Consider the following 57,671-nt stretch of genomic DNA (forward strand, 5'->3'; position numbering starts at 1 on the left):
CGGTGCCAAGATAAAGTTCTTCAAGCACCGTGAAATGGTTCGCCCCCCATGCCTTGTAAACCGGAACATGCAGCCCTTCCCGACTGCAATAGGCGGCATAAGCATCGCTTTGGCGGACAAATTCCGGGCTTTCGTTACTACCGACCACGACCATCATTTTGATGTCGTGTGGGACGGCATCAAGCATCGGTGAATTATCCGCTGCCGTCGCGGCATTAAGTTGCAGGTCGTTGTTGATACTGGTGAACCGGATCGGTTCCAGATCAAAAACCCCGGAAACCGGAACAACCGCACAAAACGGAAAGGCATCATTAAGGGTATCTTCCCAATGATGGACCGCGAGCCGCGCGACAATCTGCCCGCCTGCCGAATGACCGGAAATGCTGATACGATCCCGATCCCCGTTAAAGTCGCCGATATTCTGGTAAATGAAGGTCATGCAACGGATCGCCTGATGGGTGATTTCCGCCACCGTCACATCCGGGCACAGATCATAATTCGCACAAATGACAGTAAAGCCCGCGGCGTTGAGGTCGCGGGCAACAAACGCATAGTCCTTTTTGTCCTGGCTTCGCCAATACCCACCATGGAAAAACACATGCACCGGTGCGTCCGGCTCGGCTGCCGGATAAACATCCATGGTTTCCTGGGGTCCGCCCCCATAACGGATATCGGTCATGTGGTGGACACTTGCCCGTGTATCGTCGGACAGACGCACAAACCGGTCAAAACAGGTCATATATTCCGGCACGGTTTCGCGCGGATTATACTGCCATTCAAGCTCGGCAAGGGTAAAACCACCCCAACTCATCTGAACCTCGTTTGCGTTGCCCGGACCGGAATTATTATCGGCAGATCAAGCCTGTCCGATAATCTTTCTTTATTTTTCAGGTTTTTGCAAATGCTACGCTAAGGTTCTTCACGCAATGCGATACATATGCGGTCGTGATTGCAAGACCTGAAAGGCAATGGCAGAATATCGAAAATCAATTTTAAAATCAGCCGGATAGACCATGAGCAGCCGCAATATCCAAAGCCCGTTCCCCGCCGATGATGCGGATCGCAATCAGATTTGGGAAATGCTGGTGCCACGCGACATCGCGGCCTTTGTCGCGGCCGACTGGTCCATGGTGCAAGATGACTTCAAGGCAGACGGTTTTTACGCGATTGATGCCTGTAAATCCGACGATCCGGATGACTGGAAAATGATGTTTCCCGATCTGGCAGCCTATCGTGACGAATGGCTGCGTCAGGCGATTGTCGCACAGGAAATCGATTATGCCGAAGACCTGTTTGACGGCGTTTTTCGTGCTACCGACCTTTCGAAAATCGATATCACCGGCAATCGTGCACTGGTGCGCAAACATTTCAACGGCACCATAAAAAAAGCAGACGGATCAACCGACCGTCTGCTTTGGAAAACCCATTATTACTGCGAAAAACAGATCGATGGAAAATGGCTGATTACCGGTTTCACCGGCTATCTGCCCAATCACGACCCGGCATAGATACGCTTGCCTTAAAGCACGCAACCACGCGCGGCAACATCAACCGTTTCGATATCGCCATTACGCACCAGATGCACCTGATCCAGCATGTTGCTGACAACGCAGACATGGTTCGGGATGATTTCGATCCGCTGGCCGATTTCAAACGGTTTTGTCGCCGGATCGAAATGCAAAATGCCGTGTTCCTCGGACAGAGCCTTGACCGCAACATCGGGATGCCCCACGACATAGCCATATCCGTCTAGACCCAGCAAATCGGATGTCAGAACCTTTGACCCGGCATCAATGATCGCCCGGCCCGGCGTTGGCAAGGATACGATCTCGGTCAAAACCCGAAGCGCACAATCATCTTCCTTGCAAACCCCACGCGCCATCAGGGACCGGTCATTATAAATATAAGTCCCGATGCGATGTTCGGTCACAGACGGCACTTCATGGGCCAACCACATATCGGGCGTCCCGCCGGAACTGCGCACCGGGCATTCAAGGCCAATCGCATCCAGTTCCTTCATGGCCGTGGTGAAAAATGCCTCAACCTTGGCACCACCACCGGTCGCCGGATAGGTCATCAGACCGATAAATTTCACGCCCGGAAGCGATTGAATTTTCTTTGCCAGTTCAACGGCCTCTGCCGGGTTCTGCACCCCGCAACGCCCACCACCGGTATCGCATTCAATCAGGATTTCAAGCGGCTTGGCACTGTCGGCAAAGGCCTTGGACAATCCTTCAACCACAACCGCATTGTCGGCCACCACGCGCAGGCTTTTGATACGGTCAAACAAGGCCCGCAAACGGGCCAGTTTGCGTTCGCCCAATACGTTATAGGTCAGAAGAATATCATCCAGCCCCGCATCTGCCATTACCTCGGCCTCGCCGATTTTCTGGCAGGTGATGCCAATCGCCCCGGCCTTCATCTGCTGGGCGGCGAAGGCCGGAATTTTATGGGTTTTGATATGCGGACGCAGCCCGATCCCGTGTTTGTCGCAATAGGCCTGATAGCTTTCGATATTTCGGTCAACGATATCAAGATCAACAACCGCGCACGGCGTATCAAGTTCGGGATATTGGGGCATTCCGGTCATCGGGGCAGCGTCCTTATCAAATCAGGTGGTAGCAGCAATCAGCTTGCAATTGCCGCAAACGGGTCATCAACAATCGGCCATATCGGGCGTGTCAGATGACGATATCCATTGGTTTTCGGATCGGACGGATAAGGTCCGTGGACATCGACATAAATGATCTCGCCCGCGATCTTGGCAAACGCATCGTAGAAGTGATTGGTCGATTTGATAAACAGATATTTTTTCGCCGTCGGATCAATGCCCATATTCGAAAACAGGCTGGGATCGAAACTTTGCGATCGGTTGGAATTCAGGATCACCTCGCCTCCGTTCGGAAGCTCGATCACCGCGCAATCGCCCAGCGGCACGATGCTGTCACCAAAATACTGCCATGAATCGCGCCGGATTTTTTTCACCCGCACTTCGGCATCAATCGGTGCCCCGGCATGTGCTCCGGTTTTCCCGCCAAAGCGTAACGGCAATGTCGCGCCCTCGCCGGCCGATATGCAAATCCGAACCGCCATCGGATCCCAGATGGTGCCAACCGCAAAATCGCCAAGCCCGCGCGCCATTACGGCCCGCAGCAAAATCGTGCTGTCACCCGGCACACCGCCGCCCGGATTATCCCACACATCGGTCAGAACAATCGGCCGCGCGTCGCTTGCCAATGCCTGATCAAGGGCGACATCCGGGGTTACAAAACTTGGCCGTGTCGTACCACGGAACCCGAAAAGCTCCTGACCCAGCTTTTGGGCAATCTCGTTTGCCTTGGCCGGATCATTGTTGGTGGTCACAATCACCTTGGCACCAAGATCGGGCACATCACCGGCCATAAAGCCGTGAATAAACGATACCGAAAGAACATCACCGGCCCCCTCCATCGCCTTGGCGCGGTCAATAAAGGATCGCATCGGTTCGCGTGATGTCGGCAACACCTCAATCATATGGCAGTCAAAAACCGCCTTGGTCGGCTTGATCTCGCCGCGAAGCGTGCGCAATACCAGATCAACCACCGAACGCCCGGCATCGACAAAATCGGTATGGGGGAATTCCTTGAACGCGACGATAATATCGGCGTTCGCAATGCGCTGCTCTGTCAGGTGGCTGTGCGGGTCATAACTGGTGCCGATAATAACGTCCGGCCCGACAATGTCGCGAACACGCGAAATCAGATCGCCTTCGCAATCCAGATATCCTTGCGCCACCATCGCCCCGTGCAGGCCCAGAATAACCGCATCAACCGGCATGGCCGCACGCAACTGGCCCAGAACCTCGTCGCGCAATTGTTCATAGGTTTCCCGATTGACCAAACCGCCCGGCTCGGCCCAGGTGGCGGTTCCCTCGATCAGGTCCCAGCCTTCCTTTGCCGCACGCACGCGCGCCTCGGTAAAGACGGCACTGCATAGCGTCGGGGTGACGGGATGCTGTCCGGGCGGGGCATAGAAGCTTTCCTTGAAATCGGAAAAATCGGTGCGCAACGGCGAGAATGTATTGGTTTCGGTCGCAATAGAGGCGCAAAAAATCCTCATGACCCCATCCTTTTTGTTCTTTGTAATCATCATATTTTATGTGCAAAAGAAAAATGCGTGCGGATGAAGCACCACCCGCACGCGCATGGATTATTCCATGTAGCGGTGGGCGTTGGCCTTATCGACTTCCGTCTGGAACAGTTCGAGAAGTTCAACGCCTTCCGTGCCCAAAGATTCCTGAACGTGTTTGAGCACGACCGGCTGGGTCACATCTTTAAGCTTCTGACGCTCTTGCGCGCTCAATGCCGTGATTTCCATTTTGTCGGTCAAACCGGCAAGACCACGATCAGATGCCTCGATCACGCGCGATACACCACGGCTGGCAACAACGCAGGACTGTGCGGCATATCGAACAATCTTCTGCTGATCGGCAGTCAGATCATCCCAGAATGCTTTCGACAGCATAAAGGTGTAGGGCGAAAACAGGTGGTTGGTCAGGGTCAGATAGCCCTGCACTTCGTTGAATTTGGCAAAGGTCACGGTCGGAACCGGGTTCATCTGACCATCAATCACGCCCGTCTGAAGACCGGCATACACTTCACCCCACGCCATCGGATAGGCTTCTGCGCCCAGTGACTGCATGATTTTCTGGTGCGACGGCAGCGACATGGTGCGAACACGAATGCCTTTGAAGTCCTCAAGCGTTGCAATCGGGTGCTTGGAGTTGGTCACGGCAAAGAACCCGCCGGTATCCGGGAAACCAAGAACCTTGACATCGCCAAGGGTGCTTTCGATATCGCTTGCCAGTTTCTGACCAAACGGACCATCAAACACGTCATAGGTCGATGCGTTGCTGTCAAACGCGAATGCAAGGTTCAGAACATCGATACGCGGATAATAGGATGCAATCGCCCCGGTCGAGGTCAGGGTCGCCTGAATAAGGCCATCACGGACCATCTGCACATGTTCGGCCGCCGAACCAAGCTGGTTGGACGGATAAACCTCAACCTTGATCTCGCCATTGGTGTCGGCTTCGACAATGTTGGCGAAAACAGCGGTGCAGGCATGCGCCGGGTTTTCAAACGGGTCTTCCTTGTTGTCATGGGCAAATTTCAGAACCTTGGGTTCCGCATAAGCCAATGACGTGGTGCTGGCCAACATGGCCGTCGCAAGGGCAAATGCCCCGAAACGCTTCATCGTATTCATTCTACCTCTCCTTGATTAAGGCCTTTTATTTCTGTCCGCGGTCTTGGTTTTGGTGCCCCGATCCGGACCTGATCGGGGCGTTTCATTGCCGCCGGTTACCGGAAGCCCAGCAATCGCGGGATCGCGAGGGCAAGATCGGACCAGAAGGCAAACAGGAACAGCACACCCAGTTCCGCCAAAAGGAACGGCCAAAGCTGGGCAGCAATTTTTTCAAGCTTTTCACCCGTGACAGACGACAGCACGAAAAGGCAGGCCCCCACGGGCGGCGTCATCAGGGAAATGTTAAGCGCAAGGACAAAGATGATCCCGGCATGGATCGGGTCCATGCCGATCTGAACCGTCAATGGCACCAGAACCGGTGCTAGAATGATCAGGATCGCATTGATATCCATGACCATCCCGATCATCAGCAACAGGGCGACGATCATGAAAATGACCATATAGGGATCAGACGATAGGCTCAGCACAAGGCTTGCGACTTCCTGCGGAATGCGATTGAAGCTCAGCCACCAGCCAAGGATCGACGCAAAGGCAATGATGATGAAAATCACCCCCGTAACACGCGCGGTGCGGATCAGCATCTTGAAGAAATCGGCAAATGTCAGCGCACGGTAAATAAAGATACCGATAAACAGCGCATAGGCCACGGCGACCGATGCCGCCTCCGTCGGGGTGACAATCCCGCCCAGAATGCCGCCCAGAATGATCAAAGGCATGATCAGGGCCGTGATTGATGATTTGAAAATCTTCCAGATTTCCAGAAGGCTTGCCCGACGTTCGTTTTTCGGCAGGTTCTTGGACCGGGCGGTTACCGCAATCACCGTCATGCAGATCAGACAGATCATAAGCCCCGGCAGGATACCGGCGGCAAACAACCCGCCAATCGAGACCCCCATCAACGATCCGTAAACAACCATCAAACCCGACGGCGGAATGGTCGGGCCGATGATCGATCCGGCGGCCGTCACCGCACAGGCATAATCCCGCCGATAGCCCCGTTCAACCATGGCTGGCACCAGTGTCTTGCCAAAGGCCGCCGCATCAGCAGTCGCCGCCCCGGTCAACCCGGCGAAGAAAACCGACGCCAGCATGTTGGTATGCGCCAACCCACCACGAAAATGCCCGACAAGCGCCTGCGCAAACAGGACAAGGCGGCTGGTGATGCCGATATGGTTCATGATTTCGCCCGCCAGAATAAAGAACGGCATGGCAAGAAACGGGAAAACGTTCAGACCGTTAAAGACCTTGCTGGGCCCCTGAACAAGGAACATGCCCCCGCCCATGTCATAAAGGCCAATCACCCCGGCAACGCCAAGGGCAAAACCAATCGGCATACCCAGAACCATCAGAACGACAAAAGCAATACCGACGATCATTCTGCGCCCTCCGCCAGATCAATGGGAACAAAACGTCCCTGATCGCGAAGTGCGACCAGCAACAGCTGAATGGCAGCAAGAAGTGACGCAACCGGCACCGCCGCATAAGGCAGTGCCAGCGTCATGCCAAAAATCATCGCCTGACGGCGCATACCGCCCACGGCAAAATCAAAGCCATAAATCGCCAGATACAGAAACGCACACAGCGCAATCAGATCGACACAGAACAGCACCGTGCGCTGAACCGGCTTTGGCGTATTAAGGATAAACATCCCGATGCCGATATGTTCACGCCGCGCAATCCCGGCCGATACCGCCAGAAGCGCCGCCCAGATCATCAGATAGCGCGCAAGTTCTTCGGGCCAGGGCAGTTGCCAGTGGAAAATGTAACGATCAATCACGCCCAGCCAGACATCCAGCACAAGGGCCAGCATCAGGACGGCAATCACTCGTTCGACCACCCAGTTTAACGACCGGCTGATCATTGCGGCTGTGGTTTCAACACGGCGCAGCGCCATCTTACTCAATCTCTCCGCTGATGAATGTTTTGTGTAATTTTTCTACACATTGAGGATATTTTTGTAGCTTGTCTACATATTTTTACACCATAATCTTAGATATCACCCCAAATGTTCCGAGACGAATGATATTATAGGTAGTTAAACTACATTTTTACCTATATTATTGGGTCACCTGCCCAAAACCACCGTAAGACAACAACGGCGATCAAGCATTTCGGCAATCAACGCCCTACCCGCTTTGCGGTTAAATCCGGCAGGATGGGCAATCTCGGGATCAAGATCGCAGCTATCGCCTGCAAACTGAAAAAGTGATATTTATCAGCGGGGTGTTGGCAACAACACCTCATATTCGAAAATGATCGGAACGCTTGCATGCAACCTACTGTCGATATCATCAGCCTCCTGCGTCGAAAGGCCGGAACCTTTCCCGCACGCGAACAACGGGTTGCCGACTACGTTCAGGATCATTTGCAGGACGTCACCACCATCGCGCTTTCCGATCTTGCGCAAAAGGTCGGCGTCAGCGAACCGACCGTGATCCGGTTTTGCCGGACCCTTGGGTGCGACGGGTTTCGTGATTTCAAAATACGGCTGGCGCAGAACCTTGCGGTCAGTATGCAATATCTTGCCCCCGAAGATCTGGCCGACGACACAACAGCCGCCGACGTGCTTTCCAATCATGTATTGGGCGTGATTGTCGATAACCTTCGACTGCTGCGCGATCAGCTTTCAAGCACCGAAATCGACAAGGCCGCCGATATTCTGGCCAATGCCCGCCAGATCGCCTTTATGGGCGTTGGCGGCGGCTCAACCACTGTTGCCTTTGATGCCGCCAACCGGTTTTTCCGGCTTGGCATTCCCGCACAGGCACAAAGTGATGGTTACCTTCAGCGCATGCTGGCCTCGACCTTTGGCGAGGAAGATGTGCTTTTTGCCATCTCCACCAGCGGCCGCCCGACCGAACTGATCCACAGTGCCGCCATTGCCCGCCAATATGGCGCAAAGGTCATCTCCATGACCCACCCGCAAAGTCCGCTTGCCGCCGAAAGCGACCTTGTGATTGGCATTGATATGCCTGAAAACCCTGATATTTATAAGCCAACGGCCACCCGGCACGTTTTTCTGGCAACCATCGATATCATTGCCACTGCGGTTGCCCGGCGCACGCCGGACCGAACGCTTGAAAAACTTCGCCGGATCAGGTCATCTTTGCTGACTCTCAATCCGCCGACAGGTCGCCAGCCCATCGGCGACTAATCACGCCACCATCCCATCGAGGCCCCAATGACCCGTACTGCCTTTATCGGCGAATGCATGATCGAGCTTGCCGGAACATCCCCCGGCAGCATTTTTGGCGCGGCGAACCTTGGCTTTGCCGGGGATACGCTAAATGGTGCGACCTATATGGCACGCACCAGCCGCCTGCTTGCAGCGCCTGATACAGATGTTTCCTTCATCACGGCACTGGGCACCGATCCCTATAGCGATGCGATGATTGCCGCCTGGCAGCACGACAATATCGACACATCACTGGTCCGCCGGATCGATGGCGCCCTGCCCGGTCTTTATGCCATTCAGACCGATGAAACCGGCGAACGCAGCTTTTCCTACTGGCGCAATGATGCCGCAGCCAAACAGATGCTTCAGGGCGGCCACGATGCCGTGTTGCGCGATGCGCTTCGCGGGTTTGACTGCCTTTATCTTTCGGGGATCACACTGGCAATCCTGTCTGATAAAGACCGCCAGACCCTGATCAGCATTGCAAAGGATTTTGCCAAACAGGGCGGCAAAGTCTGCTTTGATACCAATCACCGTCCGCGCCTTTGGGCCGATCAGGACGATGCAATGGCAACCTATCTGGCGATTGCCCCCCATTGCCACACCGTCCTGCCGACATTTGACGACGACAGCGCGCTGTTTGGCGATGCAACGCCCTCTGCCACGGCCAAACGCTGGCATTCGCTTGGCGCGACTGAGGTTGTTGTAAAATGCGGCGGCGAACCAACCTTTTATTCGATCAGGGATGGTGAAACCGGCACCGTAACACCGCCCAAGGTCACCGATATCATCGATACGACATCGGCCGGGGATTCGTTTAACGGATCATACCTTGCCGCCCGCAATGCCGGGCGTGACGTGCCCGCCGCGATTGCGGTTGCGCAAAAGGTTGCCGGCCGCGTGATTTCACGGCGCGGTGCGCTGGTTGATATCAGCGATATCAAACTCGATCAGTAATCCAGCCGGAACTGAACACCGGCCTTGCTGTCGATTTCGGTGGTTTCACTGGTGACACTGATATTTGGTGTCAGTTCGATTTCGACCTCGACCCCGCTTGACCCCGGGGTCGTTCCGGTTTTGGTGCCGACATAGACCCCGTCCGTCAGGTATTTTCCCACCTTGACGTTCGGGCCGTCTTCGCCGCCGCCCACCTGCAAAACATCCGCCCCGATAAAGCGGCGCATCGACCCAACAATATCAAGGCCACCGCCACCACCCGAAAGCTCGTTCACCGCACTGGCAAGCTGCACGGCCTCAATCGCACTCAGGCTGCCTTGGGACTTGCCAAACAGGACCTGCGACAGGATTTCATCCTCTGGCAGGGACGGATTGGATGTCAGAACCAGTTCCGGGTCGCTTGCCGGTCCCTGGAAACCGGCGGTGACGGTCAGATCATCAGTGGTATAAACCCCTGCGATATCGAGTAACGGATCGGGCGGTGTCGCACCGGAAAACGTGATCTTGGAATCCTTGATCACGAATGTCTTGCCAATGATATCAAGCTGCCCGCGAAGCGCCTGCAATTGCCCGACAATGATCGGCTCTGCAGTTGTCCCGCTGATATCAAGCTTGCCACCCCATTCGGAATCAAGCCCCCGCCCGCGCACAAACAAACGCCCCGGAATATCAACCGTCACGTCAAGATTGCCGACAAAACCCGATGCCGCGTTTTTCTTTTCCTCTTCTTCCTCACGCTGCCTGGAATCTTCGATATTCTCGACATCAAGCGTCGAGACCGACACTGGCAGCGCAAGGGTCAGGTCGACTTCGCCACGGCGCAGCGTCACATTGCTTTGGATATCAGCAGTCTGTTCGGTTCCGGTAACAGATGCCGTCACATCAGCCCAGAATTGCAGTTCATCCTTACGCGACAGCGCTGCGTTATCAACCTTAAGCTCCGCCTTGTAGCTGACAAGCGGATCGCCATCCAACGTAACCTCGGCCGCCCCGCTAATCCGGCCATTACCGCCATCGGTTGCCGAGATTTCCGAAACCCGCAAACCGTTCTGATCAAAATCGCCATTGATCGTGATCTGCTTTAACAGCGTGCCATATTCCAGATGCTCATACGCCCCACCCGAAAGGGCGATATTGCCATTCCAGTCAAGCGCATCAAGTGTACCCTTGGCGACCACATCAAGTTTGAGATTGCCAGACATGACATGATCTGGGGCTGGGACATAAGGCCAGAATTGCGCGATTTCGCCATCAACCTTGACCAGCGCATCAATCGGAGCAACCGGATCAAGGGTGTAATCCTGTTTGAGTATGGAAATACCAAGCGGCACGGTACCGCGCGCCTCTACAATCTGGGCCTCATCATTGCCAAGTGTCGCATTGCCATCGAACTGACCGTCACGCAACGCCAGATCAAGCACCATTTCAAATGGCTTCAGGTCCTTGACCGCGACGGTCGTGATCTTGCCAATCCCGCCCGAAACGGTCGCCACCGGCAGTTCCCCGGCACGTTCCGACATCTCAGCGGTGATATTCATTGTGCCGTCCAGCCCACTCAGGCCAAACATCTCTCCCCACGGGCCTAGTACCAGCTCGGAAATCTGCGCTTCGGCCGCAAAGCTTTTCTTTGGCGTCAGATCAAGCTTGGCAATCACCTGCCCCGCGCCGACATTCAATGCCGCATCAAGCTTCTGCTGCCCTTTGCCAGTTTGGCTAAACAGCAATGGTTCACGAAGGGCGATGTTCTGGCTGCCGATATTGATATCAAGCTGATCGGCACGAACATTGATGCCATCCGAAAGCCCAAGTTCGACGGTGCTATCGAGTTTAATCGGGATAGTGTCGCGAAGCTGACCATTGGCATTCGTTACAATTCCAATGGCCGAAAGGTCGCCGGAAATCTCGGTCTGCAACTCATTGATGGCAAGCGGCGCAAAACGAATATCACGCCCGTTCAGGGTCAAATCAAAACCGGGCTTTTCAAACGCGTTCAGGATCGAACCGGCAAGAACGATTTCTTCGATTGCGGGCGGCTCTGTCCCTTCTTCGGCGGCAAGCCGAATGCCTTTGATGTTCGCATTCACATCAATCTGCTGCTGGCCCGATTTCGGGACAAACGCCACATCGGCGGTTAGCGCACCATTCGTCACCGACGCCCCGAAATCCGACAGCATCACCGCATCGAGTTTACGCACCGAAAGCTTGCCACGCATCGGCACCGCGTAATCTGGCAACATCAGGCTACCGACAAGCTCAAGCCGCTCACCGCTCAGGGCAATGTTATCCACCCGCAACCCATCCGCGGGCAAAACCACATCGGCCGTCAGATCGTAATTGCGCCCCATCAATGCAAACCCGGCCTTGTTGATCAGCGACAATACCGCCTGATCGGACCAGCGCATTTCGCTCACAAGAGCGATTTTTTCAAACTTCTGCCCACCGGCCAAAACCGATGGCGTTGAAAGTTTGATGGTCCCGACCGGTGTCGCGATATCCCCATCAAGATTGATCGCAACCGTCGCCGAGGCGATGGAAACACCGATATCAGGTGGCACCACGCCGGGCTGAACCGAAAGTTCAGATTTGACCGACAAATCACTGAATTCATTTGAAATATCTATCTGCGCCGGACCGGAAACCATCGCAGTGACAATCTGATCAAGCGTGATCGACAGATCAAATGCATCACTAACCACAAGCTTGCCATCGATGGTCGGCGTCGCCCCGACAATGCGATCAAGATCGGCAATGCCAAACCCGGCCTGATCGGCCTTGATTGCAATATTCGCCGCACCACCCTGCTCAGCCGACCATGCCAGATCGCGTATCGCAACCTGCCCAGTGCCAGTCAGATCAAGCCCCGAAATCGGCGCAAAGATCGAAAGGTCTGCGACATCGGCAATCAGTTCGCCATCCGTCACCACCATCACGTCATTGATATCGGCCTTGCCGTTAACCGAAATGCCCGGCGTTGTGATATTGATTTTGCCAAGCGCAAACTTGCTGAAATCCGGTGCGATTGCCGCATCAAGGGCAACCTGCAGCGTAGTGCCCAGCATCGCACCAAGATCGGCATCCTGCCAGTCATTGCCCGAAACATCGATCCGGCTTTGAACAGAAAACCCGTCCCCGTCACCACGCAGATCGGCATCAAGTGCCAGCGTCGCGATGGTTGATACCGGCGTTACGACCTTGTCCCCACGCAGCATCACCGTCACATCAGGCAATTCAAGCGGCCCTTCGGCATGGGCGGTCACATCAAGCCCGCCCCATGTCACGGCATCCTCGATCAGGCCCGATGTCGCCGGATCAATATCCCCGTGCAGATCGACCAGAAGAGTACTCTCATCAAAATCGATTTCCGCCGTCGCGCCAATCGTCGCAAGCCCGGATTTCGCGATATCGCCGCGCGTGACCGAAAGGATACTGGCATCCGCATCAAACTGCCCGCCAATGCCCAAATCAAGATCACCCTGCAACGGTTCGGGAAGCTGATCGGCCAGTTCTCCCTGCGTTGCCAGAACACCATCAAGGTCAAACCCGATCCGGCTGTCATCAAGCCGCAAGCCCAAATCACCGCCAAGCGTCACAAGGTCACTTGCCGCAAGTTCAATCCGCCCTTTCCAGCCTGTCGCCGGGCCATCCCCCTTCAGGCTGATCGTGATATTTGGCGCATCTTCGGGTGCCAACCCGGCAAGGGTCATGACCAGCCCTGCACGATCAAGCTCGCCTTCGATATCGGCCTTTAGTCGCTGCGCATCGGCATCAAGATCAAGCTCGACACGCAGCCGGTCAATGCTGTCATCAAGCGGTTGCAGATCAAGTGACAAGGCCGCTTCAAGGTTTTCGCGAATTGCCGCACTGGCGCTTAGACCGTATTCAAAGCTTTTGCCGCTGGCCGGATCGGAAATACGCACATTGCCAAGCGCCAGTTTGCCAAGCTCGATGGCCAATGGCGGCGCAAAACCGCCCGATGCGGCCTCTTCGTCCTCTGCCGTTTCATCTACGCCCGACATATCAGGCAGAACGACGTCAATCACGGCACTTTCAATCCGATCAATACGAAGCGTCCCACCCAAAAGGGCAAGCGGGGACCAGTCAAAACCGAACTGACTGACATCCACGGCCAAGCCGGATGACGGCATCGATAACGACAACCGATCCAGCGAAAGCCCCGTCCAAAGGCTGCCCTCGATCCGGCCCAGTTCGAAATCGCCCTCTATCGTCTTTGCAACCGTAGTGTTTAACCACGGCGTTAGCGCACGCAATACCGGCCCGGTCCCCGCAATACCGACAATCAGGATCACGGTCAGCAAAAGACATGTGAACGCAATCGTGCCACGCCGCACCCATTTGGCGACCTTTCCGCGTTTGGTGGCTCTCGATGGTTTCGGATTTTCAGGCGACGTCAAAATGCTTGTCCAAGGCTAAGATAAATCTGGAAATCGTCATCAACATTGTCACGCTTATCAAGCGGCACGGCGACATCAAAACGAAGCGGACCGACCGCCGTGTAATAACGAAAACCAAGCCCTGCCGCCCAAAGCAGATCAAGGTCTTCGGGGTCACTTGCCTCAAACACGTTGCCGCCTTCGATGAATGGCACGATGCCAAAGCTTTCCGTCAGACGCGCCCGGAATTCGATCCCGGCTTCAAGCACCGAACGCCCGCCAAGCGGATCACCATCATCATCAATCGGCCCGACTTTCTGATATTCGTAACCACGCACCGATCCGCCGCCACCGGAATAGAACCGTTTGTTGGCCGGAAGGTCCGATCTGTCTTCGCCGATGATCATCCCCGCACGAGCACGCCCTGCCAGAACGTAATCCCCGTCCTCGTCAAAGGCGAAATACTGCGATCCATTGAATGAAACGGATGTGAATTGCGCGCTCGGGCCGCTCAGACTGGTATAGGGCGATAGGTTGAATTCAAGCCGGTTGCCCTCGGTCGGATCAAGCGGATTATCGGTGCTGTCGCGCCGCAAAACACCCCGCAAACCGCCAAGATAGAATTGCTCATTGGGCGAATCTGCCCCCGTCAGGTCGGAATATTCCGCCGTTGGGCCAAGCGTAACCGACCAGTAATCGCCAAACTTGCGTTCGACCCCGACAAAGCTTTCGACCAGTTCGCCGTCATAGGCATCCGTGCTGTAACTCTTGGCCGAAGCATCCGCGACCAGCGCCTGACGCCGCTTAAGAAACTGCGGCTTGCGGAATGCAGCTTCAAGGCCCTGGCTTTGCCCCGACCCTTCGATACCAAGTCTGAGCCGTTCTCCCGCCCCGAACAGATTGCGGTTTTCCCAGAACGCATTCGCCCCAGGCCCGTCGGCAGTTGAAAAATCAACCCCGCCACCAATCGTGCGATGTTTGCGTTCGTGCACTTCGATCTCGACGGGGATTTCACCATTTTCGGCAACCGGCCCGACCGGTTTGACGATCACGCTGTCAAACAGGTTCGATTGCGCCAGATCGCGGCGCGTCGTTTTGACTTCTTCGGGGGAATATTTCTGCCCTGGTTTCCAACTGCGATAACCGGCGATGAAATCCTCATCAACACTTTCAGCCCCTTTGACATTGACCTTGCCAAAATTGGCTTGCGCCCCGGTAATCAGTTCATAGGTCACCGAAATGGTCTTTTCGGTGGTATTGGCGATCACGGTTCGCTTGCCCGCTTCCACCAATGGATAACCTCGATCACGCATGATATCGACGGCATATTGTTCGGCCAGAATAATCGGATCTGCGGCTGCACGCTGTCCAAGGTGCAAATTCGACCGCTCAAGCTCCTCATCCGTGGCCTCGCGTTTGGTCGTATGGTCCGGACGGACAATTGAAAATTTCACTTCAGACAGAAGATAGGGCTGCTTGACGTCGACCTGATAAATCAGATCGACCGGATCAGGTTGTTCCCCACCCGCCGGAGCGCCAGCAGCCGGCTCGCTTGTCGCGCTGACAACGTCATCGCCATCGCCGCCATTTTCGTCGTCCGATATGGTCGGATCATCGGGTTCGGCCTTGCGGATATTGAACGCGACCTGCCCGTCATAAAACCCGAAGGCCCGCAAAACGGTCTCGAACCGCTCCACATCATCCTCCGCCCGGCGCTCAAGCCCGGCAAGTGATGGCGTGGGACGCGATTGCAACCGGATCGATGTGCTGACTTCGCGCAACGCATTGATCAGCTTTTCCTCCTGCGGATCAATACCTTCTATCTTGACCTGATAGGGGATCTGGACACCCAACACATCCTGTGCTGCACTATCGCTGTCCTTACCGAACCCAAATTCGGATAAGACACCATCCCCTGAACATCCCGAAACGGCTGACCCCATAAGCAGAACAGACACAACACCAATGCCACGCAGTCTGGATTTGCGGCTGTAGCGTTTACCCCTGTTCACCAAAGACGTCCCCAATATTTTCACTCGGTCCCGATAGACTTATGCAACGGCCGGCTGCATTCGTCGCGCAGTCCGATCCATTTATTGTTTTAAGGCACTTGCCAAGCGCCTGCCATCTTTTCATTCTATACACTGGTCGAAGACGCCAAGGCTCAGAAAGCATGAAATAATGGCATGGCTGTGATCGTTAAACGCACTTGTCATAAAAATGTGCCCGGCTTACTCGAAGTTGAAGGCTATTTTTTTGCCATTGCCACCCAAAAGCCGGAGGCCCCCTAAGTGAACTCCAACGCGACATCAAATTCCTCCCTGCCCGTTATCATCCGCACAGCAACCCGGTCCGATCTGGATGGCCTTTGCGCTCTTGAAAGCGGCAGCTTCACAAGCGACGCGATTTCACGATCGGGCTTTTCGCGCTTCCTGCGCCAATCTTCCGCCCGTCTTCTGGTCGCCGATGCCGGCGAAAGCGGAACACCCGATATCGTCGGTTATGGCCTGCTTTTGCTGCGCGCCAATACGACAACGGCACGGATTTATTCGCTGGCAATTTCCGATAAGTGGCGCGGCAAGGGCCTTGGCACCCAACTTCTGGCCGGGCTTGAAAACCTGGCGATTGATGCCGGATGTGTGCGTATCCGCCTTGAAGTCCGTGTTGAAAACAGCAATGCCCGCAATCTTTATGATCGCCATGGCTATCAACAGATTGCCGATCTGCCCGGTTATTACGAAGACGGGGCCGATGGCATTCGCCTGCAACATGATCTTTATGATATTCCGACCGAACGGTCCCCTGCGGTTGCAACCGGTGCCCCCCTGATCCTTGTGGACCGCCTCAAAGACCTGCCGTTTCAGGTGCCCGGTGCGCGCATCATGCGGGTGCGCGAATATCTTGCGCTTGACCACGGGGTCCGCAACCGGCGTGTGATCAACCTGTGTCAGTCCTATGAATATCTGTCACGCGGCTATTATTGCAGCCTGCTTGCCGCCGCACGCAGCGAACGCGTGATCCCCGAAGCCGACGTGCTTCTGGATCTGAACTGGAAACGGCTGCAAAAAACCGCCCGCGCGGAAATGAGCTCGCAAATCGTCGAAGCATTGACCAAACCCGGCGATCACCCGACCAGAATTGACGTCTTTTTCGGCCGCACCGTCGATAAGCGTTTCCGCGATATCGCGCAACGCGCCTTCGATCAGTTCCGCTGCCCGATCCTGCGCCTGCATCTGAACCCGTCGGATAAGAAAATCCTGCGCGAAATCGAAGCCCCGGCCCTAAGCCAACTGGATGCCGAAGACCTTCCCGCCTTTGAAAGTGCCATTCGTGCCTATCTGCGCGGTCGCGTGCGAAAACCGGCATCTGGCGGCAATCCACCAAGTGCGCTGGTGGCAATCCTTCATGATCCCGACGCGGTTCTGCCGCCATCCGATAACGACGCATTGGCCCTGTTTGTTCAGGCCGCAGCCGACCTTGGTGCCAAGGCCGAACTGATCACCGCCAAGGATTTCCACCATCTATCGGAATTTGATGCGCTGCTGATCCGCGAAACCACCGCCCTTGATCATCACACCTATCGTTTTGCCAAGCGCGCGCGCAAGGAAGGCATTCCGGTGATTGACGATCCGGACTCAATCCTGCGCTGCACCAACAAGGTCTATCTTGCCGAATTGCTGCGCACCCATCGCATCCCGGCCCCGCGCAGCATGATTTTCGATAAACGCCGCATTGCCGAAATCGGCAAGCTGTTCAGCTTCCCCTCGGTCCTGAAGGTGCCAGATGGCTGCTTCTCGCGCGGGGTGCGCAAGGTGAAATCGCCCGAACATCTGGCCGAAGTCGCAACCGAAATGTTCAAAAACTCGGAACTTCTGGTCATTCAGGAATATGTCGAAACCACCTTTGACTGGCGCATCGGCGTTCTGGGGGGCGAGCCGCTCTTTGCCAGCCGCTATTTCATGGCGCCGGGCCATTGGCAGATCGTCAAACATGAAGATGATGGCAAATCGTTTGAACAAGGCGGTTTTGAAACTGTCGCGGTTGAAGACGCCCCGGCCGATATTGTTTCAACCGCCCTTGCCGCAGCCCGCCTGATGGGCGATGGGCTTTATGGTGTCGATATGAAGGAAACGCCGCGCGGCCCGATGGTGATCGAGGTCAATGACAACCCCAGTATCGATGGCGGGGTCGAGGATGTCGTTCTGGGTATGGATTTGTATCGCCGGATCATCGCCCATCTTCTGGGCAAGATCGCACGCCCCTGAAGGTCTTCGGACACTCGAAATGACAAACAAAGGGTCGGTTTATCCGGCCCTTTTTTCGATGAACACTGCCGCCTGAAGCTTGTCCCGGCCATAGCGCGCCATAAGGTCAAACTCGTTGCGCAGGATCGGTGTCGATACGCAATCGCTGCCACTAAACGGTTCGTGATCCTCGCCAATATCAGGATCGGTGACATAGACATACCGGTCATCAAATCCCGAAACCACGACCCAATGCGGGATTTTATCGCCGTAAATCCGATACTGGCTGATCAGAACAAGCGCGATCTTGCCCTGTTTTGACCGTTCCTCGATTTCCGCAATGCTAAACGGCCCGGTGGTCACCGGAATGCCTGCTTCACGTGCCTGACGGGCGAAATCATAATGCACCAGCTCCACGACCTCGCGGTTTTTGGGTTCGCGCACGGTATCGACAAAAAGCGGCCCGTCTCGGCTGCTTAAAACCTCGACATCAAATCCGCGCCGATGTGCCGCAAGTCCAAGGCCAAGTGGCCCGCACCCGCCATGCCCCGACGTCATGAAAATCGTCGTCGCCTCCCGCCAAAGCGCAATCTCCTGATTGCGATCCATTTCAATATCGGGATCATGGGCATTCATCGCCATCATCAACGCCGCCGGACCACAGGTAAACGGCAATGTCTGATGATAAAAATGGATCGGTGATGGCCGACGCAATGATTGCGGCACCAGAACCCGTTCCATACGCAACGCGTCGGAATGGTCGGGATAATAATCCGGATAAAGCGCAAATTCGCGGTAACCTGCCGCCTTGAACAGACGGATCGCCGTATCGTTATCCAGATTGACTTCAAGACGCAGGATCGGCGCGCCGAAATCAAGGCTCAGCTCCTCGGCCCGGTTCAAAAGTGCGCGGCCAATACCCAGCCCACGATGTTCGGCCAGCACCGCCATGGAATAAAGCCGCGCCATCGCAACGTTGGACCTGAAAATCACCAGCGCATAGCCAATCACCCCCCCGCCCTTCTCGGCAACGCACAGACGCGCGGTATCGATACCAAGGAAACGCTTGAACGCGCGGCGTGACAGACGGTCGATGGCAAAAGATTGGTTTTCGATGGCACAAAGGGCATCCAGATCGCCCTCGACCGCCATACGAAGTGATAAGTCGCTCAAAACGGCACCTTCAAACACATGGCATGCGCGCCATTGTCGCGCGCCGTGACCATATCGTTCTAATCTCTCGAAACTTAAAGTGCAATTTTGGCAGATGTGTCACGCAAAAACGCTATCCTGCCTCTACGGTCGCGATGCCGTCGCCATCCTGATCCGGGTTGATGATCATTGGGTCAAGGGCGGCAATCGCGGCATATTGGGATAAAAACACCTGCCCGCTCAGATGCGATAAAAACGCGGTGCGCGCCAACCGGTCCATCACCGGTCCCTTGACCTCAGATAGATGGAATTTAACCCCGGCATCGCGCAGACGCAGATTGATATCTTCAAGGCTTTCAAGACCGCTGGCGTCAATTTCATTAATCGCCGGACACATCAAAATCACATGCGCCAAACCCGGATTCTTCGCCACCAGATCATAAATCCGGTCTTCCAGATAACGGCTATTGGCAAAATAAAGACTTTCATCGGGGCGTACTGTTAAAACCCGCGTGCCGGTCAAAACCTGATGTCGATGGATATTGCGAAAATGTTCGGTTCCAGGCACCAGACCGACCACCGCAATATGCGGGCGGCTGGTGTGATGCAGATGCAAAATGATCGACAGCAGCACACCGCTGATCACCCCCGGCTCGACACCAAACAAAAGCGTTACGGCAATGGTTGCCATCATCGCGCTGAAATCGCGTTTCGAATAAACCCAGACCCGCCGGATCGCCGCAATATCCACAAGGCTTAATACCGCGACAATGATGGTTGCGGCCAATGTCGCATGCGGCAGAAAATACAAAAGCGGCGTTAAGAAAAATGTCGCCGCCCCAATCGCAATCGCGGTTATCAAACCGGCGGCGGGTGTTTGCGCCCCGGCATCGAAATTCACCACCGACCGGGCAAACCCGCCCGTCACCGGATATCCGCCCGAAAAACCGGCGGCGATGTTCGATGCGCCAAGGGCAATCAATTCCTGATCGGGAACAATGCGCTGGCGGCGCTTGGCCGCCAATGTCTGGGCAACCGAAACCGATTCAACAAATCCGATCACGCTGATCAGCAATGCCGGCACCAAAAATTGCACGACAAGTTCCGGGTCAAAGGATGGGATCGACAGCCCGGGAAACCCGACCGGAACATCGCCAACAATCCGCACGCCCACCGCCGCCAGATCAAACTGCCAGACCAGCCATGTTGTGACGATCACCACCAGAACCGGCCCCGCCTTGGTCAAGAACGACGCCCAAACCCTGGCCATCCCCAACCGCACCAGAAGCGACCCCATCGACATCCGCACCCAAAACAGGAAAATCAGGCTGCCAATCCCGATCAAAACCGTCGAAAGGTTGCTGCCTGCAACGGATCGCACAATCGCAATCGCGGTCTGCACCGCATTTCCCGACGGGATCTGAAGGCCCAGAATATGGCGCACCTGCCCCAACGCGATCAGGATGCCCGATGCGGTAATGAAACCTGATATGACCGGATGGCTCAAAAAGCTGGCCAGAAATCCCAAACGGAAAATCCCCATCGCCAGCAACATCAAACCCGACATCACCGCCAATGTCACCGCCGCCATTAGGGCATTAACGCCCTCGGGCAATTGTGCCGCCCCAATGGTCGATGCCGTCATCAATGAAATGACCGCAACCGGCCCGACGGCCAGGGCACGGGACGTGCCAAACACCGCATAGGCAATCAATGGCAGGATAGAAGCATAAAGCCCGACTTCGGGCGGCAATCCCGCCAGCATCGCATAAGCCAGACTTTGCGGGATCAACATTACCGTCACGATCACCGCCGCCGTCATATCGTTGGCGGCGTCGTGTCGGTTATAGGTCCGTCCCCAGTCAAGGATCGGAAAATAACGGTGCAACCGTTTCACATTCGGCACTCCGGGCCATCAAGGCCACAAATCACGTCGGCCCGTTTCCGCCAATGGCCGCACCGCTGAATTATCAGCTCCGTGCGGCAATCCGCGGTGCCAGACCAGACATGTCATACCCCGCATCCGCAGCCGTTTTGACAATATCCTCGACCGGCATCTTCCCGGCATTGGCAAGCGACCACAAAATCGCGCAACGCGTTCCGGTCCGGCAATAGGCAAAGACCGGTTTGGGGGCTTCGTTCAACGCCTTGGCAAAGGCATCGGCATCGCCATCCTGCACATTGCCACTCATCACGGGTTGAAACACCGCCGTAAGGCCAAGTTCCTCGGCCCGCGCCTTGACCGCACTAAACGGTGGCTGGCCGGGATCTTCATTGTCCGGCCGGTTGCAAATGATCGTCTTGAAACCGGCTTGGGCAATGTGATCCAGTGCCTCAATCGGCATCTGGGGCGATACGGTAAGATCGTCATTCAGGCGTTTCATCGTCCTTGCATCCATTCTTTCGCGTCGGAATCGTCCCGCCTTTGCCCTCAAAGGCTGTTAAGCGGGATCTTGAGATAACGGATGCCATTATCTTCGGCTGGTGGCAACTCCCCAGCGCGCATATTTACCTGAACCGATGGCAGGATCAGGCGCGGCATATCCAATGTCGCGTCCTTGGCCTTGCGCATTTTGGTGAATTGATCCTCGCTGATACCTTCGCGAACATGGACATTATGGGCGCGTTCTTCGGCCACCGTGGTTTCCCAGATATAAATATCGCGCCCCGGTGCCTTGTAATCATGGCAAAGAAACACCCGTGTTTCTCCCGGAAGGGCCAGAATCTTTTGCACCGACCGATAAAGTGTCGCCGCATCCCCACCCGGAAAATCACATCTTGCGGTGCCAAAATCGGGCATGAACAACGTATCGCCGACAAAAACGCTATCACCAATCACATAGGACATGCAGGCGGGTGTATGCCCTGGCGTATGCAGCGCACGCGCCGAAAGCCCGCCGATTTCAAACGTTTCCTCATCCTCGAACAGATGGTCGAACTGACTGCCGTCGCGCTGGAATTCCGTTCCGGCGTTAAACACCTTGCCAAATGTTTCCTGCACCACACTGATCTTTGATCCGATGCCCATGCGCCCGCCCAGTTTGTCCTTCAAATACGGGGCCGCCGACAGATGATCGGCATGGACATGGGTTTCAAGTATCCATTGCACCGTAAGCCCTTCCTCGCGGACAAAGGCAACAATCGCATCGGCGGAAACGGTATTGGTCCGGCCACTTGCCGGGTCATAATCCAGGACCGAGTCAATAATCGCGCAACAACTGCTTTGCGGATCGCGCACCACATAGCTGATCGTAAAGGTCGCCTCGTCAAAAAATGCCTTCACCACCGGCATTTTCGATTTGTCCGCCCGAAGCGACGGTTTGCCTGATCCGATACTCATGCCACTCCTCCGGTATTGTCGGACGCCGATAATGCTAGTTCGTGGATGTCTGACAGGTGCAAATACCCAAAATGCGATACAGCAGGCAGAATCGCATAACCCCGGTCAACAGGATGACCGCGCCCACAATCATCGCAAGCCAGCCAAAACCGCCAAGGGTGGCAAACGGACCGGCCTCGGTCGCAAGAACGAACGGCAATACAATCAGGACAAGACCAAGGATGATCCGTACCACACGATCAAATGTTCCAACATTGGCTTTCATCGCGAAACTCCGCTTTTTAAATGGATGAATAATCTCTGGCTGAGAGGTTATAATTAAACATTATAATAATCAAATGTAATTTTATCATTTTTTTGTGTTAAAAATGATCCATCGCAATGCAATGCACAAAACCGCCCGGTTGCGGTCCTTTCCCGCGCGTGCTAAGCCCCTCTCGAATCAAAATTTCTGGGGATGGTTCATGACCGACAACGTTGCATCACAACCCGAAAATGCCTCAACACCTGATTGGCCTGTCTGGCAGGCACAAAATCCGGCGGGCACATTTTCCCAGTGGCTCAAGGCGTGTGTTGCCGATGATTGGCACAAGGTCACCCACCATCCCTTTACCGATGCCTGGGGCAAGGCCGCGGTTCCCGACCGCAATCTCAAAAACTATCTGATTCAGGACCACCGTTTTATCGACCGGTTTGTTGCCCTTCTGGCCGGTGCCGTATCACGTGCGCCAACGCTGCCGGACCGGATTCCGGCCTGCCAGTTTCTCGCCCTTCTGACCGGACCGGAAAACACCTATTTCGAACGATCACTTGATGCGCTGGGCGTCACCGAACAGGAACGCCGCGAAATGCCGGATTGGGACGTCACGAGCGCCTTCAAGGATCTGATGCGCACCGCCATGGAAAGCAACGACTACGCCAGCATGCTGGCGGTTCTGGCCGTGGCCGAAGGCACCTATCTTGGCTGGGCGGATCGGGTTCACAATGAAATCGAAAGCCACCCCACAGAATTCTGGTACGCCGAATGGCTTGATCTGCATATCGGGACCTATTTCGAAAGTGTCGTCGCCTTCCTCAATGATCAGCTCGATAAAACCGGACCGACACTCGATGACACGGCCCGTGCAAACTGTCTTTCCTGTTTTCGCAAGGCAACCGAACTTGAAGTCCGGTTCTTTGACGCTGCATGGGGTTCACAAACGTGATCACCATCCGCCCGTATCGCGCAACCGATGCATCGGTGCTGACCGAAATTTACACCCGTTCCGTCACGGAACTGGGATCACGTGCCTACAACCCTGATCAGGTCGGCATCTGGGCGTCTCTTGCCCCAACCGCAGAACGGTTTGCCGAACTGATGGATGATGGTCGGCTGCGCCTGATTGCGGTGGATGCAAACGACCGGGCCGTCGCCTTTTGCGATCTCGAAGCCGACGGGCATCTCCATTTTCTGTATGCCCTGCCCGAACTTGCCGGTACCGGTGCGGTCAGGATACTTTATGACGCCCTTGAAAAAGCGGCACGTGACCGCAACATCGCAAAGCTCTATTCCGAAGCCAGCGAACTCGCCAAGGGCTTCCTGTTAAAACAGGGCTTTCACGTGGTTGAACGCCGCGATTTTGAAGTCGCCGGGGTCCCGATCCATAACTACGCCGTTGAAAAACGCCTGCGTCCTGTGACCTGATGGCGGGCAAAATCAAAAGGCGGTCATTTCCCGACCGCCTTTTCATGTCAACTGTCCTTGATCGCCCGACGGGCGGTTGTCACCACCCGCTCGACAAAGGCATCGGCCTGCCCGATATAATGCGCCGGATCGCGCAGCTTGGCCCAGTCGATCCCGACATCGGTAAGTTTTGGCAATTCATCAAACAGATTGCTTTGATTGGCGGCAGACCGCGAAAGCGCATCCTTGACCAGCTTGTCCGCCCCGTCACGCCCAAGATGCTCGGCAAGGGCAAAGGTCGCGGCCTCCGCCAGCATCGCACCGCGTGACAGTTCAAGATTGGCCGCCATCCGGTCAGCATTGATCTTAAGGGTCGGCACCATATCAACCGCCTGCGCCAAGCCCGCCGCCGTCGCCATGACCATCTGCGGCAATGTCAGCCATTCCAGCAACCAGCTTGCCCCGGATCGTTCATGTTCATGTATCTGGCTTTGCGCAAATGTGCCAAGCTGCCCGGCATTGAACCGCGCCAATGTGATCAGCATTTCCGCCTGCACCGGATTGGATTTATGCGGCATGGTCGATGATCCGCCGCCCTTGCCCGGCTGGACTTCAGCAATTTCGGATTGCGCCAGCAAAACAAGGTCCTGCCCCATCTTGCCAAGCGCACCGCTCAGCGCGGTTAACTGTGCGGCAAAATCGACCAGAACATCGCGCTGGCTGTGCCACGGCATATCGGTTGGGGGCAGTTCAAGTTCATCGGCCAGATTGCGTTCAACCTCAATCGCCTTGTCCCCGATGGATGCCAGCGTCCCTGCCGCCCCGCCAAAGCTTAACCGGAACAGATCGGCACATAATGTATCAATCCGCTGATCAATCCGCACCAATGGTGCCAGCCATCCGGCGGCCTTAAGCCCGAATGTGGTCGGCACGGCCTGTTGTGAACGGGTCCGCCCGATCATGACCGTTGCCCGGTGGGTTTCGGCCTGTGCAATCAATGCCTTGATCAGCTTGCGCGTCCGGCGGCGGATAATCCCCACCGCATCGCGAAGCCGCAACACAAGCCCGGTATCAACCACATCCTGACTGGTTGCACCAAAATGGACAAACCGTGCATCATCCCCGCCGACCTCGGCCTTAAGCGCCTTGACCAATGCCGGCACCGGCACACCGGCACTTGCCGTACCCGCCGCCAATGTCGCGGGATCGGGGCGAAATTCGCGGCACACATCGGCAATACGGTTCGCACTTGTTTCCGGGATCACGCCTGCGCGTGCTTCGGCCGATGCCAATGCCGCCTCGAACAGCACCATTGATGCGATCTGCGCATCGTCGGTAAACAGGGCGGCAATTTCCGCATCGGCAAACAGATTGCCAAGCATCGCGGAATCAAAGGGCGAAATCGTCATCTGGTTTGGTCCACCGTTTAAACAGGTGTTATTTCAGGTCCTTAGTGTCGCGCTGCCATGGCGTTCGGTCAACAACACAAAAAGAAGCCCCTGCCCGTTCTTCCAACGGCACAGGGGCCATTTTGAAATCAACCGATAATCAGACCGCTTCAAGCACAATGGCAATGCCCTGCCCGACGCCAATGCACATCGTCGCCAGCGCATATTTGCCGCCACTACGTTTCAACTGCATCGCAGCCGTCCCGGTGATACGTGCGCCCGACATGCCAAGCGGATGACCAAGCGCAATCGCCCCGCCATTCGGGTTCACACGCGCATCGTCATCGGCAATGCCAAGATCGCGCAATGTCGCAAGCCCCTGCGATGCAAAGGCCTCGTTCAGTTCAATCACGTCAAGCTGATCGGAGGTAAGACCAAGACGCGCCAGAAGCTTCTTGCTGGCCGGTGCCGGGCCAAAGCCCATGATGCGTGGCGCAACACCCGCCGTCGCACCTCCAACCACCTTGGCAATCGGTTTCAGGCCGTATTTCTTGACCGCCGCTTCCGATGCAATGATCAATGCCGCCGCGCCGTCATTAACCCCCGATGCGTTGCCTGCCGTTACCGAACCACCTTCGCGGAACGGGGTTGGCAATTTACCCAGCTTTTCAACTGTCGTGCCCGGACGCGGATGTTCATCCTTGTCAACGATGATCGGGTCGGCCTTGCGCTGCGGAATGGTGACCGGCGTGATTTCCGCGGCCAGATTGCCGTTTTCCTGTGCCGCCACCGCCTTGTCCTGCGACCGGACGGCAAAGGCATCCTGATCGGCACGGCTGATCTTGAAATCCTCGGCGACGTTTTCACCGGTTTCGGGCATGGAATCAACGCCATACTGCTTTTTCATCACCGGATTGATGAAACGCCAGCCAATCGTGGTGTCATGGATTTCCGCATTGCGCGAAAAGGCCGTTTCGGCCTTTGGCATCACGAACGGCGCACGCGACATGCTTTCGACACCGCCCGCAATCATCAGATCGGCTTCACCCGATTTGATCGCGCGTGCGGCCATGATGATCGCGTCCATGCCCGACCCGCACAGACGGTTGACCGTCGTGCCAGTCACAGTTTCCGGCAATCCGGCCAAAAGCGACGACATGCGCGCCACGTTGCGATTGTCTTCCCCGGCCTGATTGGCACATCCGAAAATCACGTCATCGACATCGCCGAAATCAACATTCGGATTGCGTTCGATCAGTGCCTTTAGCGGAATGGCACCAAGGTCGTCCGCACGGACCGATGAAAGACTGCCGCCAAAACGGCCAATCGGGGTACGGATAAAATCGCAGATATAAGCATCAGCCATATGTGGGGTCCTTACTGCTGGCCTTCATGGGCCTTGGCGGTGCGGGCATGCAGGTCACGCAGGACCTGAAGCTCGTGCGCGTCGGGCACCGGAGTTTCGGCGACTTCATCTGCAAATTCAACAGTCCAGCCAGTGTTTTCGATAATATCTTCGCGCGTCACGCCCGGATGGATCGATGTCACGATGAAATACTTGCCAACCGGATGCGGTTCCATGATGCAAAGATCGGTAATCAGCCGCGATGGCCCTTTGGTATCAACACCATAGGACGCGCGGTCATCCCCGCCCTTGCCATGACCAAGCGAAGTCACGAAATCGATCTTTTCAACAAAGCCACGCTTGCTTTGTTTCATCACCAGAAACACCTCGCCACAGCTCGTCGCGATTTCCGGCGCGCCGCCACCGCCCGGCAGGCGGACTTTGGGATCGTCATAATCGCCAATCACGGTGGTATTGATGTTGCCATATTTATCAAGCTGTGCCGCGCCAAGGAAGCCGACGGAAATCTTGCCGCCCTGCAACCAGTAACGGAACATTTCCGGCACCGGCACGGTATTGACCGCCGTTTCACAAAGCTCGCCATCCCCGATGGATAACGGCAATACGTCTGGCTTCGTACCAATCGTGCCGCTTTCATAAATCAGGGTCAGCTCCGGCGCATGCGTCAACCGTGCAAGGTTGCACGCCGCCGACGGCATGCCGATCCCGACAAAGCAAACATCGTCATTCTTGAGTGCGCGCGAGGCAGAAACCGTCATCATTTCGGTAGGGGTATAGTCAACCATGATCTTTCCTCCGCTTACCCTTTGTTCGCTGCGCGCTTGGCGGCGAAATCTTCGGGGCCGCCCTTCATGACATGCTCGTCGATCCACGCGGTGAAACTGTCACGATCATTGGCGATCTTGTCCCACGCCTTGTAAAACGCGTTGTCGCGCTTGTAATAGCCTTGGGCATAAGACGGATGCGCACCACCCGGCACCTCGACAATCGCGGTCACCGCCCAGTTCGGCAGCATCACGGCGTTGTAGGGAACATCGTCAAAATTATCGACGATCTCCTCGACCGTGATGATCGACTTTTTCGCCGCCAGAACGGCTTCTTTCTGAACACCGACAATGCCTTCAAACAGGACATCGCCCTTTTTATTGACTTTCTGGGCATGGACCACGGCAACATCCGGGCGAATGGCCGGAACAGCGGCCAGGCTTTCACCAGTGAACGGGCATTCGATGAATTTGATATTCTTGTTCACGCGCGGCAATTCCGCCCCACGATATCCCTTGAACACCGCACAGGGCAGCCCCGCCGCCCCCGCGTCATAGGCATTGGCCATTGCCGCGTGGCTGTGTTCCTCGATCTCAAGCTTGTGCGGCCAGCCTTCCTGAACCGCATCGCGCAACCGGTGCAAAGACCCGACACCGGGGTTCCCGCCCCACGAAAACACCAGTTTCTTTGCACAACCGGCCCCTATCAGCTGATCATATATCATGTCGGGCGTCATCCGGATCAGGGTAAGGTTCTTGATCCCCTGCCGAATGACCTCGTGCCCGGCGGCATGCGGGATCAGATGCGTGAAACCTTCCATCGAGACGGTATCGCCATCCTTGATGCAGGATGCGACAGCCTCTTTAAGCGACATGAAACGTGCAACCACGGTAAAACTCCTGTGGTAACCAGAACAAGAAAACGCGGCATATCTCAGCCGGATGCGTTGGAATGATTTGGATGGCTGCGCCTACCGGCTTTCCCCAAAGCAGCGAACACAGCCATCCGAACCGAAGCGACCTACACGTCGAAGAACACGGTTTCCGCGTCCCCCTGCATGTGAATGTCGATCCGGTATTCAACCCCGGTACGGGTTTCGACACGCTTGGCAATCAGCGTATCGCGGCGATCAGCGGGAACTGATTGCAGGATGTCATCCTTGGCATTCAATGCCGCCTCGTCATCGAAATAGAAACGGGTAAAGGCATGAACCAGCATGCCGCGCATGAACACGATGACATTGACAAACGGGGCCGTACCGTCGGCAACAACACCCGGTTTGACCGTGTCAAAGTAAAAGCGGTTCTGCGCATCCGTGCCGGTGCCACAACGGCCAAGCCCACGGAAACCCGATGATGCAACATCAACCGGATTTTCGGCGTAGGCGCCGTTGGCATCGGCCTGCCAGATTTCGATCATCGCGTCATTGACGACATCGCCGTTGCCATCAAGAACACGACCAGTGATGCGGATATGTTCGCCTTCCGCGTCCGGTCCGGCGATGGTCGTGTCGACAATGTCGGTAAAGTCGTATGCATATTGCCCGGCGGTCAGGCCATAGGCGAAATACGGACCAACCGTCTGCGAGGGGGTTTCACCATATGCCATGACTTAATTCTCCATCGGGGTGGCATTGCGTCCGCGCAGGACGATGTCAAACTGATAACCAAGGGCAAAGCCTTCCTCGGTCTTCTCGATCGAGAATTTCGCAATCAGGCGTTCGCGTGCCGCGGCGTCCTCGGTACCCAGGAAAATCGGATCAAGGTCCAGCAACGGATCGCCCGGAAAATACATCTGGGTCACAAGGCGCGTGGCAAAACCCGGCCCGAACAGCGACAGATGAATATGGTTCGGACGCCATGCATTGAAATGGTTGCCCCACGGATAGGCCCCCGGCTTGATCGTATAGAAAACATAATTGCCGTTGGCATCGGTCATGCACCGGCCCGACCCGCGGAAATTCGGGTCAAGCGGCGCGTCATGCTGATCCACCTTATGCACATAACGCCCCGCCGCATTGGCCTGCCAGACCTCGACAAGAATGTCGGGCTGCGGGCGACCATCGGTATCCATGACCTTGCCATGCACCACAATGCGTTCGCCCAGCGGTTCGCCATTGGTGATGCCGTTTTTCGTCAGATCGAAATCAAGCTTGCGAACTGATGCCGGGGCAAAACGCGGGCCGGTGCCCTCGGTCAGACCGGATTTGATGGCAAGCGGGGCGCGCGTCGGACCGCGCAGAATGGTGGATTTGTAACCGGGTACGATAAAGGGAGCGTGGGAACCCCAATCACGCGGTTTGAATGTGGACATGGCGTTACTCTCCCTTGGCGGCCGCATTATCAATTTCGGCATAGGTTTGTTTGGCAATGCGGAACGCCGTATTGGCGGTGGGAACACCGGCATAGACCGCAACATGCATCAGAACTTCACGGATATCTTCACGCGTGGCACCGGTATTAAGCGTCGCCCGGATATGCATCGCCAATTCTTCTTCATGGCCAAGCCCGGCCAGAAGCGCGATGGTCACGATGCTGCGTTCGCGCTTGGTAAACGTATCGCTGGTCCACACACCATTCCAGACATTCTCGGTGATGTAACGCTGAAAACCGGCATCGATTTCCGTGACATTCGCCGATGCACGATCCACATGGGCATCGCCCAGAACAGAACGGCGGGTTTTCATACCGACTTCATACCGGTTCTCAGACAAGGTTCTTCTCCTTGATAAATCGGTCGATCAACCGGGAAAGCAATTCCGGGGTTTCAAGGCACGGCAAATGCCCGACCCCGTTTATAAGTTCGAATTGGGCACCGGGGATCATCCCGGCCATCTCGCGCACCACATCGGGCGGTGTTGCCAGATCATCCGATCCGCAAACACAAAGGACCGGCACCGAAATCCGGGTCGCCGCATCGCGCAGATCACCATCACGAAGGGCAACGCACGTTCCGACATACCCCTCCACCGTGGTCCGCACCAGCATGTCGCGATACATCGCGGTTTCAACCGGACGGTCACCGCGATATGTCGGCGACAACCACCGTTCGATGATCGCATCGCCAAGAACCTCGATACCGCCTTCCCGGATGGCATTGATGCGCGTGTTCCAGCCATCCGCATCGCCAAGTTTCGGCGCAGTATCGCACAGGATCAGGCCGCGAACACGCTCCGGCACCAGTTCGGTGACCTTCTGCGCAATCAGTCCACCGACCGACAAACCGCAAATAATGACGTCTTTGACGCCGAGATAATCCAGAAGCCCGATCAGGTCATTGGCATGCAGGTCGATATCGTAATCCGCCCCGCCAATGCCCGATAAACCATGCCCGCGCTTGTCATAGGTTATGACGTTGAACCGGTCGGCAAAGGCCGGGGCAACATCGTTCCAGATACGCAGATCGGTACCCAGCGAATTTGAAAACACCAAAGCCGGGCCATCTTTCGGGCCGGTCTGGCAATAATGGATATGTGTCCCGTTGATCGGGGCGACTTGTAAACTCATGTCATTTCCACCCTGACTTGTTACGCCCAATCTGGCAGGCGACTTTGGTTATGTAAAATGAGGATTTGCGTTAAATGCATAACTATACAATTATATAAAACAGGAATATTTGATTTCTGGAATGGTAACCATGCTTGATCAACGCATTAAATTCCGCCATCTGACCTGCTTTCTGGAGGTCGCCCGCCAGCGCAGCGTCGTCAAGGCCGCCGACACATTATCGATCACCCAGCCAGCCGTTTCCAAAACCATCCGCGAACTTGAAGAACATCTTGATGCCCGCCTGTTTGACCGGTCCAAACGCGGCGTCACCCTGACCGATTTCGGCAAAGTGTTCCTGCGTTATGCCGGGGCCAGCGTCACCGCCCTGCGTCAGGGTGTCGACAGCATCAGTCAGGTGCGCATGCAGGGCGGGCTTTCGATCAATCTTGGTGTATTGCCAACCGTCGCCGCCAGCGTCATGCCAAACGCCATCCGCCGGTTCAAGGCACTCAGCCCCGATACAACGGTCAAGGTCGTCGCCGGACCAAACGTCATGCTGATGGGGCAATTGCGCGTCGGCGAACTTGATCTGGTGGTCGGTCGTCTGGCCGAACCCGATCAGATGTCGGGCCTGTCCTTCATACATCTATATTCCGAACATATCTCGCTGGTTGCGCGGCCCGGTCATCCATTGCTGGCCGATAAAAACCCGGACATTACGCGCATTCGCGAATTTACCGTTCTGGTGCCGCCCAAACAGGCGATCATTCACTCGACTGTCGACAAAATGCTGATTGCGCATGGCATCGGTGCCCTGCCCGACCGGATCGAAACCGTTTCGACATCCTTTGGCCGCGCCTTTACCCGCGAAACCGATGCAATCTGGATCATTTCAAACGGGGCTGTGGCATCCGACATTGCCGAAGGCCACCTTGTCGAATTGCCGATTGATACCAGCGATACCTTTGGCCCGGTGGGCCTGACCACCCGCATCGACAGCCCGATTTCCCCCCCGGTCGAAATCCTGATCAATGCGGTCCGCGAAGAAGCCGCCCGGCATCATGCAACCCATGCCCGCCACGATACATAATCATATGGTTATGAAAACAAGCGCCAATATCATTATACATAACCATGCGACGACCATTAGATTGATTACAAATTGGCATGGCAGCTGTGCATAAACGGCAAACATGCGAACAAAAAGAATAACAAAAACAACAAGAAAAAAACTTCAGGAAAACTTTGCAGATAAAAAACGCATCATGGCTGAGACGTTTGATGGCGTTTGGCAACGCCACGGGACGTTCAAAGGAGGAAAGAATGAAACACATCACGAAACTGCTGACAGGTGCCGCCGTTGCGACCATGGTGTCGTTTGGCGCCCACGCACAGGAAGTCACCCTGACGATCCAGCACTTTCTGGGCCCGAAAGCACCGGCACAGGCCCAGATGATCGAACCGTGGGCCAAAAAGATCGAAGACGAATCAAACGGTCGCATCAAGTTTGAAATTTTCCCGTCCATGTCGCTGGGTGGTAACCCGCCGGAACTGTATCGTCAGGTCCGTGATGGTGTCGCCGATATCGTCTGGACCCTGCCGGGTTACACCCCGGGCGTCTTCCCGCATACCGAAGTTTTCGAACTTCCGGGTGTTCATCTGGGCGATGCACGCGCGACCAACCTCGCGATCTGGGACCTGATGGAAGACATGGCACCGGACCTTAAAGACATCCATCCGCTCGCCGTTCACGTCCATGCCGGTCAGGCCATCCACCTGACCCAGAAAGAAGTCCGCACCGTTGCCGATGTCAAAGGCCTCAAACTGCGTACACCGACCCGTACCGGTTCCTGGGTGATTGAATCCTGGGGTGCGGAACCGGTTGGCATGCCGGTCCCGGCCCTGCCGCAGGCCATGTCGCTTGGCGTGGTTGACGGCGGCCTGGTTCCGTTCGAAGTCGTTCCGCCGCTGAAACTGGCTGAACTGGTTTCCTATTCCGTCGAAGGCCAGGGCGTTAATTCGCGCTTTGGCACCTCGGTCTTCCTGTTCGCCATGAACAAGGACCGTTACGAAAGCCTGCCCGACGATCTGAAAGAAATCATCGACCGGAACTCCGGCCGCGATTTTGCCGCCCATATCGGTGACGTTTTCAACAATGTCGAAGAAGTCGGCAAGAAAATGATCAACGATGGCAAGGGTCAGGTTGTTCAACTGACGCCCGAAGAAAAAGCAACCTTTGACGATGCATCCGCATCGGTTGTTGATCGCTGGATCGAAGAAGCCAAATCGAACGGCATCGACGGTGCTGCATTGGTCGAAAAGGCCAAGGCTGCCGTTCTCGCCCATACCGAGCAGTAATCTTTCCAGATTACTGGCAAATCTGACAGGGTTACGTATCATCACGTTACGTAACCCCGTTTTCCCGCAAGATTGCCCGCGAGAATGAATGACAGATGAAACACGTGCTTAACAAGGCCGCATCATGGCTTGCCGTGGCGGGTGGTTTTTTGGCCCTGCTGATCGCGGTGGTAACCATCGTCAACGTTACCGCATTCGGCCTGGACAAACTCGCGCGCCTGTTTGGTGCGAATTTCCCGGCAATTATCGGCTACGAGGATTTCGTCAGCATGGTTGTCAGTTCGGCGGCCCTGATGTTCTTCCCCTATTGCCAGACCCGTTACGGCCATGTCGCCGTCGACGTGTTTATCAAAATGTTTCCCAACTGGTTCGCGCGCGGTGTTGATATCGTATCGGGCATCCTGATGACGCTGCTGGCCCTGTTCCTTGGCTATATGATGATCAACGGCCTGATCGAAGTCCGCAGCGACAATACCCTGTCGGCAATTCTGGGTTGGCCGATCTGGCCGTTCTATGTGCCGGGCATCGTATCGATGTTCCTGTGGGCGCTGATTGCCGCAAGCCAGATTTTCGAAAGCGAGGCCACGGCCAATGTCTGAACGCGAATTAATCGGCCTTGGCGGTCTTGTACTGCTGTTCTTTATTCTCGCACTGCGCGTTCCGGTCGGGCTTGCCATGATCGGGATCGGGATCGGCGGCAACTATGTGCTTAGCCTGTTCTTCCCCTTCCTGCGCTTTGAACCCTATCTGCAACAGTTCAAATCCCTGTTTTACGGGATTGTCTCGAACTATGAACTCTCGGTCGTGCCGTTATTCGTCCTGATGGGCTATCTCGCCAGTCAGGCCAATCTGTCACGCGATCTGTTTCAGGGCGTCAATGCCATTCTGGGCCGGTTCCGGGGTGGCGTTGCCATGGCCGCCATCGGGGCCTGCGCCGGGTTTGGTGCGGTTTGCGGATCATCGCTTGCCACCGCATCAACCATGGGCAAGGTCGCCCTGCCCGAATTGCGCCGCCTTAATTATTCGCCGCGCCTTGCCACCGGTACGCTGGCGGCGGGCGGAACGCTCGGCATCCTGATCCCGCCGTCTGTCGCACTGGTGATTTACGCCGTCACGGTCGAGGCATCGATCATCCAGATGTTCCAGGCGGCCATCATCCCCGGTTTGCTGGCGGTGGTGTTCTTTATGGCGGTAATTGCCATTCAGGTCCGCCTGAATCCAAGCCTCGCCCCGATCCCCGAACCGATGGCACCGGCAGAACGTCGCGAAGCATTGCTGCGCCTGATCCCGGTGATGGTGATTTTCGGATCAATCATTCTGGGCCTTGGGGCCGGTCTGTTCACCCCGACCCCGGCGGCCGGTGTCGGCGTGTTTGCCATTCTGGTTTATGGCGCTTACATGCGCCTGCGTGGCAAGGGCGGCCTGACATTTTCCGGTCTCAAACAGTCGCTGCGCGATACGGCTGTCACCACCTCGATGATCTTTTTCATCCTGCTGGGGGCCGAAATCCTGAAAGGTTTCTTCAGCCGTGCCAACCTTCCGGCCTATATGGCCGAGGCCGCCGCGACCAGCGGCCTTGATCCCTGGCTGATCATGGTTCTGATGCTGCTCGCCCTGATCGTTCTGGGCTGCTTCATGGAAAGCCTGTCGATGATTGTTGTGATCATCCCGTTCTTCTGGCCGGCCCTGGTCGATATCAATGGTGGTGACTGGGCAACGGCGGCAACGGCGGCCTATGGCATGGGGGCCGAAGACCTTAAAATCTGGTTTGGTATTCTCGCCCTGATTGTCGTGGAGCTTGGATTGATAACGCCACCGGTGGGATTGAATGTGTTCATCATCAACGCCCTTGCCGATGGCGTCCCCATGAGCCAGACCTTCCGCGGCGTCATGCCCTTCTTTGCCGCCGAGATCGTCCGCATCATGTTGCTGATCTTTGTCCCGGTGCTGACATTGTTTGTGCCAACATTCCTCGGCGGTTAGCAACGCGCATCATAAGCTTGCGAAAAGCCCGCCCGCTGTGGCGGGCTTTTCTTTTGGTCAAACCCGAAAACCGCTAGACTGTCCGAACGCAAACAGCAAAACATGATCATGGTCGCAACCCGAAACAGCATTCCGGTCTATAAACTTTACGGTGAAACCGGCGATACCTTCCCCGGAACCGCCGAACAGATTGCCATTTCCGAACCGGAATTCTTTCATCTCGAAAGCATCCCGTCGCGATCCAAACTGCATGACCTGCACATTCAGCCGCACCGTCATGCCAATCTGTTTCAGCTGCTTTACATCACCCACGGCCACGCCGGGATCGAATTTGACGACCGGCAATTCACCATGCAGGTCGGCCATCTGCTGACCCTGCCGCCCGGCACCGTTCACGGCTTCCGTTTCAGCCCCGATATCGACGGCTGGGTCATTTCACTGACCGACTATCATTTGCAGGAAATTCTGGCCCCTGCCCCGAAATTGCTTGCACGCCTTGACCGACCACTTTGCGTTGATGCATCGGCAACCGCCGATCAGCCAAGCCCGACCGATTTCCTGATCCGTCAACTGGTCGCGGAATATTACGGACATAATACCGGGCGGTTATATGCGCTGCGTAACATATTGGGATTGCTGTTGCTCGGCATCGGCCGCGATGCGCCCTCGGGTGATCCGGCACGGCTTAGCCGCAAGGAACAGAAAACCGCCAAGTTCCGCAAATTCCAATCCCTGATCGAAACCTTCTACAAACAGCACAAACCGCTGGAATTCTACGCGCGCGAAATCGGCATCACCACGACACAGCTCAACCGCATAGCCAAGGACATCTATGGCATGACCGCCATCGAAGTCCTCCATCACCGCCTGATCCTCGAAGCCAAACGCACCCTGATCTATACCGACATCGCGGTTCAGCAGATCGCCGATGAACTGGGCTTTCGCGATGCCGGCTATTTCTCGCGCTTTTTCGCCAAAAAGGCCGCGATGTCACCGGTCCAGTTCCGGCAGGATCACCGGTAACATTCGGCCAAATCCGGGACCGGTCAAAGCCAGCCACCCGTCCCGCTCAGATGCTTGGGCAAATCACCAAGCGGCACATTGGTCAGATCCTTGACGATTTCCCCGTCAAGCGCCTCGGCCAGCGGTTTGGGCATTTTGGTGCGGACCTCGCCCATCACCTTGGGCGGCGCAATCACGATCAGATTGTCAAACCTGCCCTGCTTGCACTCGTCGGCAAGATATCTGACGACATCATCGACGAATTCCTTCTGGGCATGTTCATGCGGATCGGATGCCGGGGGCATGGCGTGGCGTTGCTGATTACCTGCCGGATTGGCAAAACCGCGTCCCGGTTTGTCGCTGGCGATTTCCTGACTGGATCGGTTATCGGCCTGCATTTCCTCGACCGTTTCCAGATGACGGCCTTCGGCATCGCGCGTAACCGCAATCACATGCGCCTTGCCACCGTCGGCGACGAGAATCCACTGGTTCTTATGCATTTCAACCTGCCTTTTTGTTGGGACTGTCCCCGGAACGTTACGGGGACAGCTTTGGTTCCAAATCAAGGCAGATCAAACAGTCCGAAATCGATTATCGCCAGCCCAGCAACCAGCGATCCAGCCGCCCAAGCAACCACGAAACGCACAAGCCCAAAAGTGACAGAACCACCACACCGGCAATAAGCTGATCGGTCTGATAGAGGTTCCCGGCTGCCAGAATAAGCGCCCCGATGCCGTATTGCGCGCCGATCATTTCGGCCGCGATCAGAAGGATGATCGCGATCGAGGATGAAATACGAAACCCTGACAGGATGGTCGGCAACGCACCGGGCAGGATGATCTTGCGGATCACCGACCACATCGGCAGATCAAAGCTCTGCCCCATGCGGATCAGGTTGCGCTGCACATTGTCCACCCCGCCAAAGGTATTGATCACGGTCGGGAAAAACACGCCAAAGGCAATGGTGGCAAATTTCGATGGTTCACCAATGCCAAACCAGATGATGAAAAGCGGCAAAAGGGCGATTTTCGGGATCGGGAAAAGGGCCGATACAAACGCCACACCGGGCGACCGCGCCCAGCTGAACATCCCCACCAGAAAACCAACAAAAAGCCCGGCCACCGTCCCCATGATCCAACCGCCAACAAGCCGCTGCAACGATGCGCCAAGATGCAGCCAAAGATCACCCGTGACAATCAACTGCCAAAGCGCCTTGGCGACTGCAACCGGGCTTGGCATCGCAAGTTCGCTGATCACACCCGTGCTTGATCCCAATTGCCAAAGCGCAATCACGGCAACGAAAAAGCCCCACGCCGCAACCGGATTGGCCTTCGGGTTAAAGCCCGTCGCGCGAAAACGCACATGGCTTGCCGGTGACGCCGCACTTTGGGGTTCTGCCCGGACTTCGCTGATATCATGCAACATTTTCAAGCTCCTTATCGGCCGCAATCGCCTCATCCCGGATCAGGTTCCAAAGGGCCTGCTCATGCGCGATCAGCTCCGGCATGCCTTCGCGACGCTCTGCTATCGGAATATCGATTGTGTGGATTTCCTTGATCGTGCCGGGGCGACGGCGCAATGCCACCACCCGGTTGGCCAGTCGCACGGCTTCGTTCAGGTTATGCGTCACATAAACCGCCGTCATGCCGGTCCGCGCAAATAACGCGGCAAATTCATCAAGCAGCAAAATCCGCGTCTGCGCGTCAAGGGCTGATAACGGCTCGTCCATCAGCAAAACCGCCGGGCGGACGGCAAGCGCACGTGCAATCCCGACCCGCTGCTTCATCCCGCCCGAAAGCTGCTTGGGATACGCATCGCGGAAATCCGATAAATTGGTCTGCGCCAGAACCTCGGCCACCCGCGCCTCAAGGTCCGCCTTGGATAATCCATGATCTTCAAGCACAAGGCTGATATTGCCCGCCACCGTCCGCCACGGCAAAAGCGCGAAATCCTGAAACACATAAGTCAGCGGGTTAAGGCACCCGTCCGGGGTGGCCTTATCGCAAATCAGAATCTCGCCGCGTGTCGGGGCCAGCAATCCGCCAATGATCGACAGCAATGTCGATTTGCCGCAGCCCGACGGCCCGATCAATGCCACGACCTCGCCCGGCTCGATCCCGAAATCGATATCGCGCAGCGCCTCGACCTGATCATATGAATGGCAAATACCCTTGATTTGCAGCCGCATGGCACAATCCGTTTATCTGAAATCTACAAATGAAACGACCGGGCCAGCCGACAACTCAACCGGCCCGGTCGGAAAATATCGCCTTACTCGGTCAAGGCCGGGATAAAGCTGGTATCGATGAATTTCGCCGGATCGGCATCGGCGGAAACAAAGCCGCGATCCTGATACCATTTGACCTGCGCCCTGACATCGGCAACGTCAAGTCTGGCTTCTTCGGTGATGAACATCGCGCCATTGCGGATTTTCGGATAGGCCTTGTCCGCCGGATCGTTGGCATAAACATATTTATGCACGATCTCCAAAATCTCCTGCGTGGTGTCGCTCTCCACAAGCTTGCCATCCGCATCCGTCGCCAGAAGGGCCGCACGGTAATCCGCCACACCCTTCTGATAGGCGCGCACGAATTTCTCGACCATCTCGCGGTTTTCTTCAACATTCTCGGTCGATGTAAACAGGCCACCGACCTGATAAGGCACGTAATCCTTCACCCAGCCGATAATGTGCGCCGCCCCCGCATTGGCCAGCGGCTTTGCGATATGCGGCACGATGATCATGCTATCGACCTGCCCGCTTTTAAGCGCGCCAATCATGTTGGGTACGGACTGCAACGGTTTAAGCGAAACACTTTCCGGGTCAAACCCGGCTTTCTCCGCCACATTACCGATCATGTAATGGAAACTCGACCCGACCTGCGACAGCGCAAAGCTATGACCGGGCAATTTATCAACCGATGTCAGTCCCGCATCAAACGCCGCATTGGACGCCAGAATGGCCGATCCGTCATAACCCGGATCTTCATGCAACTGCGCGCCAATAACCTTAAGCGCGCCCTTGGCCGCAAGGTTAAAGAACCCGCCCGTAAACGCCGTCACGCCAAAATCGGCATCGCCCGATGCAATCGCCACCGCCACCGGCTGGGCCGCCTGAAAGATCGAAATCTCGGCATCAAGGCCCTCGTCGGCAAGGTAACCCTTTTCCTTGGCAATAAATAACGGCGCGCTTGAAACAAACGCCAGTGCCGCAATATCGACCTTCTCGTTGGCTTGTGCGGCCTGTGCGCCAAACGCCACAAGGGCGCTCGCCCCCATCGCCAATGCCGCAACCGATCCACGCGCCAGCCGTGCCGCGCCCGCCATTCCCCTCATCGAAACCATGTTTCCTCCACAGGATCATTTTTTTGAATGCATTATAACCTTCGGAATTTTGTTAGCCGATTTATCGACAAATTGCCAATCTTTGCCGCATTTTTCCGCCAAAAGGGTCGATTTCACCCTTAATGCGCAAGTCACTCCGCCCCCTATTTCCGCCAAGGTCGAATTTGCGCGGGTCTCCCGCCATTGCCGTACCACGCTCTCCCATCTTTCTATCCCCCCTCTACCGTCACTCCCGCGAAAGCGGGAACCCATCGGGCCAAAACCTCCATCACCGAAATCGGAGAAACCCGGAACCGCTGACTGGATGCCCGCCTTCGCGGGCATGACGTGGATGGGTCAGGCCCCCGATACTTGCCTTGCACAAAACAACCGTCGCCCCGCCTCGCCTCGCTTCCTTTACCGTCGCCTCGCCCCTCTACCGTCACTCCCGCGAACGCGGGAGTCCATCTCACGGCAAGCGCCCGCATCCCGCAAATTGCCATCCCCCGCCAAACCGGCTAAAACCGCCTGACATAACCCTCGGCACAAAGGCCCCGCATGTCATCAAACCCGGACATCCCAACCCCAGAACCAAACGGCAAAACCGCGATGATCATCGGCGCGGGTCCGGCGGGGCTGATGGCCGCCGAACGGCTGGCCGGGTCCGGTCATGCCGTCACGATCTATGAAGGCATGCCAAGTGCGGGGCGCAAATTCCTGATGGCCGGGAAATCGGGGCTTAACATCACCCATGCCGAAGACCTCGAAACGTTTTTGTCGCGCTATGGCACCTCGCGCGCACGGCTCGAACCGCACTTACGCAAATTCGGCCCAACCGAAATCCGCGACTGGTGTGCCGGGCTTGGCATCGAAACCTTTGTCGGCTCCTCTGGCCGCGTTTTTCCGACCGCGATGAAGGCAAGCCCGCTTTTGCGCGCCTGGCTTAGGCGTCTGGATGGTTTGGGCTGCAAAATCCATTACCGCCATTACTGGACCGGCTGGGATGAAAACGGAAATGCCGTTTTCAAAACCCCGGACGGCGAAGTGACCGCCACGGCTGACATCACCGTTCTGGCATTGGGCGGCGGAAGCTGGAAACGGCTGGGACCTGATGGCAAATGGATGGAAATCCTTAAATTCGCCGGGATCAGATGCAATCCATTCAAACCGGCCAATTGCGGCTTTGACGTCGCCTGGACCGACCATCTGATCGATAAATGCGCAGGGTCGCCTGTCAAGGCCGTGACGCTGACGGTTAAAACCAAATCCGGCCCGCAAACCGTGCGCGGCGAATTTGTGATTTCCAAAACCGGGATCGAAGGCAGTGCCGTCTATGCCATCTCGGCAGCCCTTCGCGATCAATGGCTTGAAACCGGCGATGCTACCGTGACGCTGGACCTAACACCCGACCGCGGCCTGGTCGATGTCACCACGCGCTTAAACAAACCACGCGGCAAAAACTCGCTTGGCAACCACCTGCGCAAAACACTCGGTCTGGACGCCACCAAAACCGCCCTCGTTTTCGAAGTCACCCCGCGCGCAACCCTGAACGATCCCGCCAAACTCGCAACCGCGATCAAGGCCCTGCCGCTTAAAATCACCAAACCCCGCCCGATTGACGAGGCCATCAGCACAGCGGGCGGTGTCGCATGGGAAGAACTCGACGACACCTTCCAACTCAAAAAACGCCCCGGCACCTATTGCGTGGGCGAGATGGTCGATTGGGAAGCGCCGACGGGGGGGTATTTGTTGAGTGGGTGTTTGATTGGCAAGCTCTTGAAATAGCACACATCCCCTCCAAGGCACACTTACCAGTTGAATTAGAACGACATAATAAGTATGGTATTCGAAGACTGACCTGTGGAGGAACAACAATAATGAACGATAACTCATCAGAATCGCGTTATGATCAGACCACTGCGGAACAGTCACTAGCTACCACTGAATTCAAAGAAGCACTTCCACCAAATTGTCCTCCAGATGGCGCTAAAAATCCAGTTACCCAAGTCGTCTTGAGGCTGGTGTCAAGTCAAGACGTGAGTGAAGAAGACTTTTTTTCTTATGCCAAACTTGGCAAGAAGCCACATTTTGATGTATGTCCATGCCTCTTGGCGTCGTGCTCGGTTTTTTCATCATCGAGTGGCCATCATCGGATTGGTGCACATATTAAACTCCCAAAATTGCGCGAGAGAAAATATGTAGCCAAAGTGAAGCTCACACCACAAAGCGGTCTAGTTCAATACGCAAACTCAAACAGCGGACACATCGATCTTTGGATGTTTTCGACTTTTAACCCTTTAGAAAACGTACTAGAAGTACTAGACGTAAAATCGATATGAAAAAATCATTAACAATCAAAAACGTACTAGTATTCTACGATGAGCCTCAAGTTGTTCTCCTTGAGGGAGCAAAGAAGATTCATTCCATAGCCGTAGCTATTGAAAAAGAAGGAATGGAATATCCTTTCTTTTGCTGCGAGATATACAAACGAGACTGGCTAAAGTATTTAAATCAAAAGGCAGATCTTTATTTCTTATTCAGCAACGCCCTAAATCGAAAATATTACTTTTTCGATTGGAATGACCAAAACGATCGCAAAGTAAACCTGATAAAGGCCACTGAAGAAGAAATAAAAAATCCAGAGTTCTGGCCGGAACGAGGTTTTTTTGCCGTAAACCATACAGAGACTCTAGCTGGTGAGAATGACCAAAGCCGAGCAATCCAGACCTTCGAAATAGATGGTTCTTGGGCCGCTGTCGATTTTTCTGCGTTTTATGCGAAAATGGCAGACCTGTACGGCTTAGCATTCATTGATCAACTTATGGAAGATAATGAAAAGAGTGCAGCGACTGAACTTTCACTCAAATCATCAATTGTAAGCAAACTTTGGCGCGGCGGGGGAAGCTATGTTGGCTTCTACTCTGACTTGATGAACACAATTAAGGGCATGGTCCCGCTGAACGTCAAAAAAATTCAGTATGCATCGCCCGGCACTATCGAGTTTTCAGGGAACCAAGATGTATTCAATGAAATGATGCGTTATTTGAATGAATTCAGTCGAAACCTGAAAGAATCTTCCGAGCGCTACAAACGAATTGAGACTGTTCTCAAAAGGGAAAAGCTAAAAAAGGCACCGCCTGAAGCATCTTTCTCCAGTACAGCAATGGAGTCTTACGTAAAGAAAAATTCAGACGAATTGATCAAGCTAATTGGGGTGGGTAGAGAAGAGAATTTCTTCAATGCATGCGGCAAAAATTACGTCGTTTATGCGAAACTGTGCTTATCAATACACAGAAGATTAAAGGGAATTTATGATTTCTACTCAGAAGGTCGGGTTGCCAATGCTGAAATGATAGAACTTTCTCAATAATCTTTGTGATAGTTTGGCCAGAACGACAGGGAGTTGTTCATTTGCAACCATTCCCCTATCTACCTTTATCAATACTCATCTCAAAAGCCTCAAAACAATGGGGTAAGTCGTGTTCACCACAGTGATGATACGACCAATTCTGAGAATATTTCCGATAACCTATCTGACCTGACTCGGATGACGGATGCGCTACCCCTAAGGCGCTTGGCTTATTATGACAAGTCGGCTGAAAGCTGTCGCGCGGACTTGCTAAAAATGAGGGCTGACGCATCAGAGCTAGCAAGCTAGCTGTAATTAATTTCCCATGCCGCCCAACATCTAATGACAATGCACAGACCCAGCCTTATTATCCATATGGCAACACTGCCCCGGCGGGGAGCTTTTGCGGCAGCCGCCGCCATGTTCAACCACCTGATCAAACGCGATTGAACCCTGTGCCGCGGATGTCGGCACCGGCGCGGTCCCCATCGCAAACAGCACACTGATCCCCAGAACCATCATCATTTTCATCAATCTGTCCTCCCGATTACCCACTTGATGATACACCCCTAATACACGCCCGAACACTACCCCTAAGGACAGCCTCGAAAACAAGTTGACAAAATCAACCACATTTTATACTGGTTGATAAAGTCAACCATATAGCCGTGCCCGCAACCGCGATATCGGGTGGCATTTTGCCCCGTTTGCCCGCTCCTCGCGCCGCCTCTTGCCACCGCACGCTTTGTTTTCGGAATGTTGCCCCACATGAAGATATCAAAAACCATCCACGCCGACGGATTGCCGCAGCCCCAGCGGTCCTTCGCCATGATCGCCGTGTTACTGACCGTCATGATGGCAGTCCTTGACGGGTCGATCATGAATGTCGCCCTGCCCGCCATAGCGCAGGATCAGAATGTCAGCCCGGCGCACGCCATCTGGGTCATCACCGCCTATCAGTTGGCGGTTGTCGTCGCCCTGCTGCCGTTATCCGCCCTTGGCGAAGCGATTGGCTTTCGCAAGGTCTATCTGGCCGGGATGGTGATTTTCGGCATTGCGTCGGCCCTTTGCGCCTATTCCCCCAATATCGAATTCCTGACATTCGCCCGCGTGTTGCAGGGTCTGGGCGGTGCGGCACTCATGAGCATCAACGCAGCCCTGATGCGCCACAGCGTCCCGCAGGCAAAGCTTGGCCGGGCCATCGGGCTGATTGCCATGGTGGTCTCGATCTCCGCTGCCGCCGGGCCGACCATCGCCTCGGCCATTCTGGCGGTGACGACATGGCACTGGCTGTTTCTGATCAATATCCCGATTTCGATCATCGCCATTGGCCTTGGCACATTCGCCCTGCCCTATACCAAACCAACCCGCACCCGGTTTGACTATATAAGCGCATTCCTGAATGTGCTGGCATTCGGCGGCCTGATTTCGGTCCTTGGCAATGTCGGCACCCAAAGCCACCCGATGCTGATCGCGGGCCAGTTCGTGATTGCGATCACCGCCGGGTTCTTCCTTGTCCGCCGCCAATTTTCGCGCGAACGGCCGATGCTGCCGCTTGATCTGCTGGCCCGTCCGGTCTTTGCCTGCTCCATCGGGTCGTCGATTGCGGGCTTTTGCGCGCAATTCATCGCCTTTGTCGCACTCCCATTCTATTTCCATGACGTGCTGCACTATAGTGCTGTCGATACCGGCCTTCTGATGACGCCGTGGCCCGTCGCCACCGCCATCATCGCCCCCATCGCCGGGCGGCTGGCTGATCGATATTCACCGATCCACCTGACCGGGATCGGCATGGGGATTTTTGCCATCGGCCTGTTTTCCGTCACCCTGATCCCGGCCGGAAGCCCCCATACCGCCCTTGCGATTATTGCCTGTCTGATGATCTGCGGCGTTGGCTTTGGCCTGTTCCAGTCACCCAATAACCGCCTGATGATGACAAGCGCCCCACGAGATCGAAGCGGCGGCGCTGGCGGCATGCTGGCCACCGCGCGTCTGACCGGGCAATCGGTTGGTGCGGCATTGGCCGCAATCCTGATCGGTACCGGTGGTGCGTTTGATCTGACCGCGATCATGGGGGTTGCGGCGGGCTTTGCCCTGATCTCGGCCGCCATTTGCGAGGGCCGCAAATATGCCATCCGCACCGGCATCATCGCCCCGCACGCTGCGGATGCCGTCGCCAAGCAGTCATGACAAACCCCGCAACACCTTGCGCCTGTGCGCGACAGAAACATATCGATGAGTAAGCCAATGGAAACGCCAACGGAAACGCCAGAAACCAATCTCGCAAATGCGCATGTCCCCGGCGAAACCCTTCACCGGCTGGTCCATGCCTTCAAGCGTGCGATGCGCGAAGGCTTGCAGGATGCCGATATGCCGCTTCCGATCTCGCAGATGCGCACGCTGAAATGGATCATCAAAAGCCCCGGCGTTACCGCACAGCAAATCGCCGCCCGCACCGGGCAGGACAAGGGCCGCATCACGCGGCTTGTCAAGGAACTCGAAGAAAACGGATTGATCGAACGCCGCCCCCATCCCGAAGACGGGCGAAGCCAGACCCTGCATTTGACGCCAAAGGGCGATGCGCTGATGGAAGAATACCGTGCCGTAGAAGCCAAAATCCGCACGCGCATGGCCAATGGTTTAAGCCAGAAACAAATCACGGATTTCAACGAAATTGCCAGCCTGATGGCCGACAATCTGGAATCCTGAAAACAGATAATCCCTACAGGAGCTTGGAATGAACAGACCAGCACCCCGCGATCTGACCGTGATCCGCAAAACCTATGTCACGCCCAACATGCTGCGCGTGACGCTTGGCGGTGACGGCATCGCATCCTTCCCCGACGATCAGGAAAGCGCCTATGTCAAACTGATCTTCCCCATCGACGGCGATGAAAAGGACCGCGTTTTGCGCCGGACCTATACCGTGCGTCATGACCGCATCACCGATCAGGGCCGCGAGATTGACATCGATTTCGTCATGCATGGCGATGGTTCCGATAATAACGATCACGGCGGCCCGGCATCGAACTGGGCGGTGAATTGCAAGCCCGGCGATCAAATCACCATCGGCGGCCCCGGCCCGAAAAAGCTGGTTGACCCAACCGCCGACTGGTTCCTGATCGTCGGCGATATGACGGCCCTGCCCGCCATTTCGGTCAATCTGGAAACGCTGCCATCCGATGCACGCGGTTACGCCGTCATCGAAATCGCGTCCGAGGCCGACATGCAGGATTTGCAAAAACCCGATAACGTCACCATCGAATGGGTGATCAACCCGCATCCGGGCGAAAATGCCAATGCCCTGCCCGATGTGGTGAAAAAACTGCCCTGGGCTGATGGCCGCCCGTCGGTCTGGGCCGCATGCGAATTTACCGCGATGAAAATGCTGCGCGATCATTTCCGCAATGATCGGGGCTTGGGCAAGGATGATCTTTATATCTCAAGCTATTGGAAACTTGGCCTGAACGAAGACAACCACAAGGTCATCAAGGCCAAGGATGCCGAGGCCGCATAATTCCGCCCCAAAAGATTGAAAAACACGCCACGAAACAAAACCCTGATCTTGCGCTAGATCAGGGTTTTGCTCTTTGAAACCCGCTAGATTGCAATACTGATCCAGTCTGGGGGATGGCATGCTCAACTCTTTGCGGACACTTTATCGCGACAACCCGAAAGAGGCGCATCTGGCGGCCCTTGTTCTGGCGGGCTTTCTTGCGATCTATTTTATCCCTGCTGGCACCCAACGTTTTGACAATGCCGTCCTCGAAGCCGTCCGCCTGACCAACTGGTATGCGCGCGAACATGTCATCCTGTGTCTTCTGCCCGCCTTTGTGATTGCCGGTGCGATGGCGGTTTATATCAGTCAGGGATCGGTCATGCAGTATCTTGGCCCCGATGCATCCCGGCCGATTGCCCTGGGCGTTGCCGCGATCTCGGGGACGCTTCTGGCGGTGTGTTCCTGCACGGTATTGCCCCTGTTTGGTGGCATCTACAAACGCGGGGCCGGTCTGGGCCCGGCCATTGCCTTCCTCTATTCCGGCCCGGCGATCAACATCATTGCCATTGTGGTCACGGCTAAAATTCTTGGTGCGGAAATCGGCATTGCACGCGGTGTTGGCGCAATTGCTTTTGCCATTGTGATCGGCATGATCATGCATCTGATCTATCGCCGCGAAGAAGCCGCAAGGGCCAAAACATCGGCGCGTGGCTTTGCCGCCACGGATACCGAAAAGCCGCTTGGCACCACCATCACGTTTTTCGCCCTGATGATTGCGGTTCTGGTCTTTGCCAATTGGGCACCGGTTGAAAATTCGATCTGGATGGCGGTTTTCAACCATAAATGGCTGATCACCATTGTGCTTTCGACCGGGCTTGCGGTGTTGCTGATCTGGCAGTTCAACTGGTCGGCAACGCATCTGCTGCGACTGGCCGCGCTGGTCATCCTTGCCGCCCTGATTGTCCCAGATGCGCCGCAACTTGCCTTTGCCATCGGGATTGGCGGCATGATGCTGATCGCACTTTCGCGCCCGAAAGACCGTGAATGGGCCGATCAAAGCTGGGATTTCACCAAACAGATCCTGCCGCTTCTGGTGATCGGGGTGTTTGTCGCGGGCCTGCTGCTGGGCCGTCCCGGCCATGACGGCCTGATCCCCGCCCGCTGGGTCAATGCCGCCGTCGGCGACAATTCCCTGAAATCGACAATCCTGGCCTCGGTCCTTGGCGCATTCATGTATTTCTCGACCCTGACCGAAGTCCCGATTGTACAGGCATTGATGGGGGCCGGAATGGGCAAAGGCCCCGCCCTTTCGCTGCTTCTGGCCGGTCCGGCCCTGTCGCTCCCCAATATGCTGGTGATCCGGACCGTCATCGGCACACAGAAAACAATGGTATATTGCGCGCTTGTGATCGTCATGGCGACGATCACCGGCTTCATCTATGGCAATTACTGGCCCGCAAACTGATCGATAAAGGAACCCCGCCATGAAATTGAAAATTTACGGCAGCGGCTGCGCCAAATGCCAGACACTCGCCAAAAATGCCGCCGCCGCCGCACAGGCGCTTGAACTGGACTATGACCTTGAAAAAATCACCGATACCAACGCCATCATTGATGCCGGTATCATGCGCACCCCGGCATTGATGGTCGATGAAAGCATTCTCGTCGAAGGCAAGGTCGCGACGGCGGATGAAATCCGCCAGTTGCTTCAATCGCGCTAAAGCTGCCGCATAGCCGGGATGCTGCCTCAGATATAGCGCGAATGCAGCCGTGCCATCCGGCGGCGGGCAAAAAAGCCGGTATGCTGGGTGGTCTGGACTTCTTCGGGGCGCAATTGGCCGTTTCGGTCGTAAATAAAGCTCCGGCTGGCCCCGATCACCCCTTTTTCCGAACTATAAACCCCGATCACGATAATCTCGACCCGGCAATCCTCGCCGTTGCGGACCGGATTGCAGGCCGCCGCATCTTCGTAATCACGCCGGGTCGCGTGATCAAACCGCCTTAGCAGGCGTTGCATCGCGCCCAGTTCAATACACCGGCCTGATGGCAACGGCCCCTGCAATGTCACTTCGTCAAGCCGTGCCGAAAGGGCCGTCTTTTTATTCTGGTCATTCTGTTCACTCTGGCGCGTGCCATCATCCGGGTCGGCATCGGTCACAAGCTGGCAAACGCGGTTTTGCCCGCCACCAAGGCACATCACCACCGTTTCGATATGGATCGCTTCCTGACTCATATTGCTGATCAGGAACCGCGCATTTTCCGAATTCCCCAGCATCTGGTTGATCACGATTTTGGGCCGCCGCACCCGGCGGTAATTCTGAAACAGCAATTGCGCATAGAAAATCCACACCAGCAAGGTCGCAAGGCTGACCGCGGTCTGAAGCAATGTGCTGTGCTGTTCGATCCAGTCAATCATGCCTGTCCTTTGAAATGAAACAAACCGGGTAACGGGTACGCACCCCTTTTCCAACGTGCCCGACACGTTTTTGTTTCCCGCGAACAGCCCCCCGCACAAAACACCAATCCCCAAATGCAAAACGCCCCGGCCATCGGCACGGGGCGTTTGTATCGGCAATGTCGCAACCTTAAACGGCTGGCGGCAGGTCTTCTTCAAGGATGACGATATTCAGCGAATAGCTGACTTCGCCTTCGTCCTCGTCACGGTGCACAACACCGACAAACTCGTCGCCAACGCGCATTTCAATCGGGTGGCCTTTGCGCTTGGGCGCATCGACGGCAATTTTCGGATTATCAAAAGTACGGCGCAGATAATCGGTAACGCGCGCGATTTCGGTCGGTGTCATGTAACTGGTCCCTTGCTTGTGCCAGGTCGGCTTTGGTCTTCGACCGCGTTCCGTACAAATGGCGCACCCTCTGCGCCCGCACGTCCCCGAACGGGTCTTGCTAAATGAATGACGGGCATTGTCCTTTCACAAACTGTGCCATGAAATCAACCCCGCTTGCGCAAAAAAGGCCCCAAAGGACGCAATTTTTTGCGCGATCCCGTCTTGTCCGTCTTTTGAACATAGGAAGTCGATACGTGAATGTCTAACGCATGACAATCCGCTTTGTGCCCGATAATCGGTTGCAATGCATTTCCCCAGGCGCTAATCGACTTATATGACTGATCACGATACCCGCCCGGTTTTATACAGTTTCCGTCGCTGCCCCTATGCGATGCGCGCCCGCATGGCCCTGCTGGCCAGCGGCACCGATGTCGAACTGCGCGAAGTCGTGCTGCGCGACAAACCGCAATCCATGATCGATGCCTCCCCCAAGGCCACCGTGCCCGTCCTGATCCTGCCCGATGGCACCGTGATCGACGAAAGCCTTGAAATCATGGTCTGGGCGCTGGCCGAAAATGACCCGGAAAAATGGCTGGAACCCGAAAGCGGCACGCTTGAAGACATGCTGGCCCTGATTTCGCAAAATGACGGGCCGTTCAAACATCATCTCGACCGCTATAAATATTTCAACCGCTACGAGGATGCCGATCCGGCCGAACATCGCCGCGATGCCGAAAAAATCCTCAACCGGCTTGATGGCCGTCTGGCGGTTGGCAAATACCTGTTTGGCACCCGCCCGGCCCTTGCCGATTTTGCCATTGCGCCCTTCATCCGCCAATTCGCCAATACCGACAGGGACCCCTTTGACGCCGCGCCCTTTGTCCATCTGCAACGCTGGCTTGATGATTTCCTGAATTCCCACTGGTTTGCCGATGCGATGGTCAGATATGACCAGTGGCACGAAGGCGATGAACCGGTGATTTTCAAAGCTGCCTGAACAATCACAACGTGCAAACGTGCCGGAATACGGGGGGAAATTCTACGGGATTATACTTCTGTTACCATTCACGGGCTGGTCATGGGGGGCGGCTTGTGATAGCAAGCGGGAAATCATCCCACAACGCTTCAGGACCGAGATTGATGGCCGATTATGATGTCAAGCCGCTGATAACGGCGGACGAAATTGCCACGCAGATCGATGCGCTTGCCGCCAAGATCAATGAAAACTTCAAAGATACTGAAAAACTGATCGTTGTCGGTCTGCTGCGCGGATCGTTCGTTTTCATCGCCGATCTGGCCCGCAAGCTGACCGTTCCGGTCGAAGTCGATTTCATGGTCGCGTCTTCGTACGGCGATTCCACCGAAAGCTCGCGCAATGTCCGCATCGTCAAGGACCTGGATGGCCAGATCCGCGGCAAGGACGTGCTGCTGGTCGAAGACATCATCGATACCGGCTATACCCTGTCCGAAGTCGTCCGCCTGCTTAAAACCCGCGATCCGAACCGGCTTGAAATCTGCACGCTGCTGAACAAGCCATCGCGCCGCGAAGTCGAAATTCCGATCCATTATTGCGGCTTTGACATTCCCGATGAATTTGTCGTCGGCTATGGCATCGATTACGCCCAAGCCAACCGCAACCTGCCCTTTATCGGCACGGTGCATTTCCACGACGAATAAGCTTTCGGAAATCTGAAATGAAAATGGCGGGAACCATCCGGTTATCCCGCCATTTTTGAATCTGGTGTCGTGCTGCCATTTTCCGGCTGGTCTGGCGTCCCCGGTTGTTCGGCGGGGCTTGTTGTCGAACCAACCGGCCGATCAAACACGCCAAGGGCCGATAAATCGGCAAACAGGCGCTCCAGACCGTCCTGCATGTGCCGCTTGTCGCCCTGCCCGGTTGCGTAACCGGCGCGGGCCGCATGGATCAGCATATCAAACAGAACCGCATCTTCATCGCGTGCCGGTTTGGCACCTGCCTTGTCTTCGCGTGCGATCCCGTCACTTGGGTCGCGTTGCAGAACAATCGCCAGCGCCACCAAGCCAAGGGCTACCAGAACCGTCCCCAGACCAAGGGCGGCACCAAGTGTCCCGAACTGCGCGGCCAGATAAATAAACACCGCCGCCAGCAGGAACCCGATCCCGATCAGGATCGTCACCCCGATAACCGCAAAGACCGCCAGCTTTACGGCGGCGGACTTTGCGATTTCAGTGATCGCTTCAACAAGCTGATCGATCATTTACGCAGCAGACCGCCAACCAGCATGCCAATGCCGAAAGTTATGGCAACCGAGGTCAGCGGGCGTTCGCGCACCTGATCAACGGCAACGCCGCGCGCATGGTCAAACTGGTCATGAACCTGGCCCGAAACCTCGCGAACACGCTCTGCGGCGGACTGGGCAACAGAATTGGCCCGGTCACTGCCCATCGTTCTGAGCGTCTTGGTGACTTCGGCAAGATCCTTGCGCAAAGCCTCGACATCGGCCTGAAGTTTTGCATTATCCGTATCAGTCTTGGTCACCATCATAAAACTCCTGTGGTTATCCATTAACTTATTCGACACTTGCTTAACGAACCGGACCCCAAAGAAGTTCCACACAAGATTGTGATCATTTGGAGGCACCCGCGTCAAACCGCGGCATTCTGCGCCCCCGGCCAACATATTTTTCCAACAGAAATCCGCTTTTGACAAAAAAGAACGGCCCGTCGTGGGAACGGGCCGTTCATCCCTTGCAGATATCCGGGCGGATTTAAGGAGTGTGGGGCTCCAAACCATGCCGATCAGCAAGATAATCAGTAAGGCAAACCGACATAGTTTTCTGCAAGCGTCGTCAAACCTGCCTTCGATGACAGGATATATTCCAGTTCGGCGCGACGGATACGACCGTCAAAATCGTGATGATCATCAAAGGTGTGCAGCATCGTTGTCATCCACCAGCTAAACCGCTCCGCCTTCCACACGCGCGCCAGCGCTGTATCGGAATAGGTTTCAAGCAAATCATCACGGTTCTGCTTGAATTTACCGATCAATGCTTCGGACAGGTAATGCACGTCACTCGCCGCAAGGTTAAGCCCCTTGGCCCCGGTCGGCGGCACGATATGCCCCGCATCCCCCGCCAGGAACAGACGCCCGTGGCTCAACGGCTCGGCAACAAAGCTTCGAAGCGGTGCAATGCTTTTTTCAAACACCTCGCCCTCATTGACCAGCTCCCCGTCCGCCTCGCCAAGCCGGACCCGAAGCTCGTTCCAGAACCGGTCATCGGACCAGTCTTCGATCTTATCACTGCTCGGCACCTGCACATAATGGCGCACCACACTTTCCGACCGCATCGAACAAAGCGCAAATCCCCGGTCGTGGCTGGCATAAATCAGCTCGTCCGCCACCGGTTTTGCCTTGGCCAGAACGCCCAGCCAGCCAAACGGATAAACCTTTTCGAATGTCTCAAGCTTCGATGACGGCATGGTCTGCCGCCCCACCCCGTGGAAGCCATCGCAGGCCGCAATATAATCGCATGTCAGTTCAACCGGATTGCCGTCCTTGACATATCGAACACGCGGCTTGTCGGCATCAAAGTCATGCAGGCTGACATCCTCGGCCTCGAACACGATCTCGCCGCCATGATCAAGGCGCGCCTGTATCAGATCCTTGGTCACCTCGGTCTGGCCGTAAATCATCACGGTCGAACCACCGGTCAGTTCTTCGATATTCACATGCTGGCGCTTGCCATTGACACTGATATAGATGCCGCCATGAATGATGCCCTCGCTCTTCATGCGGGCATCAACCCCGACCCGCTCCATCAGGCCGACCGTCCCCATTTCAAGAACACCGGCCCGAATGCGCCCCTCGACATAGGCGCGATCCTTGCGCTCAAGGATAATGCTGTCAATTCCCTGCACATGCAGCAGATGCGAAAGCAGCAACCCCGAAGGACCGCAGCCGATAATGGCAACAGGGACATGCATGACGTAAACCTCACTTGACTATTCTTGTTGGTTTTGCGGAACAAGAACCGTTCCAATAAGGAAAGAATACGTCTGATTTCACATGGGAAGAATGGACAAACCGGGAAAAGGATAGGACAAATCGAACATCTATACCGCAATGGTTATCGCAACATATCCCGATGGTTTTGATCGGGACCCTGATGGTCAAGGGATCATCAAAAGGCGGTCAAAAACCGCCAACCTGATCTGCCCCCACCTTATCTGCCCCGGTCGGATTTCCCTGCACGCGCCCCTGCCCGTTAACCGTCATTTTCGGTCCGGGCGTGGCACTTGCGGTTTGTTCACATACCCCCCAACCCCAGCACATGGCCCGGCCTTCGGGGGTATCAAGGAACCCGTCAAACGCATCGCGCAACACTTTGCCTTGCGGGTGATCCCGGGAAAACAGGATGAACATGTTCTCTGATTGCACCGGATCGGTAATGCCATAGCGTTTCACCGCATCCTCGCCCAGAACCCGCGCCATATCCATCAGGCCGACATCCTTTTCGTCAAAATAGATATCAGCCCGCCCGGCATCCAGAAACCGCCATGCGGCTTCCGATGACGTGACAATATCAGCCTGAATGCCAAGACGGCGAAATTCAACCTCGTACCAATAACTGGCAACCCCGACCGGACGCAGCCCCAAGGGGGCAATATCGGCAATTGCGTTAACATCAAGCCCGACCGGAAACCTGTCCTTGCGATAAAATCCGATCTGGTGCGCCTTTGCGATTGGATAGCGCGGATAAAGGACCTCGGCCGCGCGTTCGTCGGTCCAGATCCAGCTGAATGTCGCGGCATATTGCCCCGCAATGGTCTGCTCATAAGCACGCCGCCACGGTACAAAAGCATACCGCACCCGGTATCCCATCGCCTCGAATACCTCGGTCACCCGCTTGGTGTGAATGCCGTATCCGGCGGCATTTTCCGTAATCATCGGCGGCCATTCGCCTACCGCAAACAGAACTTCGGGCTTCTGCGCCGATGCTTCTGTGATTTTGCCGACTTCCTGCGCGACCGCCCCTGTCAAACCCGGGACCATGCCGCAAACCGCCCCCCACACGATCTGCACCATCAACACCAGTACCGGCAAAACAATACCCGTTCGTCTTTTCCCCACACCATACTCCTGCATGGTTCCGGCATATGCTGCCGCCTTACCCCGATAGGTCACTTTATTGTTTTTTCTGAACTTATCTTATGTTGATAAGCCTGACGGATTATTAAACGCCAAATTCTCTATTTTTCATACGCGCGATCACGATACCGGATCAAAATGCCTTTAATTTCATCAACATGTAACGACGCATAAAGTTTAACCTTTCCACTGTCGCCCTGTCTTGACCTGTATGCTAAGGTAAGTTCCGGTTGTTGCACCGGCTCCGTCAAAAGCCTTTTGAAACCGACCAAACGGGACAATGACAGAACACAGACACTGCGCCATTTTCACCGATCTTGACGGCACTCTGCTTGATCATGACACCTATTCCTGGGCCCCGGCAGCCCCGGCGATTGAACGCATAAAAAAGCTCGGCATTCCGCTGATTGCGATCTCGTCAAAAACGCTGGCCGAACTTTCCCATCTCAATGCCACGGATCATCTGTTTGATGGATTGATTGGCGAAAATGGCGGCGTGATCCGCCTTGGCGATCAAACCGAACAACCCGGCCCCGCCACCGAAACCATCGATGCCGCACGCGATGCCATCCGGGCGGCCCTCTCCATTCCCGTCACCAGTTTCCGCAGCACATCGCCCGAAATCATCGCCGCCCAAACCGGCCTTTCCCCCGATGATGCGGCGCGCGCCGGACTTCGGCACTGCTCCGATCCGCTGATCTGGGCACCGACGGACAAAGATGTCACCATCGCGCGTGCCATTGCCGAAACATTTGGCCTCAAACTGCTCAAGGGCGGGCGCTTTCACACCCTTTGCGGCCCGACCGACAAGGGGGCCGCCATGGCGCGCATGCTGGAACTATTGGCCAAAAACGGCGTTCTGCCTTCAACGGGTTTAACGCCTTGCACAATCGCCTTGGGGGATTCCGCCAATGACGCCACCATGCTTGCCGCGGCCGATGTCGCAATCCAGATACCGCAAAAACACGCAATCACAACAACCGCATTGATACAGGATCCAAAACTGATCATCGCCCCGGAACCGGGTCCGTCGGGCTGGAACGCAGGCGTAAACTCCCTTCTCGATCAATTGACCAATACCAATAACAAAAGCGAGGTACTTCATGGCTGATTTTCATCAGGGCGGGCCGATCACAACCCTGCACCGCATCATCGACCGCAACCCCGAAGAACTCGCTTATGAAATGACCGCCTTCGCCCGCCAGCGTCGGCAAACCCTGATCCTGCCCTGCCTGTATTCCGAACTTGAAACCCCGGCCATGACCACCATCCTTAATGGATTGAAACAGGCCACCTATATCGATCAGATCGTCGTCGGGCTGGACCGGGCCGACGCGACACAATACGCCTATGCGCGCGAATTTTTCAAAGACCTGCCGCAACATGTCCGCATCCTCTGGAATGACGGCCCGCGCCTGCGCAGCGTCCATGATCGTCTGGCGGAATATGATCTGGCCCGCTATGAACCGGGCAAGGGCCGTAATGTCTGGTATTGCCTTGGCTATACGCTGGCATCGGGCCGAAGCTCGGTCATCGGCATTCATGATTGCGACATAGCAACCTACAAACCCGATCTGCCTGCCCGCCTGATGTATCCGATTGCCAACCCGGCGTTTAATTTCGCCTTTGCCAAGGGCTATTACGCCCGCGTTGCCAATGGCACGCTCAAGGGCCGGGTCTGCCGCCTGTTTGTCACCCCCCTGATCCGCGCGCTCAAACAGGTCGTCGGCAAAACAGATTTCCTCAATTACCTTGATTGCTTCCGCTATTCGCTGTCGGGTGAAATGGCGATCCGCACTGACGTTGCCTATGGGCTACGCGTCGCGTCCGACTGGGGCCTTGAAGTTTCCATGCTGTCGGAAATGTATCGCAACCACACGGTTCACCGTCTGGCACAGGTCGATATCGCTGATATCTATGATCACAAACACCGCGAATTTGACCCGGCTGAAAAGGATGATGGCCTGTCACGCATGGCAAGCGATATCGCCAAATCCCTGTTCCGCAAACTCGCCACCCAGGGCACCGTTTTCTCGCATGAAACCTTCCGAACCCTCAAGGCAACCTACTATCGCACCGCCCTTGACCTGATTGAACAATACCGCGCGGACGCGCTGTTTAACGGCCTTAAAATCAATCGCGACGAAGAAGAAAAATGCGTCGAGGTGCTCGCCGAAGTCATCATGAGTGCGGGCCAGCATTACCTTGATAACCCGCTCGAAAGCCCCTTCATTCCAAGCTGGCAGCGCGTTGAAAGTGCGATGGGCGACATCTTCGAACAGCTCTCGGCTGCTGTCGAAGACGACCTGAACGATGCAGGGATCGGCACTTGACGCCCACCTGCCCATCGCAATAGGTCAAATATGATACTGGCATTCGTAATCAAACCGGATGCCAAGTATCTGATCAATCAGGTCCCTGTCCCGATTGCGCGTGCGCACCGGTAACAAAACGCGCAACCAGTGCTGATCGGCGCGCACGGCAAGGGTGACATGATAGAATTTCGGCTCTCCGCACATCATCGTGTTGAACAATGCCGCCGTCAGGCAGGTGCCGTATTTCATGTCGATCTCGCGCGGGCTGGCGCGCTGGAAACTCTCCCGGTTCAGGGACACAATCGACGGTGCATCGATCCGCACCACGAAATCTTCCTTGATCGGCATATATTCATAGATGGTGATATCGTCGAGCCAGCGGTGCAACCGCTCTGCGCTCAGAATGTCGCGCGACGGCACGATCTGCTCCGGGTCTTCTGCACGCGCCTCATGCCAGAGCCGGACCAGATCCGCAACATGCGGTCCGATATTCTCGGGCAATTCATCAAGTTCGAAATCTGTCGTCTCGGCCATACTATCGCGTGACCTTCTGCCTCTCCCATATGAGTAAAATTGGGAATACAAGGTGAAATAACAAGATGCGGCTGATTAAACACAAAACGCTTTAAATCCGCCGCCTCATACCTTGTGCAGAAAATGCACCACCAGAACCTGAATGACCGGATCGCCCTTCCGGCATCTTGTGCGCACCGGCAACATCAACCGCAACCAGTTTTCCCATTGCTTGCGCTCGACC

The 57,671-nt window shown here is 55.7% G+C and carries 57 protein-coding genes (2 of these 57 only partly in view); 23 read left to right on the forward strand and 34 right to left on the reverse strand.

From position 1 onward, the window contains the following. Positions 1-811: the 5' portion of an alpha/beta hydrolase gene (locus TH3_RS11050; protein WP_007089344.1), read on the reverse strand. Its footprint begins 41 nt before the window's first position; the window shows 811 of its 852 coding nt (coding positions 1-811); its start codon is at positions 809-811; the stop codon falls past the left edge of the window. A gap of 202 nt (positions 812-1,013) precedes the next feature. On the opposite strand from TH3_RS11050, the gene TH3_RS11055 reads away from it, so the two are divergent. Beyond that, the gene (locus TH3_RS11055) at positions 1,014-1,508 is read left to right on the forward strand and encodes a hypothetical protein (protein WP_007089343.1); all 495 of its coding nucleotides are present in this window, start codon (positions 1,014-1,016) and stop codon (positions 1,506-1,508) included. Positions 1,509-1,519: 11 nt separating this feature from the next. Here the strand turns inward: TH3_RS11055 and TH3_RS11060 are convergent, their stop codons facing one another. The 5 genes from TH3_RS11060 to TH3_RS11080 form a co-directional block, all read right to left on the reverse strand. Continuing rightward, a complete protein-coding gene (locus TH3_RS11060; RefSeq protein WP_007089342.1) occupies positions 1,520-2,590 on the reverse strand; it encodes a D-TA family PLP-dependent enzyme in 1,071 nt (356 codons plus the stop codon). A gap of 38 nt (positions 2,591-2,628) precedes the next feature. After that, complete coding sequence (locus TH3_RS11065) at positions 2,629-4,098, reverse strand: M81 family metallopeptidase (protein ID WP_007089341.1); 1,470 nt, start codon at positions 4,096-4,098, stop codon at positions 2,629-2,631. A gap of 90 nt (positions 4,099-4,188) precedes the next feature. Next, positions 4,189-5,244 (reverse strand): TRAP transporter substrate-binding protein, encoded by a 1,056-nt coding sequence (locus TH3_RS11070; protein WP_007089340.1) that lies wholly within the window; start codon positions 5,242-5,244, stop codon positions 4,189-4,191. Between the two features lie 95 nt (positions 5,245-5,339). Beyond that, positions 5,340-6,620 carry a TRAP transporter large permease gene (locus TH3_RS11075; RefSeq protein WP_007089339.1) on the reverse strand — a complete coding sequence of 427 codons (1,281 nt, stop codon included), beginning with the start codon at positions 6,618-6,620 and terminating at the stop codon, positions 5,340-5,342. After that, complete coding sequence (locus tag TH3_RS11080; RefSeq protein WP_007089338.1) at positions 6,617-7,138, reverse strand: TRAP transporter small permease; 522 nt, start codon at positions 7,136-7,138, stop codon at positions 6,617-6,619. The genes TH3_RS11075 and TH3_RS11080 overlap by 4 nt, the downstream gene beginning before the upstream one ends. A gap of 375 nt (positions 7,139-7,513) precedes the next feature. On the opposite strand from TH3_RS11080, the gene TH3_RS11085 reads away from it, so the two are divergent. Together TH3_RS11085 and TH3_RS11090 are read left to right on the forward strand one after the other, a co-directional pair. Further along, positions 7,514-8,398 carry a MurR/RpiR family transcriptional regulator gene (locus TH3_RS11085; RefSeq protein ID WP_007089337.1) on the forward strand — a complete coding sequence of 295 codons (885 nt, stop codon included), beginning with the start codon at positions 7,514-7,516 and terminating at the stop codon, positions 8,396-8,398. A 27-nt stretch (positions 8,399-8,425) separates the two neighbouring features. After that, the gene (locus TH3_RS11090) at positions 8,426-9,376 is read left to right on the forward strand and encodes a sugar kinase (RefSeq protein WP_007089336.1); all 951 of its coding nucleotides are present in this window, start codon (positions 8,426-8,428) and stop codon (positions 9,374-9,376) included. Here the strand turns inward: TH3_RS11090 and TH3_RS11095 are convergent. Both TH3_RS11095 and TH3_RS11100 read right to left on the reverse strand, forming a co-directional pair. After that, entirely contained in the window at positions 9,370-13,788 is a 4,419-nt protein-coding gene (locus TH3_RS11095) for a translocation/assembly module TamB domain-containing protein (RefSeq protein ID WP_007089335.1), read from the reverse strand. The genes TH3_RS11090 and TH3_RS11095 overlap by 7 nt on opposite strands. After that, positions 13,785-15,779, reverse strand: coding sequence for an autotransporter assembly complex protein TamA (locus TH3_RS11100; protein WP_007089334.1), 1,995 nt, complete (start codon positions 15,777-15,779; stop codon positions 13,785-13,787). Before TH3_RS11100 ends, TH3_RS11095 begins: the two co-directional genes overlap by 4 nt. A gap of 279 nt (positions 15,780-16,058) precedes the next feature. Between TH3_RS11100 and TH3_RS11105 the strand changes: the two genes are divergently transcribed. Continuing rightward, entirely contained in the window at positions 16,059-18,032 is a 1,974-nt protein-coding gene (locus TH3_RS11105; RefSeq protein ID WP_007089333.1) for a GNAT family N-acetyltransferase, read from the forward strand. Between the two features lie 39 nt (positions 18,033-18,071). Here the strand turns inward: TH3_RS11105 and TH3_RS11110 are convergent, their stop codons facing one another. From TH3_RS11110 to TH3_RS11130, 5 genes are all read right to left on the reverse strand, one after another. Continuing rightward, positions 18,072-19,184: a peptidase C39 family protein gene (locus TH3_RS11110; protein WP_233421752.1), complete on the reverse strand. Its 1,113-nt coding sequence runs from the start codon at positions 19,182-19,184 to the stop codon at positions 18,072-18,074. 112 nt (positions 19,185-19,296) lie between these two features. Further along, a complete protein-coding gene (locus TH3_RS11115; RefSeq protein ID WP_007089331.1) occupies positions 19,297-21,060 on the reverse strand; it encodes a SulP family inorganic anion transporter in 1,764 nt (587 codons plus the stop codon). A gap of 73 nt (positions 21,061-21,133) precedes the next feature. Then, positions 21,134-21,547, reverse strand: a complete 414-nt coding sequence (locus TH3_RS11120) for a protein tyrosine phosphatase family protein (protein ID WP_007089330.1) — start codon at positions 21,545-21,547, stop codon at positions 21,134-21,136. Between the two features lie 47 nt (positions 21,548-21,594). Then, on the reverse strand, positions 21,595-22,503 hold the full coding sequence (locus tag TH3_RS11125; RefSeq protein ID WP_007089329.1) for an MBL fold metallo-hydrolase: 909 nt from the start codon (positions 22,501-22,503) through the stop codon (positions 21,595-21,597). A 34-nt stretch (positions 22,504-22,537) separates the two neighbouring features. Next, positions 22,538-22,768 (reverse strand): YgaP family membrane protein, encoded by a 231-nt coding sequence (locus tag TH3_RS11130; RefSeq protein ID WP_007089328.1) that lies wholly within the window; start codon positions 22,766-22,768, stop codon positions 22,538-22,540. A gap of 199 nt (positions 22,769-22,967) precedes the next feature. Between TH3_RS11130 and TH3_RS11135 the strand changes: the two genes are divergently transcribed. After that, a complete protein-coding gene (locus TH3_RS11135) occupies positions 22,968-23,708 on the forward strand; it encodes a TenA family protein (RefSeq protein ID WP_007089327.1) in 741 nt (246 codons plus the stop codon). Continuing rightward, positions 23,690-24,187, forward strand: coding sequence for a GNAT family N-acetyltransferase (locus TH3_RS11140; protein ID WP_007089326.1), 498 nt, complete (start codon positions 23,690-23,692; stop codon positions 24,185-24,187). Before TH3_RS11135 ends, TH3_RS11140 begins: the two co-directional genes overlap by 19 nt. A gap of 47 nt (positions 24,188-24,234) precedes the next feature. Here TH3_RS11140 and TH3_RS11145 read toward each other — a convergent pair whose 3' ends face one another. The 8 genes from TH3_RS11145 to pcaD all read right to left on the reverse strand — a co-directional run bounded on the left by TH3_RS11145 (position 24,235) and on the right by pcaD (position 31,191). After that, positions 24,235-25,575 (reverse strand): 3-carboxy-cis,cis-muconate cycloisomerase, encoded by a 1,341-nt coding sequence (locus tag TH3_RS11145; RefSeq protein WP_007089325.1) that lies wholly within the window; start codon positions 25,573-25,575, stop codon positions 24,235-24,237. Positions 25,576-25,714: 139 nt separating this feature from the next. After that, positions 25,715-26,920 (reverse strand): 3-oxoadipyl-CoA thiolase, encoded by a 1,206-nt coding sequence (pcaF, locus tag TH3_RS11150; protein WP_007089324.1) that lies wholly within the window; start codon positions 26,918-26,920, stop codon positions 25,715-25,717. An 11-nt stretch (positions 26,921-26,931) separates the two neighbouring features. Beyond that, positions 26,932-27,705, reverse strand: coding sequence for a CoA-transferase subunit beta (locus tag TH3_RS11155; protein WP_007089323.1), 774 nt, complete (start codon positions 27,703-27,705; stop codon positions 26,932-26,934). Between the two features lie 14 nt (positions 27,706-27,719). Then, a complete protein-coding gene (locus TH3_RS11160) occupies positions 27,720-28,574 on the reverse strand; it encodes a CoA transferase subunit A (protein ID WP_007089322.1) in 855 nt (284 codons plus the stop codon). A gap of 131 nt (positions 28,575-28,705) precedes the next feature. Then, a complete protein-coding gene (gene pcaG / locus TH3_RS11165; RefSeq protein ID WP_007089321.1) occupies positions 28,706-29,293 on the reverse strand; it encodes a protocatechuate 3,4-dioxygenase subunit alpha in 588 nt (195 codons plus the stop codon). A 3-nt stretch (positions 29,294-29,296) separates the two neighbouring features. Then, a complete protein-coding gene (pcaH, locus tag TH3_RS11170; protein WP_007089320.1) occupies positions 29,297-29,998 on the reverse strand; it encodes a protocatechuate 3,4-dioxygenase subunit beta in 702 nt (233 codons plus the stop codon). A 4-nt stretch (positions 29,999-30,002) separates the two neighbouring features. Continuing rightward, complete coding sequence (gene pcaC, locus TH3_RS11175) at positions 30,003-30,398, reverse strand: 4-carboxymuconolactone decarboxylase (RefSeq protein WP_007089319.1); 396 nt, start codon at positions 30,396-30,398, stop codon at positions 30,003-30,005. After that, complete coding sequence (gene pcaD, locus TH3_RS11180; RefSeq protein WP_007089318.1) at positions 30,391-31,191, reverse strand: 3-oxoadipate enol-lactonase; 801 nt, start codon at positions 31,189-31,191, stop codon at positions 30,391-30,393. Before pcaD ends, pcaC begins: the two co-directional genes overlap by 8 nt. A 130-nt stretch (positions 31,192-31,321) precedes the next feature. On the opposite strand from pcaD, the gene pcaQ reads away from it, so the two are divergent. From pcaQ to TH3_RS11205, 5 genes are all read left to right on the forward strand, one after another. Then, positions 31,322-32,263, forward strand: coding sequence for a pca operon transcription factor PcaQ (gene pcaQ / locus TH3_RS11185; protein WP_040060871.1), 942 nt, complete (start codon positions 31,322-31,324; stop codon positions 32,261-32,263). A gap of 233 nt (positions 32,264-32,496) precedes the next feature. After that, on the forward strand, positions 32,497-33,531 hold the full coding sequence (locus TH3_RS11190; RefSeq protein WP_007089316.1) for a TRAP transporter substrate-binding protein: 1,035 nt from the start codon (positions 32,497-32,499) through the stop codon (positions 33,529-33,531). Positions 33,532-33,626: 95 nt separating this feature from the next. Then, complete coding sequence (locus TH3_RS11195; protein WP_007089315.1) at positions 33,627-34,130, forward strand: TRAP transporter small permease; 504 nt, start codon at positions 33,627-33,629, stop codon at positions 34,128-34,130. Then, positions 34,123-35,514, forward strand: coding sequence for a TRAP transporter large permease (locus TH3_RS11200; RefSeq protein WP_007089314.1), 1,392 nt, complete (start codon positions 34,123-34,125; stop codon positions 35,512-35,514). The genes TH3_RS11195 and TH3_RS11200 overlap by 8 nt, the downstream gene beginning before the upstream one ends. A 102-nt stretch (positions 35,515-35,616) precedes the next feature. Beyond that, entirely contained in the window at positions 35,617-36,537 is a 921-nt protein-coding gene (locus tag TH3_RS11205) for a helix-turn-helix domain-containing protein (RefSeq protein WP_007089313.1), read from the forward strand. Between the two features lie 23 nt (positions 36,538-36,560). Here the strand turns inward: TH3_RS11205 and TH3_RS11210 are convergent, their stop codons facing one another. The 4 genes from TH3_RS11210 to TH3_RS11225 all read right to left on the reverse strand — a co-directional run bounded on the left by TH3_RS11210 (position 36,561) and on the right by TH3_RS11225 (position 39,840). Then, complete coding sequence (locus tag TH3_RS11210) at positions 36,561-37,016, reverse strand: baeRF12 domain-containing protein (protein ID WP_007089312.1); 456 nt, start codon at positions 37,014-37,016, stop codon at positions 36,561-36,563. A 91-nt stretch (positions 37,017-37,107) separates the two neighbouring features. Next, positions 37,108-37,941 carry an ABC transporter permease gene (locus TH3_RS11215; protein WP_007089311.1) on the reverse strand — a complete coding sequence of 278 codons (834 nt, stop codon included), beginning with the start codon at positions 37,939-37,941 and terminating at the stop codon, positions 37,108-37,110. Beyond that, a complete protein-coding gene (locus TH3_RS11220; protein ID WP_007089310.1) occupies positions 37,931-38,704 on the reverse strand; it encodes an ABC transporter ATP-binding protein in 774 nt (257 codons plus the stop codon). The genes TH3_RS11215 and TH3_RS11220 overlap by 11 nt, the downstream gene beginning before the upstream one ends. Before the next feature lie 83 nt (positions 38,705-38,787). Continuing rightward, complete coding sequence (locus TH3_RS11225) at positions 38,788-39,840, reverse strand: ABC transporter substrate-binding protein (protein ID WP_007089309.1); 1,053 nt, start codon at positions 39,838-39,840, stop codon at positions 38,788-38,790. A gap of 555 nt (positions 39,841-40,395) precedes the next feature. On the opposite strand from TH3_RS11225, the gene TH3_RS11235 reads away from it, so the two are divergent. The 3 genes from TH3_RS11235 (at position 40,396) to TH3_RS11240 (ending at position 43,207) form a co-directional block, all read left to right on the forward strand. Next, positions 40,396-41,622: a TIGR03862 family flavoprotein gene (locus TH3_RS11235; protein ID WP_007089307.1), complete on the forward strand. Its 1,227-nt coding sequence runs from the start codon at positions 40,396-40,398 to the stop codon at positions 41,620-41,622. A gap of 92 nt (positions 41,623-41,714) precedes the next feature. Beyond that, on the forward strand, positions 41,715-42,176 hold the full coding sequence (locus tag TH3_RS22865) for a hypothetical protein (protein WP_007089306.1): 462 nt from the start codon (positions 41,715-41,717) through the stop codon (positions 42,174-42,176). Further along, a complete protein-coding gene (locus tag TH3_RS11240) occupies positions 42,173-43,207 on the forward strand; it encodes a hypothetical protein (protein WP_007089305.1) in 1,035 nt (344 codons plus the stop codon). Before TH3_RS22865 ends, TH3_RS11240 begins: the two co-directional genes overlap by 4 nt. Positions 43,208-43,525: 318 nt before the next feature. On the opposite strand, the gene TH3_RS11245 is transcribed toward TH3_RS11240, so the two are convergent. Then, entirely contained in the window at positions 43,526-43,717 is a 192-nt protein-coding gene (locus TH3_RS11245; RefSeq protein WP_007089304.1) for a hypothetical protein, read from the reverse strand. A 237-nt stretch (positions 43,718-43,954) separates the two neighbouring features. Between TH3_RS11245 and TH3_RS11250 the strand changes: the two genes are divergently transcribed. The 5 genes from TH3_RS11250 to TH3_RS11270 all read left to right on the forward strand — a co-directional run bounded on the left by TH3_RS11250 (position 43,955) and on the right by TH3_RS11270 (position 48,406). After that, positions 43,955-45,376: an MFS transporter gene (locus tag TH3_RS11250; protein WP_007089303.1), complete on the forward strand. Its 1,422-nt coding sequence runs from the start codon at positions 43,955-43,957 to the stop codon at positions 45,374-45,376. Positions 45,377-45,421: 45 nt separating this feature from the next. Further along, positions 45,422-45,895: a MarR family winged helix-turn-helix transcriptional regulator gene (locus TH3_RS11255; protein WP_233421753.1), complete on the forward strand. Its 474-nt coding sequence runs from the start codon at positions 45,422-45,424 to the stop codon at positions 45,893-45,895. Between the two features lie 28 nt (positions 45,896-45,923). After that, positions 45,924-46,703: a siderophore-interacting protein gene (locus TH3_RS11260; protein ID WP_007089301.1), complete on the forward strand. Its 780-nt coding sequence runs from the start codon at positions 45,924-45,926 to the stop codon at positions 46,701-46,703. A 118-nt stretch (positions 46,704-46,821) separates the two neighbouring features. Continuing rightward, the gene (locus tag TH3_RS11265) at positions 46,822-48,150 is read left to right on the forward strand and encodes a permease (RefSeq protein WP_007089300.1); all 1,329 of its coding nucleotides are present in this window, start codon (positions 46,822-46,824) and stop codon (positions 48,148-48,150) included. A gap of 19 nt (positions 48,151-48,169) precedes the next feature. Further along, entirely contained in the window at positions 48,170-48,406 is a 237-nt protein-coding gene (locus tag TH3_RS11270; RefSeq protein ID WP_007089299.1) for a thioredoxin family protein, read from the forward strand. 26 nt (positions 48,407-48,432) lie between these two features. Here the strand turns inward: TH3_RS11270 and TH3_RS11275 are convergent, their stop codons facing one another. Together TH3_RS11275 and TH3_RS11280 are read right to left on the reverse strand one after the other, a co-directional pair. Next, entirely contained in the window at positions 48,433-49,101 is a 669-nt protein-coding gene (locus TH3_RS11275; RefSeq protein WP_007089298.1) for a hypothetical protein, read from the reverse strand. Positions 49,102-49,270: 169 nt separating this feature from the next. Beyond that, the gene (locus tag TH3_RS11280) at positions 49,271-49,489 is read right to left on the reverse strand and encodes a DUF3126 family protein (RefSeq protein ID WP_007089297.1); all 219 of its coding nucleotides are present in this window, start codon (positions 49,487-49,489) and stop codon (positions 49,271-49,273) included. A 316-nt stretch (positions 49,490-49,805) separates the two neighbouring features. On the opposite strand from TH3_RS11280, the gene TH3_RS11285 reads away from it, so the two are divergent. Together TH3_RS11285 and hpt are read left to right on the forward strand one after the other, a co-directional pair. Continuing rightward, a complete protein-coding gene (locus tag TH3_RS11285; RefSeq protein ID WP_007089296.1) occupies positions 49,806-50,468 on the forward strand; it encodes a glutathione S-transferase in 663 nt (220 codons plus the stop codon). Positions 50,469-50,611: 143 nt separating this feature from the next. Next, a complete protein-coding gene (gene hpt, locus TH3_RS11290; protein ID WP_007089295.1) occupies positions 50,612-51,148 on the forward strand; it encodes a hypoxanthine phosphoribosyltransferase in 537 nt (178 codons plus the stop codon). A 41-nt stretch (positions 51,149-51,189) separates the two neighbouring features. On the opposite strand, the gene TH3_RS11295 is transcribed toward hpt, so the two are convergent. The 4 genes from TH3_RS11295 to TH3_RS11310 all read right to left on the reverse strand — a co-directional run bounded on the left by TH3_RS11295 (position 51,190) and on the right by TH3_RS11310 (position 54,581). Further along, entirely contained in the window at positions 51,190-51,708 is a 519-nt protein-coding gene (locus tag TH3_RS11295; RefSeq protein ID WP_007089294.1) for a hypothetical protein, read from the reverse strand. Next, entirely contained in the window at positions 51,705-51,992 is a 288-nt protein-coding gene (locus TH3_RS11300) for an ElaB/YgaM/YqjD family protein (RefSeq protein WP_007089293.1), read from the reverse strand. The genes TH3_RS11295 and TH3_RS11300 overlap by 4 nt, the downstream gene beginning before the upstream one ends. A gap of 269 nt (positions 51,993-52,261) precedes the next feature. Continuing rightward, entirely contained in the window at positions 52,262-53,434 is a 1,173-nt protein-coding gene (gene pobA, locus TH3_RS11305) for a 4-hydroxybenzoate 3-monooxygenase (protein ID WP_007089292.1), read from the reverse strand. A 208-nt stretch (positions 53,435-53,642) separates the two neighbouring features. Beyond that, entirely contained in the window at positions 53,643-54,581 is a 939-nt protein-coding gene (locus TH3_RS11310) for a substrate-binding periplasmic protein (protein WP_167710568.1), read from the reverse strand. A 298-nt stretch (positions 54,582-54,879) separates the two neighbouring features. Between TH3_RS11310 and TH3_RS11315 the strand changes: the two genes are divergently transcribed. Together TH3_RS11315 and TH3_RS11320 are read left to right on the forward strand one after the other, a co-directional pair. Beyond that, positions 54,880-55,710, forward strand: a complete 831-nt coding sequence (locus TH3_RS11315; RefSeq protein WP_007089290.1) for an HAD-IIB family hydrolase — start codon at positions 54,880-54,882, stop codon at positions 55,708-55,710. Further along, positions 55,703-56,932 carry a glycosyltransferase family protein gene (locus TH3_RS11320; protein ID WP_007089289.1) on the forward strand — a complete coding sequence of 410 codons (1,230 nt, stop codon included), beginning with the start codon at positions 55,703-55,705 and terminating at the stop codon, positions 56,930-56,932. The genes TH3_RS11315 and TH3_RS11320 overlap by 8 nt, the downstream gene beginning before the upstream one ends. Before the next feature lie 24 nt (positions 56,933-56,956). On the opposite strand, the gene TH3_RS11325 is transcribed toward TH3_RS11320, so the two are convergent. Together TH3_RS11325 and TH3_RS11330 are read right to left on the reverse strand one after the other, a co-directional pair. Then, positions 56,957-57,448, reverse strand: coding sequence for a hypothetical protein (locus TH3_RS11325; protein WP_007089288.1), 492 nt, complete (start codon positions 57,446-57,448; stop codon positions 56,957-56,959). A gap of 105 nt (positions 57,449-57,553) precedes the next feature. Further along, positions 57,554-57,671, reverse strand: the end of a protein-coding gene (locus tag TH3_RS11330; protein ID WP_007089287.1) for a hypothetical protein. The gene runs 353 nt beyond the window's last position; the window shows 118 of its 471 coding nt (coding positions 354-471); the start codon falls outside the window, past its right edge; its stop codon occupies positions 57,554-57,556.

Origin of the sequence: Thalassospira xiamenensis M-5 = DSM 17429 (assembly GCF_000300235.2) — a bacterium.
Lineage (GTDB): Bacteria > Pseudomonadota > Alphaproteobacteria > Rhodospirillales > Thalassospiraceae > Thalassospira > Thalassospira xiamenensis.

Excerpts from the sequence above, each read along its gene's own strand:
- TH3_RS11055 (WP_007089343.1), top strand. The coding sequence starts at position 1,014 with ATGAGCAGCCGCAATATCCAAAGCCCGTTCCCCGCCGATGATGCGGAT.
- TH3_RS11060 (WP_007089342.1), bottom strand. The coding sequence starts at position 2,590 with ATGACCGGAATGCCCCAATATCCCGAACTTGATACGCCGTGCGCGGTT.
- TH3_RS11065 (WP_007089341.1), bottom strand. The coding sequence starts at position 4,098 with ATGAGGATTTTTTGCGCCTCTATTGCGACCGAAACCAATACATTCTCG.
- TH3_RS11070 (WP_007089340.1), bottom strand. The coding sequence starts at position 5,244 with ATGAATACGATGAAGCGTTTCGGGGCATTTGCCCTTGCGACGGCCATG.
- TH3_RS11075 (WP_007089339.1), bottom strand. The coding sequence starts at position 6,620 with ATGATCGTCGGTATTGCTTTTGTCGTTCTGATGGTTCTGGGTATGCCG.
- TH3_RS11080 (WP_007089338.1), bottom strand. The coding sequence starts at position 7,138 with ATGGCGCTGCGCCGTGTTGAAACCACAGCCGCAATGATCAGCCGGTCG.
- TH3_RS11085 (WP_007089337.1), top strand. The coding sequence starts at position 7,514 with ATGCAACCTACTGTCGATATCATCAGCCTCCTGCGTCGAAAGGCCGGA.
- TH3_RS11090 (WP_007089336.1), top strand. The coding sequence starts at position 8,426 with ATGACCCGTACTGCCTTTATCGGCGAATGCATGATCGAGCTTGCCGGA.
- TH3_RS11120 (WP_007089330.1), bottom strand. The coding sequence starts at position 21,547 with ATGAAACGCCTGAATGACGATCTTACCGTATCGCCCCAGATGCCGATT.
- TH3_RS11125 (WP_007089329.1), bottom strand. The coding sequence starts at position 22,503 with ATGAGTATCGGATCAGGCAAACCGTCGCTTCGGGCGGACAAATCGAAA.
- TH3_RS11130 (WP_007089328.1), bottom strand. The coding sequence starts at position 22,768 with ATGAAAGCCAATGTTGGAACATTTGATCGTGTGGTACGGATCATCCTT.
- TH3_RS11135 (WP_007089327.1), top strand. The coding sequence starts at position 22,968 with ATGACCGACAACGTTGCATCACAACCCGAAAATGCCTCAACACCTGAT.
- TH3_RS11140 (WP_007089326.1), top strand. The coding sequence starts at position 23,690 with ATGGGGTTCACAAACGTGATCACCATCCGCCCGTATCGCGCAACCGAT.
- TH3_RS11145 (WP_007089325.1), bottom strand. The coding sequence starts at position 25,575 with ATGACGATTTCGCCCTTTGATTCCGCGATGCTTGGCAATCTGTTTGCC.
- pcaF (WP_007089324.1), bottom strand. The coding sequence starts at position 26,920 with ATGGCTGATGCTTATATCTGCGATTTTATCCGTACCCCGATTGGCCGT.
- TH3_RS11155 (WP_007089323.1), bottom strand. The coding sequence starts at position 27,705 with ATGGTTGACTATACCCCTACCGAAATGATGACGGTTTCTGCCTCGCGC.
- pcaG (WP_007089321.1), bottom strand. The coding sequence starts at position 29,293 with ATGGCATATGGTGAAACCCCCTCGCAGACGGTTGGTCCGTATTTCGCC.
- pcaH (WP_007089320.1), bottom strand. The coding sequence starts at position 29,998 with ATGTCCACATTCAAACCGCGTGATTGGGGTTCCCACGCTCCCTTTATC.
- pcaD (WP_007089318.1), bottom strand. The coding sequence starts at position 31,191 with ATGAGTTTACAAGTCGCCCCGATCAACGGGACACATATCCATTATTGC.
- pcaQ (WP_040060871.1), top strand. The coding sequence starts at position 31,322 with ATGCTTGATCAACGCATTAAATTCCGCCATCTGACCTGCTTTCTGGAG.
- TH3_RS11190 (WP_007089316.1), top strand. The coding sequence starts at position 32,497 with ATGAAACACATCACGAAACTGCTGACAGGTGCCGCCGTTGCGACCATG.
- TH3_RS11195 (WP_007089315.1), top strand. The coding sequence starts at position 33,627 with ATGAAACACGTGCTTAACAAGGCCGCATCATGGCTTGCCGTGGCGGGT.
- TH3_RS11200 (WP_007089314.1), top strand. The coding sequence starts at position 34,123 with ATGTCTGAACGCGAATTAATCGGCCTTGGCGGTCTTGTACTGCTGTTC.
- TH3_RS11205 (WP_007089313.1), top strand. The coding sequence starts at position 35,617 with ATGATCATGGTCGCAACCCGAAACAGCATTCCGGTCTATAAACTTTAC.
- TH3_RS11210 (WP_007089312.1), bottom strand. The coding sequence starts at position 37,016 with ATGCATAAGAACCAGTGGATTCTCGTCGCCGACGGTGGCAAGGCGCAT.
- TH3_RS11215 (WP_007089311.1), bottom strand. The coding sequence starts at position 37,941 with ATGTTGCATGATATCAGCGAAGTCCGGGCAGAACCCCAAAGTGCGGCG.
- TH3_RS11220 (WP_007089310.1), bottom strand. The coding sequence starts at position 38,704 with ATGCGGCTGCAAATCAAGGGTATTTGCCATTCATATGATCAGGTCGAG.
- TH3_RS11225 (WP_007089309.1), bottom strand. The coding sequence starts at position 39,840 with ATGGCGGGCGCGGCACGGCTGGCGCGTGGATCGGTTGCGGCATTGGCG.
- TH3_RS11235 (WP_007089307.1), top strand. The coding sequence starts at position 40,396 with ATGTCATCAAACCCGGACATCCCAACCCCAGAACCAAACGGCAAAACC.
- TH3_RS22865 (WP_007089306.1), top strand. The coding sequence starts at position 41,715 with ATGAACGATAACTCATCAGAATCGCGTTATGATCAGACCACTGCGGAA.
- TH3_RS11240 (WP_007089305.1), top strand. The coding sequence starts at position 42,173 with ATGAAAAAATCATTAACAATCAAAAACGTACTAGTATTCTACGATGAG.
- TH3_RS11245 (WP_007089304.1), bottom strand. The coding sequence starts at position 43,717 with ATGAAAATGATGATGGTTCTGGGGATCAGTGTGCTGTTTGCGATGGGG.
- TH3_RS11250 (WP_007089303.1), top strand. The coding sequence starts at position 43,955 with ATGAAGATATCAAAAACCATCCACGCCGACGGATTGCCGCAGCCCCAG.
- TH3_RS11255 (WP_233421753.1), top strand. The coding sequence starts at position 45,422 with ATGAGTAAGCCAATGGAAACGCCAACGGAAACGCCAGAAACCAATCTC.
- TH3_RS11260 (WP_007089301.1), top strand. The coding sequence starts at position 45,924 with ATGAACAGACCAGCACCCCGCGATCTGACCGTGATCCGCAAAACCTAT.
- TH3_RS11265 (WP_007089300.1), top strand. The coding sequence starts at position 46,822 with ATGCTCAACTCTTTGCGGACACTTTATCGCGACAACCCGAAAGAGGCG.
- TH3_RS11270 (WP_007089299.1), top strand. The coding sequence starts at position 48,170 with ATGAAATTGAAAATTTACGGCAGCGGCTGCGCCAAATGCCAGACACTC.
- TH3_RS11275 (WP_007089298.1), bottom strand. The coding sequence starts at position 49,101 with ATGATTGACTGGATCGAACAGCACAGCACATTGCTTCAGACCGCGGTC.
- TH3_RS11280 (WP_007089297.1), bottom strand. The coding sequence starts at position 49,489 with ATGACACCGACCGAAATCGCGCGCGTTACCGATTATCTGCGCCGTACT.
- TH3_RS11285 (WP_007089296.1), top strand. The coding sequence starts at position 49,806 with ATGACTGATCACGATACCCGCCCGGTTTTATACAGTTTCCGTCGCTGC.
- hpt (WP_007089295.1), top strand. The coding sequence starts at position 50,612 with ATGGCCGATTATGATGTCAAGCCGCTGATAACGGCGGACGAAATTGCC.
- TH3_RS11295 (WP_007089294.1), bottom strand. The coding sequence starts at position 51,708 with ATGATCGATCAGCTTGTTGAAGCGATCACTGAAATCGCAAAGTCCGCC.
- TH3_RS11300 (WP_007089293.1), bottom strand. The coding sequence starts at position 51,992 with ATGGTGACCAAGACTGATACGGATAATGCAAAACTTCAGGCCGATGTC.
- pobA (WP_007089292.1), bottom strand. The coding sequence starts at position 53,434 with ATGCATGTCCCTGTTGCCATTATCGGCTGCGGTCCTTCGGGGTTGCTG.
- TH3_RS11315 (WP_007089290.1), top strand. The coding sequence starts at position 54,880 with ATGACAGAACACAGACACTGCGCCATTTTCACCGATCTTGACGGCACT.
- TH3_RS11320 (WP_007089289.1), top strand. The coding sequence starts at position 55,703 with ATGGCTGATTTTCATCAGGGCGGGCCGATCACAACCCTGCACCGCATC.
- TH3_RS11325 (WP_007089288.1), bottom strand. The coding sequence starts at position 57,448 with ATGGCCGAGACGACAGATTTCGAACTTGATGAATTGCCCGAGAATATC.